This window comes from Streptomyces sp. NPDC056361 (genome assembly GCF_042262805.1).
GTDB lineage: Bacteria > Actinomycetota > Actinomycetes > Streptomycetales > Streptomycetaceae > Streptomyces.
This window is the reverse complement of the sequence record NZ_JBHJQI010000073.1, coordinates 1-40,826: the sequence shown is the minus strand read 5'-3', so window position 1 is coordinate 40,826 and position 40,826 is coordinate 1. Positions and strand designations below refer to the sequence as shown.

Genomic DNA, 40,826 nt, shown 5'->3' with positions numbered 1-40,826 from the left:
GGTCCCCGGCCGGGGCGCTCGCAACGGCTCAGACGAGGCCGGCCAGCAGTTCCGCGAACATACGCGGCCTGCTGAAGTAGCCGACGTGCGACGCGGCCAGGGTGTGGACGTCGAACGGGTTGTCCGGGGTCACCGCGTCCGCGCGACCGATCATGTAGTCCTGCACGGCCGGGGTGATGCCACGGTCCTCGGAGAGGCGGACGTAGGTGTGGGGGACGCGCCCCCATCCGTCGGCCCGGACCACGGCCCCCGGCTCCAGCACCGCATGGTTCTCGTCCGGGTCCAGGGAGTCGAGCAGCAGCCGGAATCGGTGATCGGTGGAGTCGGCCATGACGGCCGCCTTCAGCTCGGCGAACAGTGCCGGATCGCCGTGCGCACGACGCCAGTTGAGCCGTACGACACCGGGTTCGCCCACCCCCGGTACGGTGATCCGCGCTGCCGCGGCGTCCAGCAGGTTGTCGTCCACCACGTCCCACGGCTCCGTGAGCATGGCCGGGTCGCCGAGGCAGAGCGCGGAGACGTAGACCACGCGGTCGAGGAGTTCCGGAACGGCGTTGGCGACGGCGCTGATCGTCAGACCGCCGAGACTGTGGCCGACCAGCACGACCGGCCCCTCCGCGCCGATCCGTCGTACGGCATCCGTCACGAGCCGCACGTTGTCCCGCAGCGTGACGCCGCTCATCGGCGACGGCGCGGCGGCCAGCGCCGCGATGTCCTGGGGCTGCCGGTAGTAGGCGGCGGGACCCTCCGCAAGGTCCCCGTGGCCGGGCAGGTCGAGCGCGTACGAGCGGCAGCCGAGCAGGGCCAGTTCGTTCTGCAACGGCCCCCAGGCCCGGGCGTTGCTGGAGCCGCCGTGCACGAGCACGAACGTGGTGGTGCACATGGTGGAGAAGCGCATGGTGAAGAACCTCGTCATCCTGAGGCGAACGATGGACGTCGGGCCCCGGTGTCGACGACGGTCGACACCAAGGTCAGCGCGTCGACCGGGTGCGGCTCGCCTGCCAGTTGTGGATGACGGAATGCATGACGACGACGATAGCGGAGGGAGCGGGGAAGAGGGAGGGGAAATAAGGCGCGGGGCTCGGGGTCAGTCCTCGTCCTCGGGCAGGTGGAAGTAGACCGTCCCCGACTGCCAGGCGCCGTGCTCGGTCATCTCCGACTTGATCACCACGTCCTGGATCTCGGCGGGCCCCAGCTCCTCGATCGAGTCCGCCAGCCGACGCAGGAGCGCCGGAACGCTGTCGCAGCCGGGGCCGAAAGGGTTGGCCTGCGAGAAATGGCGCAGGGTCCAGTACCTCGGGGTGTCCATCGCGGGTGCTGCGGGTGCTGCGGGTGCTGCGGGTGCTGCGGGTGCTGTCGGTGCTGCGGACGCCTCGGCGACCAGCCCGAGGCGCTCCGGCAGCCCTTCCAGGAACGTACGACGAGCCGGGTCGGCCTCGGCGGTTGCCATCTCCGCCACGAGTCCGATCAGCTCCCCTCGCTGATCACCAGGGAGCGCACCGGCCATGTGGGCGACATCCTCCAGGACCTTGACGGCGTCGTCCGAATCCGCCCGCCCGTCCGCGCCGCGGTCGACGAAGCAGAGAGAACTGACCAAAGCTTCGGTCAGGACGCGAGAGAGGAGCGGGTGCGACGGCTTCATGGCGGACTCCCGGCAGACGGGTGACAGAGGACGCCCATCCCATCACGCGCCCGTCTCCCCTGGAGCGGCGGCCTCTCGCTGCCCCACGCCCACGTGACGACCACGCGGAGGTCGATCGCCGGTGGGGTCAGGGGCGGCCGGCGTGGGGCGCGTGCCAGGGGTGGGTCTCGGCGAGGAGGAGGGCGACGTCGTCGGGGTCGCCGGGGCGGCGCATGGCGTCGACGAGGCGCGAGCAGGTGGAGTCGAGGAGGGGGTCGGTGGAGTTCCAGGTGTCGAGGAGGGTGGCGAGGCGGTCGTCGATGGAGTCGTCGCGGGTTTCGACGAGGCCGTCGGTGTACAGCAGGATCTGGTCGCCCGGGTGGAGGGGGATCGTCACGGTGTGGAAGGTGACGCCGCCGACGCCGAGCGGGGCACCGGAAGGGACGGGAAGGAGCTCGGGTCTGTGCCCGGGGCGGGTGATGACGGGCGGGAGGTGACCGGCGTTGGCGATGCGGCAGTGGCCGGTGCGGGGGTCGTAGACGGCGTAGAGGCAGGTGGCGATGTAGTGCTCCAGGCCGCGGGTGAGCTGGTCGAGGTGGCGGAGGATCTCGTCGGGGGGCAGGTCGAGGGTCGCGTAGGCGCGGGCGGCGCTGCACAGCTGGCCCATGGTGGCGGCGGCGTCGATGCCGTTTCCCATGACGTCGCCGATGACGAGGGCGGTCTTGTCGTCGGCCAGCGGGATGACGTCGTACCAGTCGCCGCCCACTTCGTTGGCCGCCTGCGCCGGTTGGTAGAGGGAGGCGATCTTCAGGCCCGGGCGTTGCGGCGGGGCCGGCGGCAGGAGGCTGCGCTGGAGGGTTTCGGCGGCGGTGCGCACGTTCTGGTGCCAGCGGGCGTTGGCGATGGCGATGGCGGCTCGGCCCGCGAGTTCGCGGGCGAGCAGGACGTCGTCCGCGTCGAAGGGCTCCGGGTTGGCGACGCGCAGCAGGTCGAAGGCGCCGAGGATCTCGTCGCGCGCGATCAGGGGCACCGCGATGTACGAGTGCGCGCCGGCGCGCGCGAGGGTCGCGGCGGCCTGCGGGTCACGGGCGATGCGCAGCAGGTCCTGCTCGTCGCAGTGGGCCACGAGGACGGGCCTGCCGGTCCGTACGCACTGGGTGATCAGCCGGTCCGGGCCGTACGAGGCGATCTCGCCGACCGGGTCGGCGGCGCCGGTGACCCCGTCGGGGGTCGCGGGGGCGACGGCGAGGGCCCGGAACAGCTCCGGCCCCTCCGTGCGGGGTGCCGGCGACCGGGAGGACAACACGGTGTCCAGGATGTCGACCGCGGCCATGTCCGCCAGGTCGGGTACGGCGACGTCGACGAGTTCCCGCGCGGTCTGCTCCACCCCGAGGGTCGTCCCCACGCGGGCCGAGGCGTCCGCGATCAGCGTCAGCCGCCGCCGCGCCCGCTCGGCCTCGGCGGCCACCAGGTGCCGCTCGGTGACGTCGACGACCGAGGACGCCACCCCGACCACCCGCCCACCGGGCCCCTGGACCCGGTAGTAGGAAATGGACCAGGCGTGATCATGATCCGGGTCGGCCCTCGTACGGCTGACGACGTACTGGTCGACCAGCGGCTCACCCGTCGTCAGCACCTGCCGCAGCGCCGCCTCGACCAACTCCACCTCCTTGTGCGGGTGGATGTCGCGAGGCCTGCGGCCGATGTGCTCGGCCGCCGGCACCCCGTTGATCCGCGCCAGCGCGCCGTTGACCAGCCGGTAGCGAAGGTCGGTGTCCAGCATCGCGAACCCCACCGGTGCCTGCGACACCAGCTGCTCCGACAGCGCCAGACGCTCCTCCACCCGGTGCAGCGTCGACTGGTCCACCGCGATGCCCAGTGCGTACACGTCCCCGAGGTCGTCCAGCAGCCGCATGTTCCGGAACTCCACCGACCGCGTCGTACCGTCCCGCCGCCGCACCGGGAACACCCCCGCCCAGGTCTGCCCGGTCTCCATCACCCCCGCGAACAGCTCCAACGCCCGATGCCGGTCCTCCTCGCCCAGCAGCAACCGCGCGGCGTACTGCCCCAGCGCCTCCTCCGCCGTGTGCCCGAACGTCTCCGTGGCCTGAGGACTCCAGAACACGATCCGCCCACCCGTGTCCACCACCACCGCGGCGACATTCAGGAAATCCAGCAGACTCCCCGCCGACTGCCAGCCCGCACCCATCCCGACCTCCGCGCCACCGGAGCCGCCCCTCCCGGGCGGTGCGTCCTCACCCATCGCCTCACTCCCTCCATCCACCCCCAGCAACCACATCGCCCCTACGGGACACTCCCCTCCATGCTGCGCCCCCACCACGACCCCGAGCATCCCGAAGCAATGCACCACCGCCCCACCCGGCCGACCTACCCCTGCTCGCCCATACAGCAAGGGAACCGAACATCGCCGGATCACGCTGGCAACAGAAGGTGATGTTACGACTACTGTGTGTGTCGCATTTTGGGGTCAGATGGGAGTCTCTGGCGGCTTCCGGGGTGTGTCACAGCCGACGGCCTGATCGGTGTGACTGCTGATCGCCCACGCGCTCAGCCGTGTACGCGGCAGCGGCGGACGGCTCCTCGCCGTAATGCCGGGGTGGGCGGCGTACGTGCCTGCCCGTGCGCCCGCTGGGTCCCCGTGAGGCCCGCCTGTCGCCCGCCGTACTGCCTGGGACGTCGCCGCGTACCCCGCCCCGTCACGCGCCCCCGCCGCCCCGCGAGCACGCCCCGCACCCGGCCCGGCGGCCCCGTCTGATGTCGGTCAACGTGACGGTGGCCTCCGCCCCGCACGCGCAGCGGCAGTGCCAGCGGTCGGTGGTCTTTCCCGGGTAGGTCTCCAGCGGCTCGAAGCCGGCCGCGCGCATCTCGGCGGCGGCGGTGGCCGGGTCGGTCCTTCCGCCGGCTCGGGGGCACTTCTTGCAGCCCCGTGTGCCCGCGCGGACGAAGGAGAGGCGGGTGGTCACCTCGTTGCCGCAGGAGCAGCGGCAGTTCCAGGGGGCGGTGGCCAGGCCGGGGTACGGCTCCAGGGGCTCGAAGCCGGCGGCGCGCACTTCGGTGGCGGCGCGTTCGGCGTTCGACGGCTTGGAGCCGCAGAAGCGGCAGCGGCTGCGGCCCCCGTTCACGTTGGAGTACGTGGGGGTGCTCTCGCGACCGCACGTGGTGCAGCGGCAGTGCCAGGGGGTCTGGCTGCTGCGGTACGGCTCCAGTGGCTCGAAGCCCGCCGCCCGCATCACCTCGCCGGCCCTGGGTGCGGTCGCGGCGGCACGCTTGGCCTGTGCCTCCCTGACCCGGCAGATGCGACAGCCTTGGCCGGCGTTGCGTACGGCGTTGAAGGTGGGTCGGCCTTCGTGCCCGCACGTGGTGCAGCGTGACGGCCAGGTCGCGTTCGTACGGCCGGGGTAGGGAACGAGGGGCTCGTACCCGCGGGCGCGCATCTCGTCGGCGGCGGCCTCGGCGTCGAACAGGAATGCGGCGCGGGGCCGGTCGCCGTCCCTGGGGGAGTAGGCGCCGGGTGCGCGGCGGGACTCCTCCTCGACCATGGCCCACACCTCGCCCGCGGTCACCCGTTCGGACGAGCAGGTCTCGCTCCAGCCGTTCGGCATGACCTCCTTGGTGAGGAAGGGGCACAGCTTGTCGCCCCGCAGCCGCTCGAGGACGGCCTGCTCGACGTCGAAGGCGGCGGCTCCGGTGGTGTACTCGCGTGCCCGGTACAGCTCCCATCCGTTGCGCTCGTGCTGGAGGAGTCGGGAGGTGTAGCCCGTACAGGCGCCGATGCCGACCTTGACCGCTCCCCACTCCCGATGGGTGATCACGTACAGCTTCGCCGCCCCGGCGAGGTCGATGCCGTGCGTCGCGCACATCCGGCAGCCCTTGCCGGTCCGGACACCGGTCAGTCGCAGGTGCACCTCGTGCCCGGACGAGCAGCGACACAGCCACCGCTTGTCACTCCCGGGATACGGCTCCAGCGGCTCGAACCCCGCAGCCCGCATCTCCGCCGCACACGCCTCGGGGTCGAGCGGAGCGCTTCCCGCGCAGTGGCGGCAGCCGTACCCCCGCCCCTTCACCCCGGAGTACATCGGCCTCGACTCCTTCCCGCACGCGGTGCAGCGGCAGAGCCAGCCCACCGACGCCCCGGGGTACGGCTCCACCGGCTCGAACCCGTGCGTCCGCATCAGGGCACCGGCCTCGTCGGCGTCGACCCGCCGGGCAGCGCCCCGCCGCCTGTACCCCTCCGCGCGGCACACGGGGCACGGCTCGTACCCGCTCCGCACGCTCGACGCCTTCACCGTCACCACCTCGCCGCAGACGGTGTGGCGGCAACTCCACGGCGTCGAGGCGGAGACGTAGCCCTCCAGCGGCTCGTACCCGGCCGACCGCATCATCGCCTCCGCCTGGTCGGCGTTGGCCCTGCGCTTCTGCTCCCCGCCCGCCTTGCGGTTGCAGGCGGCGCACCCCGACGCAGCCCCCTCCTTGATCAAGTTCCGGATCGTCGAGAGGCGCCGCGTGCCGACGCCCCCGCACACGGCGCAGCGACACCGCCACGGCGTCTGACTGTTGACGTACGGCTCCAAAGGCTCGAGTCCGACCGACCGCATGTCGGCCTCGGCCCCCTCCGCCCGCTCCACCCGCCCGGACCCCTCTACCCGCCCGGACCTGTCCACCCGCCCGGACCCCTTCACCTGCCCGGACCCGTCCGCCCGCCCGGACCCCTCCGCCCGCCGGTCCCGCGTCGACGGCACGAACGCCCGGGACCGCACCTCGTGATCAGGATCGTCATAGGTCACGACCAGGCCCCCGGCCTCTCGGCGATGCTCCGTTTCCCCGTTCCCCGACGGCCGACCCTACGTGACGTTGGTGTCGGATTTCTGCCAGACGCCAGACGCCAGGCGCGAGGCCTTGGTCGGCTGACCGCATGATCTCCACGCACACGGACGAAGCCCTGCTCTTCCGCTCCCTCCGCGACTCCACGCGCCCCCTCGCCCTCGCCAACGCCTGGGACGTGGCCAGCGCCCGCGTCATCGAGGCCGCCGGGGCACCCGCGATCGCCACCACCAGCGCCGGGATCTCCTGGTCGCTCGGCCATCCGGACGGGAACGCCCTCTCTCGCGACCGGGTGGTGGATCTGTCGGCCTCGGCGACCCCGCCACCCGCCTGAAGGACACCCTGGAGCGGGCGCGCGCATACGTCGACGCCGGAGCCGACGGCGTCTTCGTCCCCGGCGTCACCGGCCACGCCACCCTCACGGAACTCGCCACGGCCATCCCCGTACCCCTCAACGTCATGGCCGTCCCCGGCGCACCGGACCTCGCGGCACTCGGCCGCCTCGGCGTCGCCCGCGTCAGCCTCGGCGCAGGCCTCGCCCAGTCCGCCTACACCGCCACCCAACGCGCCGCCCAGGCCCTCTACGCCACAGGCGACTACCACCCGCTCGCCGACGCCATCCCCTTCCCCGAGCTCAACGGAATGTTCCCCGGCACCAGCTGACCCGCGACGGCATACGCCGACGCGACCGAACCGGTCCCGGTACCGGTCCCGGGACGGGGGCCAGCGCGTTTCGCCTCTCTAGTCAAGCTTGACTAGACTGTGCGGCATGGGTGAGACGACCATTCCGATGCTCCCGTGCCGGACCCTTCGACCTGTCCTCGACTTCTACGCCGCCCTCGGCTTCGAGGTGACCTTCCAGCAGCGAAGCCCCAACCCGTACGCCGTCGTCGAACGCGGCGGCGTCCAGCTCCACTTCTTCGGGATGAAGGGATACGAGCCGACCGAGTCGTACAGCACGTGCTACATCCGCACCGATGACGTCGACGGGATGTACGAGGCCTTCCGCTCCGGACTCAAGGCGGCGTACGGAAGGGTCCCGGCCCGCGGTCTGCCCCGCATGGGGCCGGTGAAGGACACGTCGCACGGCGTACGCCAGTTCCTGATCACCGACCCCGCCGGCAACTGCCTGCGCATCGGACAGCAGACGAGCCAGGACCACCACCACCGGCCCGCACCCAGGGAAACCTTCGCCCGAGCCCTGCATCACGCGTCCCTCCTCGCGGACTCGCGGGACGACCCGACCGGGGCGGCGAAGATCCTCGACCGAGTCCTGGCCAGGGAGGACGAGCAGCCCACGCCCCCGCAGTTGCTGCGCCTCCTCGTCCTCCGTGCGGATGTCGCCGGACGCCTCGGCGACGAGGAGACCGCGACGTCCGCGCTCGCCACGGCCGCCACAATCCACCTCACTGCACAGGAGAGGGAGTCGGTCCACGACGACCTCAAGCGCCTGGAGGAGCTGCAAGGCTGAAGCCGTCTGTCGTGGAGCGCCGCGGGCCGACGTACCCCTATGCGTCAGGGGTGTCGAGGCCTGGGATTTTTCGGGGGCGACCCTACCCCTGTTTCGGGGATCCCCCGGAGGCCGCAAGGTGGTCCGCCGACCTAGCGTGCAGGTATGGCAACTTCCCGACGCATCAAGGCATTAGCGGCATGCGCGGTGGTGCTCGCCGCCACCGCGACGACGACCGCCACCGCGACCGCGACAACCGCTGCGACCGCAACTACAAATCCGACCGCAACCACCACTCCGACCACCGCCGCCCTCGCAACGAGCGCCACCCGAGCGCCGGCCATCACTCCAGCAACGACCGCCACCCGCGCAACGACCACCACCCCCGCAACGACTGCAGCCGACGCGCCGATCGGCACCCACGCTGATCCACTGGCCCGCTTCCGCACCCAGCACGTCGACTGGCACGCATGCGCCCTCGGGGCCGGCGACGAGATCGGCAAGGCGCTCGACGTCGCGGGCGCCGCCTGCGCCGACATCACCGTGCCGCTCGACTACGCGAACCCCGACGGCCGTACCCTCACCGTCGCCGTATCGCGGCTGAAGGCCACCGACACCGCTCACCGCATCGGCGCGCTGCTCCTCAACGACGGCGGGCCGGCCGGCCCCAGCCTCCACATGCCGCTGGCGAAGGCGCAGGTGATGGGAGACGTCGCCAGCCGGTACGACCTGATCGGCATGGATCCGCGCTTCGTCGGCCGGAGCACCCCACTGGACTGCGGCTGGGGAACAGGCTCCGCGCTCGTCCGTTCCGCGGGCGGCAACCGGGCGGCGTACCGGGACGAGGTCGCCCTCGCACGCGAGCTGGCCGCGCGGTGCGAGCGCACCCAGGGGGACGTGCTGCCGTACGTCACCACCCGCAACACCGCCCGCGACATGGACGTCATCCGCGGCGCCCTCGGCGAGAGGGCCCTGTCCTACCTCGGCTACTCCTACGGCAGCTACCTCGGCCAGGTGTACACGCAGCTCTTCCCCGGCCGCACCGATCGCATGGTGCTCGACGGCGTCAACACCGCGCAGCACTACAGCCAGACCCTGCTGCGCGGCGCCGAGGCGGCCAACGAGGCGGCCCTGCGCGCGTGGGCGTCCTGGGCCGCCGCGCGCCACGCCACGTACGGCCTGGGTGCCACGCGCGGCGAGGTCCTGGCGACGGTGCGACACATCCTCGACGCCGCCGCGCAGGAGCCGCTGCGGATCGGGACGACGTACCGGCTGGACGAGCACGTGCTCCCCGCCTTCTTCGTCGGCGGCCTCGGCAGCGACCTCGACCAGCGGCGCGCCGACCTGGCCGAGACCGTGAGCGTCCTGGCGCGCGCCGCCGATCGAGAGCCGGTCGAACCGTCCGAAGCCCTCACCGGGCAAATGGAGTTCCTGCTCACCGGCGCGGGCTCGGCCCCCTCCAGCCAGATGACCGCGATCATCTGCGGCGACGTGGCCGAACGACGCGGCGTCGGCACCTACTGGCGCGCGGTCGAGAAGTCCCGCGACCACTACCCCCTCGCCGGGCCGCTGGCCAACAACATCACCCCGTGCGAGTTCTGGGACCGGCCCATAGAAGCCCCGACCGTGCTCACCAACGACGTCCCGGCCCTGCTCGTCAACGCCACCGGCGACCCCCGCACGCTCTACTCCGGCGCCCAAGCCGTGCGCAAGCAGTGGCCGAGTTCCCGGCTCCTCACCGTCGAGGGCGCCCGCCAGCACGGCCTGTACGGCGAATACGGGAACGGCTGCGTCGACGATCTCGTCAACGCCTACCTGCGCACCGGACGGCTCCCCGCGCAGGATCACACCTGTCGGGGGTAGCTCCGGCGGCGTCTGCCCATCGGTGCCCATCGGTGCCCGGCGGCGCGATGCGGTGCGGTGCGTGCGCACGTGTCGCCGGGCCCACACCTACCGGGTCCGGAGCTCGGGTCGGTACGGGAACCAGGTCCCGTCCCGGGCCCGACGCCGGTACACAGCGCGAGGTCACATGGTCAGGCCGCCATGGCCGACGGCCTGCACGACCACACCGCTCACTACGCTGACGACCATGATCACGCCGCAGCCGCACCGCCTGACCCCGGAAGCCGCCCGAGCCCTTCAGGGCATGCTCCGAACCGAGATCGGGCCCGGGCTCACCGAGCGGGAGCTCGACGAGGTCGAGGCGCGCTTCGGCTTCACCTTCGCCGCCGACCACCGCGTCTTCCTCTCCGCCGGCCTCCCGCACGGCTCGTCCGAGTGGCCCGACTGGCGCGACGGTGACGCGGAGGACCTGGCCGAGCGGCTGGCATGGCCGGTGGAGGGCGTGCTCTTCGACGTGGAGCACAACAGGTTCTGGCACCCCGCTTGGCCGCCACGGCCCGCGGAGACGGCCGACGCGCTCCGCCTCGCCCGGTCGGAGCTGGCGACCGTACCGCGGCTGGTCCCACTCTTCGGGCACCGCTACCTGCCCGGCACGGCGGGGGAGTACGGGTACCCCGTCCTGTCCGTCTGGCAGACCGACATCATCCTGTACGGGAACGACCTCACCGACTACGTGCACCACGAGTTCGCCGGCCGCCGGAGCGGCCTCCCCGCCGCCCGCACGAACGTCGACTTCTGGGCGTACTTCGTCGAGGGCGGACCGGGCTTCGACGTCACGGCGCCCACCCCGTTCTCGCCGTACGCGATGAACGCCCAGGAAGCCGTCGACTGCATCCGGATGCTCGCCGTGGAACGCCTGATCGGCCGACCGCACTACCCGGACCAGCTCGTCGAGGCCGGTCTCACCGCCCTGCTCCTCGATGTCGAGACGGAGTCCCTCGTCCTCCTCGCCGGCCTCACGCGCGCCGAACACGACCAGGCCGAAGACCTGTTCGACAAGGTGCTGGCCGAACTCGGCCTGCTCCAGGACCTTCCGGCCGACAGCGCCGACGTCCCCTGGGAGGCGGCCCGCTGGGAACTCGTGCGCTGGTGGCTCCAGTTGATCGTGAACGGCAGCCTGGAGCCCGGCCCCGGCGGCGACCTGATCACGTACGAAGGGTGGGGAGCGCTGGGCCGGCCGCGGCAGCTCAGGCCGCTGGTCGACAAGACCGACGCCCACAACGGCGGGGTGGCGCTCCGACGCGGCGACAGGGAACCGCTGTCGGCCGCGATCGTCGAGGAGGTGGCGCGTCTGCTCGCCGGCCCCTGGCCGCCGCTGGACTGATCTCGCCGACGGCGACAGAGGAGACCCGGCGGCCCGTGCCCTCCGGGTCTCCGCGACCACGAACGAATTCGTGCTCATCCGACCTTCCGTTCGGTCTTGCATTAGACCTACTTCGACGTGAAGTTGCAGATTCTGTCGCATTCCATCTCTGATGGAATATTTGTCTTGTCGGCTGATACACATTGCCTTGTCGGCGTCACACCTCGGACGCCAGTACGAAATCCGGTGTGTCGAGGCTGTGTCAGGCATGGAAAGGGCGGGCTTTGCTGGATACGCGCAACTGCCTTCACCGAGCCGGACACAGACTGCTCCACCTCGCCTTGGCCCAATGCCGGGCGGCTCGTTCCACCATCGTCCTGCGCGTCCACGGCAGGCCGGGCGGGGTGTTCCACCTGCGGCAGGGCCGAGTGATCGCGGTCGAGACGCCGGGCGCCCCAGGGGTCGAGGCACTGCTCCTGCGCTCCGGACGCGTCAGCGCGGCGGACTGGGCGACGCTGTCGCCGACCGGACGGTTCATGCCGGGCTCGGAACTCGTGGCGCGAGGACACCTGGGGGCGAAGGAACTGCAGGTGGTCACGGTGATGGCCCTCAGGGACGCGGTGTTCGCCGTGGTCGCCGGGGACACCGCCGAGTGCGTCGCCGTCCCGCGGAGCGTGCCCATGGCACCCGCCTCCGGCGGGGAGGATCCGCTCGAGCTCCTGGACGAGGCGGCCCGGAAGGTCGCGGGGCTCGCGACACTGCCTCAGGCCGTTCTCCCCGACCGCGAACGGGTCATCGCCGGCCACGGTGCCGCGGGCCTCGCGGAAGGCCTGGTCCGGCACCGGAGGGAGATCCTGTTCCACGCCAACGGCAGGCGCACCGCTCGGGACATCGCCTTCGTGGTGGGCCGCGGCGTCTACCACGTCTCGGTCGAGGTCTCGCGGATGCTCGGCGAAGGCCTCCTTGAGCGAGCGGGCCGGGGCGAAGCACTCGGCACGGCGAAACCGTGGTCGGTCCCGGCGCTCGAACCACGACGCGCCGCCCACGGCCACCCGGACCCGGTGGACATCGGGGGTGATGCGGAGCTGCCGTACCGCATCCCCGGGGCCAGCGGCTTCACGAGGAAAGCTCTCGTCCCGGACGAATCCGCGACGGGTTGAAGGGGCTCCCTAAACGGAGCCGTACCCGAGCAGCGACCACAAGGCCACCGGCGCCGGGCGCTCGGGGAATCCACGAAAAGGTGCGAAGGGAAACCGAATGGACCATGAGGCATTGACCGGGGAGATGAGGGGACTCCGCGATCAGATACCCGGAATCACCGATACGGCCCTCGCCGCCGTCGACGGAATCCTCATCGCGGCCGACACGGAAGACGGCATCGAACCCAACGGCCTCGCCGCCCTCGCCGCCGCCAGCCTCGGCCTCGCACGCCGCACCACCGGCGCGACCGGCCGCGGCACCCTGCGCCGCACCGTGGCCTACGGAAGCACCGGCTGCGCCGCCGTCTACGCCGTGGCCGACACCGCGCTGATGGTCGTCCTGGGCGACGAGGGGATGGACCTCGAACAACTCCACCTCGAAACCCAGCCGGTCCTGAAGCGCGTGGAAGCCATCCTCTCCGGAAGGAAGTGACGACGATGGTGACAAAACCCGTCACGCAGGGATTCTCCGACGCCATCCAGGGACTCGTGAAGGAGCTACGAGTCGAAGCCCCCGACTGCGTCGCCGCCGGCGTCGTCGACATGGGAACCGGCATGCTCCTCTCCTACGAGACCGTCGACAGCCACCCCCCGGAGGTCCTCGACCTCCTCGCCGGCGCCACCCTCGACCTGTTCCAGGGCCGCACCGTGGTCCTCATCGAAGACGTGTTCAAAGAGCGCCGCGGCATCGAGAACAACCAGCACTACTTCCAGGAAATCCTCGTCAACAGCGCCAACCTCACCCATCTGTTCATCCGCATGACCGAAAGCCAGGACGTCGTCGCGGTCGTCGTCTGCCGCAAGTCGGTCAACGTGGGCATGCTCTTCGCCCAAGCCCGCCGCGTCGTCAAGGCCTACGGCCTCTGACCGACCAACCCGGTCCCCCCCACGTCCACACATCCACACATCCACACATCCACGCAGTGCGCGCTGTCGACCTCCGTCGGCGGCGCGCGCGGCCGCGTCCGGCGGCCCTGAGAACCTTCGTCCTGTCGCACCGGCCCCGGCTGCCCACAGCCGGTGAGGTCGGGCCGGTCTGGCCGGTTGGGCCGGTCGGCCCGCGGCCCCAGTGACCCTCATGGCCGATACTGCCCCCATGGGGGATCACGACACCGTCCGGGAACGTCTCCGCGCCGCAGTGCGCGCCGACGACCCGTGGACCGCACTGCACACACTGCAAGCACTGCTCGCACCGCATACACCGCCCACACCGCACGCAACACACGCAACACACGCAACACACGCACCGCACGCACCCCGCAACGACCCGTCCGAGCGTCTCGCAGAGGCGGTCGAGGAGCTGTACCGATCGGACCCCGACAGATCCGCCTCCCGCCGCTACCTCACCTGGCTCCTCCGAAGCCTCGGCGAGCCCGGCGACGCAGTGCTCCTGCGCCTCCTCGCCGACCGCACACTCGGCCCCGACGACCGCCAGGACCTACTGAGCACCGCTGTGACGCGCGGCCTGCGCCTGCCCGCCGAGCTGCTCCGCACGTACCTGTCGGATGCCCCGGGCTCCGACGGACGCGGCGGCGCGCGCTCCGGCGACGCGCCCACCCCCGAACTCGTCGACGCCATGGGCCTCTCCGGCGACCCGTCCTTCGCGCCCCGCCTCGGCGCCCTCCTCGGCGACCCCTCCGCCCCGCGCGGCCGTGCCGCACTCGCCCTGGGACGCCTCGGCGCACGCGACTGGACCGAGCCGATCGCCACACGACTGCACGAGGTGACCGGCCTCGACCGCACCGCCTTCGCCGTCGCGCTGGAGCTGATGGGCGACCCCGCCGCCGTACCGCACCTCCTGCGATGGCTCGCCGAGAGCGGCGAACAGCGCGTGTACGACGTCCACCACGCGCTCGTCCACCTCACCGGACACGACCCCCTCCTCCCGGAACTCGCCAGAGGCGAGGCGTACGCGGCAGCCGTCCGCGCCGCCTGGTCGGACGGCCGCCCCGAGCCCAGGCCCGCAGCGGTACGGGACCTCGTCATCGAGTCCGGCACCCAGGCCCGCTTCTCCGTCGACGGGGGAGCCGGCCGGATCCGCGTCGCCTTCGACCCGCCGTCCCCCGGCTCCTCCTGGCCCCGCTGGGACCGCTCCCTGACCATCGACCGCCGGCCGCTGTACCGGGTCGGCTCGCCCTGCGACACCTGCGAGCTCGCCCTGTCACTCCTCGGCTGGCCGGACGACACCACTCCCCGCCTCGCAGCCCGCATGCGCGAGCACCTGACCGACCTCCACCGGCTCGACGCCCCCCTGCTCGCCGAATGGATCCCCGTACTCGCCGAACTGGAGACCGGCCACTACCGCGCCCTCCTCCTCGACCTCCCCCTGGAACGCGTAACCGATCCCGCCCAGTCCTGGTGGTACCGCCGCACGGCGGCCCGCCCGGACGAAGACGCCGACGACACCGCCCCTGCCGAAGCCGCCGACGACCACCCCGGGCACTACTGGCCCGGCGTCACACACTTCCAACTCACCGCGCCCGTCCCCGGCGGCCGTATCCCCCTCACATTCGGCGCCCTCCTGCCCTCCCAGCCGCCGGAGTCACTCGACCCCGCAACCATCACCCGCCACACCTCCGCCATCACGACGGGCGCCCGCCCCGCCGCCGTGGTCCTCGGCTGGATCGACGACCGCTACGTAGAGGCCCAACACGAGGAGCGATGGCTCATCGGCGCGATCCTGGACGGCCACCACCGCCTCACCGCATACGCGGCCGCCGGCATCCCGGCCCGAGTCCTCCTACTCGCCCGCGTGGACGGCGGCTGCGGCGCGGACGGCGGCCTGGAGGGACTCGCGGAACTGACCACGGCGTACGGCTGCCGAGACTGACGCCGCTGCCGCTGCCGCTGCCGCTGCCGCTGCCGCTGCCGCTGCCGCTGCCGCAGGCGAACGGGCGACCCCCGTGCTCACTGGGAGTCCGCCCGCTCGCCGCTTCCCTCAGCCCCCGGCGCAGGGCCCCCGACCGCCGCGCCGCCCTCGATCCCCCTACCCCCAGAGGCTGTCTGCGTCAGGGGCGGAGACCGCCGCCACCGCCCGGCCCCATCTCCCCGCCGGAGATGTTCACGGAGTAGGGAATGTTGCCCCCGCCGCCGTTCGCCCACAACCCGTTGCCGACACAGCCGACCGGTCGCCCCATGTGCATCTGGATCGCGACGGCGTCCGGGCAGTGACTTGTGCTCGACGCCACCCAACGGCGCAGGTCACCGCAGCACTCGGGTGATCTGCAGAGGATCCGACGCCGGACCGGCCCAAGGCGGGGCCGTCGCATGCGGTCCCGCGATCCGTCCCACGAAATCCGTACGTACGATCCAGACGCCGCTGCCGCACGGGACCTCGTCCCACCGATCTCGGACTGCGTCCACGTCGGTTGTCTCGCGACCCTCAGAACACCTTCCCGATCTTCAACGCGCGTGCTCTCTCTCCCGAGTTCTCCGGGCGGATCCGCTCGGCCAGGCACTGCCGGTGGGTGATGACCGTGTGGCTCCCCGGCCCGTCATTGCTCCGCGAGTCGAGTACCAGGGCGTCTCCGCCTGGACTCAACGTGGCAAGCTCACCGCAGAAGTCGCAGCTCCGCTGCATCGACTCAAGATCGGCAGGACGAATGCTGAGCCGCACCGATACGGGCGGATGCCAGCGGTTGATGTGCTCGATCACAGCGTCGACCTGCGAGCCGACGGGTGGGAAGAGCGCGAGCACCTCCTCGTAGCTGCTCGTGGGCCCGGAGAACTGCTGGATCATGTCGATCGAAGCCGACAGGCCGGCATGCTCGGCCCCGGCGATCTCGACGATCACTCCCCACGGGTGATGGCTGCGAACCCTGGCCTGCACCCTCTGGCCGGGCATGAGCGCCAGGCTCTCTGTCTCGAACCTCGTCACCGAACCGTTCCCCGCCCTTCAGCCCAGCAGGTCGCACCTCGCTGGCCTCATGCGCCGCGCGCGTGGGCCGCGCCGGATCCGGCGATTGTCCAACACAGCCGTTCGGGCTGCGGTCCCGGTTGCGCCCTGAGGCCGCTGACGGGACGAGGCGACCCCAGGGGTCGGCTGCCCGACAGTGAGTGCGGTCGGGCAGCATGGGGCGATGCATGCTGATCAGCCAGTGCCTCGCGAGGTGAAGGTCATCGATTCGGCCTCGCTCGTCAGGTTGGAGCAGCGGGCTTACGAGCTGAGCCTGAACCAGCGGTTGGACCCGGGGTGGGTGCGGGCGAACGTGGCCCCGGACGGAGCTCACTATCTGTGGCCGGCTGTGTGGAACAGCCTGCCGCACCGTCCGGACGTTCCCCGGCAGGTGCGGTGCGAGCTGTTGATCACGCTGCGCGCGGGGGACCGTGTGATGAGCCTGCTGGATGTGCTGCCCGACGACTTCACGCCGCTGCCGAGGCTGACCTCGCGTCAAAAGGGCATGGAAGTAAGCCAGTTGCTCGACAGCGTGCCATCGGTGAGGGAATGGCTGCTGCGTGAGGGCGAGGGCGAGGGCGAGGGCGAGGCTGGAGCGCTGCCGGCTGGTGGCTGTGTTCAGCAGCCCGCTGAGCCGCGCGATGCGGACGGCCGAGCTGGCGGGGCTGAGTGGTGACACGCGATGCTCGAACCCACCCACACCCCGCGCGCGGCCCCGGCCGACAGCGTGCCAGGGCCCCTTCGAGCCCCCGGCGTGGGCGCCCGTAGGCTCGCAGCCGGCGATGACAGGAGATCGGCATGTGGAAGAGGGCCCTCGACCGGGCAGGGGTGAGGGAGCCGCGGCTGAGGCGGGAGTACACGGAGCAGCGGCGGGCGGTGCGGAGGTACAGGACGGCGGAGTACGCGGCAGCGCGGCTGCTGCTTCCCGCTGAGGTGCTGCCGCATGTCGTGGCTGCGGTGGCGTTCATGCACGACACCGACGACCGGATCGACCGTGGGGAGCCGGAGGAGCGGGCTGCCGCGCTGGGGGAGTGGGCGGCGCTCGTCGGGAAGGCCTTCGCGGAGGGTGACTCCGGGCTGTCCGTGCTGCGTTGCCTGGTGCGCACGGCCGAGCGGAACCCGGATGTGCGCGGTTACGTGGACGAGTTCCTGCGTGGCTGCGAGCGCGAGGTCGCGTGGCGGACGATCGCGGACGACGAGGAGTTGGAGCAGTACGTACGGGAGTACTGCCTGCCCGCGTTGATGCTCACGGCCTGCCTCGTCGCGCCCGCGGACGCGTCGGCGAGGGCGGAGTTCGAGGACGGGTGCCATCGGCTCATGCGGGCCATGCAGCGCATCGACTTCCTTGAGGATCTGCCCGAGGACGTCCGGGCAGGCCGGTCCGGTGTCCCCGTCGACGCGGTGGAACGCCACGGCGCGGACCTCACCCAGCCCGGCGATGCGCTGGGAAGTCTCGTCGAGGAACAGGCAGGCCGGGCCGCCGCGGACCTGGCGGCGGCTGCGCCGCTCGCGGGCGTGGTGGCCCCCTTGTACCAGCCCTTCATGCGGGCACTGGTGGGTGTACAGCGCCTCCGGCTCGACGCCGTGCGTCGCGCGGGTGCGTCCTTGGCGACGCGGTCGTCCGGACCTTCAGCGCCGGCGGCCGCCGTACTGCTGCTGAGAGAGACGGTGGCGGCACGGGCGCGACGGGCTCCGCGGGGCGCTCGCTAGGGGGTGTCTAGATGATCGATTCCAAGGGGTCTGCCTCTTGTCGATGAATCCAGCATGTCTGTCGTGGAACCCAACCGCCGCTGGCTGACCCCGTGCCGGAGCAGCGCGGCAGGCCTCGCGGAGGCCATGGCCTCGGAGGATGACGGTGGCTTCCCCCACGTGGGGGAAGCCACCGTCCCGCTGTCGCTCCACAGGGCCCTCTGAGTCCGTCGCGCAGGGTGATGACGTCTGTTTGGCGGCGCGTGACGATGTGTGGCATGGGCATTCAAACGAGCGACTCGACGGTCATCTCCGCAGCGGCACCGCCCCGCTGGGCTGTTTGCGCCGCGCATCTGACGACATGGGTGGTCCTGCCGAGCGGACTGTGGCGCATTGCCCTGGTGCTCGGATATCCGGCCGGATACACCGACATTGGCTTCGAGGACTTCCAGACGATCGGCGCGAAGGCATGGATGCTGACACTCAGCGTGGTCTGCGAGCTCGCAGCCTTCCTCACGATCGGTCTGGTACGGCCGTGGGGTGAGGTCGTGCCCCACTGGATACCGCTGATCGGAGGGCGAAGAGTCCGCCCCATGGCCGCCGTGGTCCCTGCCGCCCTAGGCGCGGCGGCCCTGACCGCGCTCTGGGCCTTCACACCCTGGTGGTGGAACTTTCCGCACGACGACATGACGCCCACCGGGAGCCTCGTGGTCGGCATCCTCTACCTACCGCTGTTCCTCTGGGGCCCTCTCCTCGCCGCCGTCACCATCTCCTACCACCGCCGCCATCGCACCCCGCGCCGCTGAGCAGAGATCGCCGGGTGAGCGCCCGCCCAGCGGTAATTCGGTGACAGACGGCCCGGTTCCGAATGACGCGGGCGATGACACCGTCGGGTGTGCGCCCTCGATGCTGTTCGAGGTCGACTTGGCCCTTGAAGGTCTCGTTGACCGACGCTATGACCTGCCGCAAGGGCTTGAACATCGGTGCGCCGGGCCGTTCTGGCTCGCCCTTGCGGGCCGGCCGCAGCAGCCGGACGCCCTGCTCGGCCGACAGATGCTCGAAGTCGCGGCCGAAGTAGTTCTTGTCGCCGATCAGCGTCTGGCCGGGCCGGCCGGCGACGAGGCCCGGTTCGGCAACGGGCCCGCTGGCCGACGCGCCACCGCACCGACGCGCCACCACGCCGATACGTAACCGCCCCACCGCCCCACCGCGCCGAAGCGTAACCGCCCACCACGCCGACGGCGTCAACCGTCTGTTTTCGTCCACAGGGGCGTCATTCGGCCAACATCCTGATGATCTCGGCCCTCCGGACAACCCGGCATCGCGTCTCCTCCTCTCACCGCACGGGCGCAGCGAGTGCCTCCCACCGCACCGGTCGGACGAATCTCCCGACCCGTCGGGTCGGGCCGCCCGCTGTCCGCTTCCTTGTCACAGCACCCGGAGAACGAGGGAACGATGACCACCACGCGTACCACCCGGCTGCGGCGTCCGCTGCTCGCCGGTACCACGGCCGTCGCCGCCATGGCCGTGACGGTCGGCTTCATGGCCGCCACGCCGGAGCAGGCGAAGGCCGCGGCGAGCCCCAAGCTGAGTCTCATCGCGGCGACCGACTCCGTCACGCTCACCTCCTGGAAGGAGGAGCCGGGTGTGTACCTCGACCTGGGTACGTACCTGACGGCGGAGGGGACGCCCCTTGAGTTCAAGGTGACCCGGAAGTCGTACAAGGACCCGGTGACGATCACGCAGACCGTGTACGAGGGCGGCAAGGCCAAGGCGAAGTCGCTGCCCGTGGGCACCGTGAAGGACTTCTCCGGGCTTCCCGGCTTTGCGGAGATCACCATCACCGACAAGGACGGCAAGAAGGTCGTCAGCCGGGCGGAGAGCTTCTGCCCGAACAACGCCAGCGGCCGGGTCCGGCCCGACGCGCCCTCCACCTCGAAGTATCCGGAGAGCTGCCCCACCAACCCGTTCACCCTCGGCTCCGTCTGGGGCGTCGAGAAGGGGTGGGCCGCCAACACCTACGGCGGTTCCTACACCCAGCCGGTGAAGCTCGCCGCAGGCGCGTACACGGCCAAGATCGGGGTCGCCAAGAAGTACCGGGACCTCCTCGGGATCGCAGACAAGCCCGCGACCGTGAAGCTCACCGTGCAGGAGCGCAGCTGGGAGGAGGGCCGCGGCGCCGAGGGCGCCCGATCGGCCGCCGCCGGCGCGCACGCCGGGCACGGCGGCGCGCACCAGGCCCCGGCCGGCCACGCCGGGCACGGGCCGGGGCACGCTCCGACTCCGGCCCAGGCCGCCGCGCCGGACACGAGCGGCGCGGGTCCCTCGTACAACGTCGGTCACGGCCCGCTGAAGGCCGCACCGCCGGCGGTGTCGTGGGCGGTGAAGAAGCAGCAGGCCGCGCGCGCCGACATGCAGGCCGCTGACACCGCCGGACAGACCGACGGCTCGCGGCAGGCACCCGCCCTCACCCCGCAGACCAAGCGCCCCACCGGGACCCCGTCCGTCCCGAACGTCCCCAAGCCCGACCTGCGGTCGCTGCCGGCCTACGGCATCACCATCAGTGACGGCGGCCAGAACGTCCCCGGCAAGGACTACCTCGCCTTCAGCGCCAACGTGTGGAACGCCGGCCCGGCCCAGCTCGTCGTCGACGGCTTCCGCTCGCCCGGCAAGGACAAGATGGACGCCTACCAGTACTTCTACGACGCCAACGGCAAGCAGGTCGGCTACACCCCGACCGGCACCATGGAATGGGACCCGCGCCCCGGCCACGTGCACTGGCACTTCACCGACTTCGCCAGCTACCGGCTCCTCAAGGCCGACCAGAAGGAAGCGGTCCGCAGCGGCAAGGAGGCCTTCTGCCTGGCCAACACCGACGCCGTCGACTACACGGTGAAGAACGCCAACTGGCACCCCTTCAACACCGACCTGTCCACGGCCTGCGGCCAGGAGAACTCCATCTCCGTCCGTGAGGTCCTCGACGTCGGCTCCGGCGACACCTACACCCAGGACCTCCCGGGCCAGTCCTTCGACATCACCGACCTCCCCAACGGCACCTACTACATCCAGGTCCTCGCCAACCCCGCCAAGCGCCTCAAGGAAACCAACCTCGACAACAACAGCGCCCTCCGCAAGGTCGTCCTCGGCGGCACCCCCGGCGCGCGCACCGTCACCGTTCCCGCGCACGACCTCGTGAACGCCAACTGATCACAGAGCAGTCACCACCCACGCCCGACGAGCCTCCTGAGCCGACCGCGGCGCGGCGTGAGTAGTTCCGAAAGTGGCCGGGCCGGCCGCGTGATGTGATGCCGGCCCGGCCACGCGTGCGCCGACTGCCGACTGCCGACTGCCGACTGCCGACTGCCGACTGCCGACTGCCGACTGCCGACTGCCGACTGCCGGGGGTGGGTCACGTACGGAACGGTCATGGGTGGGCAGCGGCAAGAGAGTGACAAACACCAGGTCATCGAGGTGAGGACGATTCCCAACGGGGCACTGGAGAGCATCGTTTCTGCGCTCGCCGGACCCCCGCGATCGGCTGTCCGGCATTGGAGTGAGACGCCGTATCTCGTGCCACCGTGCGGCGTTTGACCGCGCGACGAGCACTTCCTGGCACGTCATTCGGAGATATCGAGGAGTAGCTATGCGTTCTCTGGCCGCGTCTGTCCTGGCCGTTGGCATCCTGCTGGGTGGCGCCGGTGCCGCGCTCGCCCACGACGGCGTCGGAATCGGGGGCTTCTCCGAGGGTGGCGCCGGCTTCACGTCGCACTGTTCGGTGAGCGGCGTGCCCTCCGTGTACGGCACCATCTTCACCGGTTCCTGCTCGGACAGCGGCTGGGAAGAGGGCGCGGAGCTCACCTACCTCGGCGCCCACTGACCTGCGACCACGCCAGGCAGCAGTAACCGTTTGACCGTTTGACAGCTCGACCGCTTCTTCGTTCGGAAGCCCCGCGTGTACGTGCCTTCCGTGTACGGCCCGCGGCAACGGCCCGCCCTCGCACCCGAGAGCGGGCCTGTTTGTTCGGCTCCTGCGGCCCTCGCTCCGGTGCTTCGGCGCTGCGGTACGAGTTCCCCCGCGCAGGATGACCGCTGACCGGGACGACCCCTGACTGTGTCGCGGAAGGCGATCGGGTGCCGTTCGACCTACGGTGACACCATGAGCGACCCGGAGAAGAACAAGGCCACGGCCAAGGCGTTCTACGACCTGATGTTCAACGAATGCCGCCCCGCCGAGGCCATCGACCGATACGCCGGCGACACGTACATCCAGCACAATCCGCATGTCGGCGACGGCAAGCAGGCGTTCATCGACTACTTCGAGCGCATGGCCGCCGAGTACCCGGGCAAGCGCGTCGAATTCAAGCGCGCCTTCGCCGAGGCCGACCACGTCGTACTGCACTGCCTCCAGGTCTGGCCCGACGAGGAGTACGCGGGCATCGACATCTTCCGTTTCGACGCAGACGGCAGGATCGTCGAGCACTGGGACGTCCTCCAGGTCATCCCGCCCACGTCCAAGAACGACAACACCATGTTCTGAGCGGATGCGGGCACCCGCGCCCGCGCCCGCACCCGCGCAACGCTCGGGCGACGGCCGCGCCCTATGATCTTGGCGGTCATCGACACGGGGGTGGGCGCATGGACGGCTGGCGTTCGAGGGACAGGTGGTCGCTCGACGAGAAGAACTGGTCGCGACGATGGTGGATTCCGCTGGGGCTCGTCGTCCTGGCGGCCGCGACCTGGGGCGTTCTCGGGTTCGTCGAAGGCGGCTGCAAGCGTGGGCCCAGGGGCGGCTGCGTCGCCGCCGACGGCTACGGGGTGCAGGGCTGGGTGCTGTTCCTCGCCGCCATGCCCACGCTGTTCGTCGTCGGCACCGGCCTGACCGCCGACCGATGGCCCCCCGCACTCGGCATCGTCGCCGGCGGCACGGCCTGCGGGCTCTACACGCTGGCCCAGGGCCAGACGGTCTCCCACCTCATCCTGGCTGCCGTCCTTTTCGCCCTGGCCGTCACGGCGCCGGCCCTGTCCTGGCGCCGCCGAAGGGCAGCGCAAGCAGCATGAGCGACGTACCCGCATAAGTGCCGTACCTGCATAAGCGACGTCCCCGCATGAGCAACGTACTCGCATGAGCGATGCACCCGCTCGCCGCCGATGATCCGGCTCCGAATGGAGGAAGCAGCCTCTCCTATGGTGGGGACATGAGTTCGGGTGTGGGTGTCGGTGTGGGTGTCGGTGGGGACGTGGGCGTGGGTGCGGGTGGTGAGCAGCGGCCGGAGCTGAGTCCGGCGTTGAGCGGGGACGAGCTGGCCCGCTGGTACTGGACGCTGGCCGAGCTGACCGTGCTTGCCCGGGAGCTGGGGGTGCCGCGCGCCGGCGGCAAGGCCGCGCTCACCGAGCGGCTGCGGGCCGCCTTGAACGGCGATGTCCCACCGCCGCCACCGCCCCGGGCGCGCCCCGCCGGGCGCCGGCTCGCCGCGCCCGTGAACGGCTCCACCGTGATCCCCCAGGGCCAGCGATGCAGCCAGGTGCTCCGCGAGTACTTCCGCCGCGAGATCGGCCCCGCCTTCCACTTCGACGCCTACATGAGGACGTTCGTGGCCGAAGGCGCCGGACGCACGCTGGGTGACGCCGTCGCCCATTGGCACGAGACGCGCCAGGCCGCCGCCCAGCCGCAGGAGATCGGCTCCCAGTTCGAACTCAACCGCTTCCTCCGCGACTGGAATGCTCAGCATCCGACCGGCAGCCGCACCGAAGCGCTCGCGGCTTGGCGCGCTCACCGTGACCGGCCGCGTGACCGGCCGCGCGACGGCTCGGCCGCGGGGTGAGCGGCCGGAGACTACGTGCGGGCGCCGAGGCGTCGACGCCGCTGTCCTGCTCGGCCTGAAGGAAGGGAGGGGGCGGGGCGCGATGCGCCCCGCCCGCCTCGGCGGTCTTTACGCTGCGGGCTCGATGTCGAGTTCGGTGAGCAGGCCGCGGATGCGCCGCTCGATCTCGTCGCGGATCGGGCGGACGGCCGCGACGCCCTGTCCGGCCGGGCCTTCCGGCTGCCAGTCCAGCTGCCAGTCCAGGTACCGCTTGCCGGGGATGTAGGGGCAGGCGTCGCCGCAGCCCATGGTGATCACCACGTCCGATGCCCGTACGGCCTCCGTGGTGAGGACCGTCGGAGTCTCGGCCGAGATGTCGATGCCGGCCTTGCGCATGGCTTCCACCGCGGCCGGGCTTGCCGTGCTTGCGGGGGCGGAGCCGGCGGAGCGAACCTGGATCCGGTCTGCGCCGAGGTGGGTGAGGAATGCGGCGGCCATCTGCGAGCGGTCGGCGTTGTGCACGCAGACGAACAGCACGGAGGGAAGGGCGGAGGCGTTCATCGGGCCGGGGCGGTTTCTTCCGTGGAGTGGGTGGCAGCTGCAGGGTGCTGCCTGCCGTCGGGGACGGGAACCTTGTTCTCGCCCGCGGCCGCCGGGCGGCCGAAGCAGACGGAGACCAGGCCGAGACCTGCGGCGACATCGCGCAGGGTGGGCGCCTCGCCGGTGCGGCGGCCGGTGAACCAGGCGGCCAGGGTGACCGCCGGGTTGAAGTGCGCCCCCGACACGGGGCCGCGCAAGGCGATCAGCACGCCGAGGCCGAAGACGGTGGCCAGGGAGTCGGTCAGCGACTGCGTCCCGACGTCCTGGGTCAGTTCGGTGGCCTGGATTCCGGACCCGACGACCACCGCGACCACCGCGGCCAACGCGACCACCGCGGCCGTGCCCAGCGCCTCGACCGTCGTCCGGCGCACCAGCGACGCGGGAGTGCTCACGCGGGTGCCTTTGGTGGAGGTGCTGCGGGAGATGAAGGCCTGGGCTGCTCGCGAGGCGGGTTCACCACCAAGCTTCACCTGAGCGCGGACGCCCGCTGCCACCTGCTCTCTTTGATCGTCACCCCAGACCAGTGGGCGGACTGCACCCAGTTCAAGCCGGTGCTGGAGAAGATCCGCGTCCCGAAGTCCGGCCCGGGCAGGCCACGCAAGACGCCGGACAGCGTCGCGGCCGACAAGGCCTACAGCAACGGCCCCTGCCGCGAGTACCTGCGGCGCCGGGGCATCCGGCACACGATCCCGGACAAGTCGTAGACGGCGGACTCCGCGTACGGAAGGAGCCTCGAAGGCTCCGGTTCCAAATCGATTGCCCTCGGTACCCGGCACGGTGTGGCATGTGGGCATGAGCAGAATGGCGCAGGTCATCGTGTTGGCGCGATACGAGGATGAGGTGATGGAGCCGCTGACGCGGCCGGACGAGGCCCGCACCTGGCATGGCTGCTTCGTGCAGATCCCCTGGTTCGTAGGGGGCTGGCACATCGAGTTCGCGCGGTGGAACGGGCGCCGCGGCGTGATCGAGGATCTGGAGTCCCTGCCGTGGAAGGAGCCCGCCTGCGTGCAGGTCATGCTGCACGACGAGGACGACGACGTGTTCGGTCTGTGGATGTTCCGCGGCGGGGTCCTGGTCGAGGTGGGCATCCCCGGCACCCAGCGGGTGCACATCGCTGCCCCGCCGGGGGACGTGGACCCCGGCTTCCTGGTCCGGACCGGCATGGGCAGGGGAGAGGACCGGCACTCGCCAGAGCACGTACAAGACCCGCGGTCGTGCTGGTGACCCGGCGCAGACCGGGGCCGGACCGACCGGTACTGAAGTCGCCGTTGCCGGTCCTGCCCGGGGCCGGACCGGTGTGATCTGGCTCCGAACATGATCGGCCGGACACGTCTTAGTCCGGCCTCCCGCAGCACCTTCAGGTGGTGGGAGACCATCGGCTGGGAGACGTCGAAGGGGCTGAGAGGTCGTACACGCACGCCTCGCCGCCCTCGTGGGAGGCGATCAGCGGCGGCGGAGGCAGCAGGGCAGCAGCAGCCGGATCGGGTTCGACAGAGCCTTGCAACCTGGGCCTGCAATCGGTACCCGGGCTTGTGATCGGTACCTGGGTACAGGTTTACCGTCGGAGGTGTCCCCACCAGCGGACGCGTCGACGGGAGTGAGCCCGATGAGTGATCTTGCGTGGGTGCCGCAGTCCTGCATCCTGCCCACCGAGAAGCAACCCCTGCGGGTTGCCGAGTGGGACGCGCTGCTTTCCGAGCGGCTGACCTCAGGATCCCGGCCGCAGCCGCTTCACCTGCGCCTCGACCTGGCAGGCGGAGAGGGCGCCGAGGAGCAGGTCCGCGACCTGGTGGAGCGCGAGAGCGGCTGTTGCTCGTTCTTCACCTTCACCCTCACCGTCGGCGGGGATCTGCTCCATCTGGACATCTCGGTGGACCCGGCACACGAGGCGGTCCTGGACGCCCTCGCGGCACGAGCCGTCCCCGACTCCGACGGAGGCCGACGGTGAGCACGGGCCTGCGCAGTGGACAGGTCGCCGAGGCGGCCGGGGTGAACGTCCAGACCCTGCGCTACTACGAGCGGCGCGGCCTGCTGGCCGCCCCGGCACGCACCAACGGCGGCCACCGCCTCTACGGCGAGGAAGCGGTGACCGTACTACGGGTGATCAAGGCCGCCCAGCGGCTCGGTTTCACGCTGGAGGATGTCGCCGAGCTCCTGGAGACCGGCCGCCACCGGCACGGCCGCCCCGTCGCCGGGCTTCAGGACCGCGCGGCAGCAAAGCTTGCCGAGGTCGACGCGAAGATCACCGACCTGACCGCCATCCGCACCGCCCTGGCCGCCGCCTGGGAGGCCGGCTGCGACGACCTGACCGTCTGCGCCTCCACCACGTGCTGCCCGATCCCCTTCACCGACCTCGCCGAGGAGCACCGCCACGCCGGGCCCTGCGGCTGACCGCCGTCCGGGGCGCGCCCCGGAGGTGCTCGGGAGGGGAGCATGGCAGCGCTGGCGTGTGTGGCGCCCTGCGCGCTGCCCGTCCTGATCACCTCCGGGACCGTCGTTGTCGTTGTCGTTGTCGGGGTGGTGGTGGGCTGGCTGCCCCCCGCCGTGGTTCTGGCCGTGGCCGCCGCCGGAACCTGGTGGTACGGCCGGCGCGGCCACTCCCACTCCCACTCCCACTCCTGCTCCTGCGCACAGAAGAGCACAGGTCAGAGCGGGTGCGGCTGCCGGACACCGGCCGACCCGCTGAAGATCGGCGGTGCGGGCCGCCGGTAGGGTCAGCCTCTATGACCGTCGCTCGTTCCCTCGCCCTGTTCGTCGTCGCCGCCCTCTTCGAGATCGGCGGCGCCTGGCTGGTGTGGCAGGGCATCCGCGAGCACAAGGGATGGATCTGGATCGGCGCCGGCGTCATCGCCCTCGGCCTCTACGGGGTGGTGGCCACCCTCCAGTCCGACGCCGACTTCGGGCGCATCCTCGCCGCGTACGGCGGGATCTTCGTCGCCGGATCGATCGCCTGGGGCATCGTCGCCGACGGCTACCGCCCCGATCGCTACGACGTCATCGGTGCCCTCGTGTGCCTCGCGGGGATGTCCGTGATCATGTACGCGCCCCGCAGCCACTGACCTTCTCGCCGTCGACCGCGCCCGCATCACACAGCGGCCGCAGGCCGCCGGGCAGGTCCGGCAGGCCCGGCAGGTCTGGCAGTAAGCAGGCGTACCGGCCCGACATGTTGATGTGGTGCCGCACGAACGGTGCGGGCGGGCCATGTCCCCGTCCCGCCGAGGTACGAGTGCACTACGGAAACCTCCCCCGAAGGCCGGAGGTAGAGGTGCCAGACGACACAGCCCTGTTGATCCCGCAGGAATCGCACGAGGAAGGAGCCGGCCTCGACCGGACTGGGTAGAGGATCCGAGTCGCCTTGGAATGCGACGAAGTCGTCGTGCCGGAGGTTCGGCGTCCCCTGTTGGCCGTGTCCGTGCCGGGGAACTGTTCCTGTCGTTTGCTCGTCGGACGAAGTGAAGGTGGCGGTGGGGCCACCAGGTTGGGGGCGGCTGTGGACCCGGTGTCGGTGGGCCTGCTCATGGCGCTGGCTGGTGGGGCCGGTGGGGAACTGGGGCGGCAGACGTGGACGGGGCTGGGTGCTCTGGTACGTCGTCCTTTCGGGCGTGGCGGTGGTGGAGACGGTGCTGCGGCTCGGGAAGTCGGTTCCGGTGAAGCGGAGTTGGAAGCATTGGTGCAGGCTCCGGACGACGAGGGGCGGGCGCACGCGTTGAGTACGGCCCTGGCGGTCCGTGCCGACCGGGACACGGATTTCCGTGACGGGCTGGACGCCTGGCGGGAGCGGGCGCGGCAGGTCGTCGTTTCCGACGGGGGGACCGTGAACAACACCGTCAGTGGCGGCACCCAGACCGGGCCCGTGTTGCAGGGCCGGGATTTCTCCGGGGTGACGTTCACGGCTGCTCCTGTGCAGAGTGTGGTGCCTGTGACCGGTGTGCAGCCGGGCGGCGCGGTGCCTGCGGAGGGCCGTGGGGCGACCGGGGCCGCTGAGAGCTCGGTGGGGTGAGCGAAGCGCGCTCCGGAGGTGCCGGAGGGGGGCGGGACGGGCAGGTCAGCAACACCATCTCCGGTGGGCTCTTCTTGCATGCGGTCATTCAGGGCAGGGACATCACGGTCCAACTTCCGCCGCAGGTCACCCCCGTTCTGTACGGTCTGCCGGCGCCTTCGCCCACGTTCACGGGACGGGACGAGATCGTGGACCGGCTGCTGGAGCATCTGGCTCCAGCAGCCGGTGAGGGCGTGGGTTCCGGTGTGGGGGCGGGTGGGAGCGCCGAGGGTGCGGGTGTGTCCGGTGGGCAGCGGCCGGTGCTGGTGACGTCGGTGGCGGGGATGGCCGGCGTGGGGAAGACCGAGCTTGCCGTGCAGACCGCTGCGAGGGCCCTTGCGAGGCCGGGTTGGTTTCCGGGGGGAGCGCTGTTCGTCGATCTGTTCGGCTATGCCGGGGAGGAGGGCGATGAGCGGAGGGTGTCGGCGGAGCGTGCGCTGGAGGGCCTGCTGCGTGATCTCGCGGTGCCCGGTGAGGACATTCCGCAGGGGCTGTCGGATCGCCAGCGGTTGTATCGGAGTGTTCTCGCCGCCTATGCCGAGGAAGGGCGCAGGATCCTCGTCGTCATCGACAACGCTTCCAGCAGCGTGCAGGTGCGGCCGCTGCTGCCGAACGACGGGCAGACCGCGGCACTGGTCACCTCCCGGCACACGCTCGACGGCCTCAATGCCCGGCTCGAGGACCTCGACACGCTCGACGAAGGTGCTTCGCTCGCGCTCCTCGACACCGCGTTGCGCCATGCGCGCGGCGATGGCGACACCCGTTTCGCCGACGACCACGACAGCGCGCGTACGATCGCCCGGCTGTGTGCGGGGCTGCCGCTGGCCCTGCAGATCGCGGCCGCTCTGCTGGCCGTCGCTCCGGCGAGGCCCGCCGCCTCGCTGGCCGCCGCACTGGCCGACGAGCACACGCGTCTGCGGAGGCTGAGCCGGCCCGACCGTGCGGTCCGTGCGGCTTTCGACCTCTCGTACGACCTCCTCGACGCCGAGCACGCCGAGCTGTTCCACCTCCTGCCGATCAACCCAGGTCCTGACGTGTCCACCGAGGCCGCCGCGCATCTGGCCGGGACCGACCCCGACACGGCCGAGGAGCGGCTCCAGCATCTGGCCGAAGCGCACCTCATCGACCCCGTGAAGGAGCAGTGGGGCCGATGGAGGATGCACGACCTGGTGCGTCTCTACGCCGAGTCCGACGAGCACGGCCGGCCGCGCGGCACCGTCGATCAGCAGGAGGCCGCTCGGAGTCGACTGTTCGAGTACTACGACACCACCACCGCTGCCGCGGTGTCCCCTCCCGATTCCGATGCCGACCACGGCGCATCACGCTTCCGTGACCGCCTGCACGCCGTCGAGTGGCTGGACGCCGAGCACCGGAGTCTGATCGCGTGCGCCACCGCGGCCGCAGCCGCGGGCCACCCCGTCGTCGCGGCCAATCTGGCGCTCCGGCTCGGCAGCTACCTGGACGGCCGCAGGTACTTCGACGACCTGATCGCACTGAGCACCATGGCGTTGGCCATCACGCGCGAGCAGGGCGCACGGCGTAGCGAAGCGCTCGCCCTGACCAACTTGGGCAGGGGCCTGCAGCAGGTGAGGCGCTTCGACGAGGCGCTCGACGTACTCGCCGAAGCGCTGGTCATCCACCACGAGACCGGCCATCGGCGCGACGAGGCGCTCGCGCTGACCCAGCTCGGCGTCTGCCAGCGCCAGGTGAGACGCTTCGAGGAGGCGATCGGCTCCTACAAGCGCGCCCACGACATCCTGTTCGAGCTCGGTGACCACGAGACGCGGACCGTCGTGCTGAGCAACCTCGGTACCGCTCACCGGCAGGCGGGAAGACCCGGCGAGGCCGAGACGTACCACCGGTTCGCCTTGGCCCTCATCCGAGAATTCGGCAACGACCGACTGAGTGAAGCCACCGCGCTGAACAACCTGGGCACGGTCCTCATGGACAGGGGGAACTTCGAAGAGGCCATCTCCGCGCACGCCAACGCGGTCGTCATCTTCGGCGAGGTGGGCCAGCACCACCGGCAAGGCAGGGCACTGGACAACCTCGGAAACTGCCTGCGCGGGGCGGGCAGGTTCGAGGAAGCCGTCGACGTCCACATCCGCGCACTGAACATGCACCGGGCCGTCGGCGACCGCTACGGCGAGGGCATGGTGCAGAACAACCTCGGCGCCGACGCCGCCGGCCTTCGGCTCTTCGAGCAGGCCGTCGACCTCTACGTGGGCGCGGCCCGCCTGTTCCGCGAGCTGGGCGACCGCCACGCGGAGACCGTAGCCCTCGACAACCTCGCCCACTGCCTGCAGCAGGCAGGCAGCCCCCGCCCCATCTCGCACCCGCCGCCCTCGCCGACGCCTACAAGACCCTCCTGGAAGCACGCCGCCGACTCGTCGACGCGGCCGATCCCGCCGTCCTGTCCGCCTGGGGCAGCCACGCCCACTGGCGAGGCGAGGCGGGGGACCCCGAGGGAGCCGCGGCGGCCTTCGCCGAACTCCTCGAAGTGATGAGGGGAGCCCTGGGGGAGGACCATCCCCACGTCGAGATCGTCCGACGCAACCTGATCCACTTCAGGGAGCAGGTGGACGGCTGACGCCGGCAGCGTGCCGTCGGCGAGGAGGTCTGATACGCCTCGCCCGGTACACCCGCGCCCGAGGCTTGCTCCGCTCGGCCTTCTCGTTGCGGGCGAGGTGATTCAGTCAGAGGCGGGGAGCTGGTGCCACCAGTGCGTGCACCCGCCGGAGCAGTGGCGATCACGGCGTCGGGCGTCGGCGACGGCGAGTACCGCGACGAGCAGCCGGAACGCCTTGCGGCGTTCGTCGGGAGGGGTGAGCCCGGCGATCTTCCCCAGCTGCTCGTCGATCCGGCCACGGGTGATGAGCACCGCAGGCGTATGCGTCGGGCGCAGCCCCGCACGACGGACGCCCTCCGGGCCGTCCTCGGTGACGGCACGCGCCTGGATGCAGTGGTGGCGCAGGAACACCAGCGTCTCCGACTGCGCCTCCGGTCCCAGTCGATCGAACCATTCGAGGCCCTGCGACATCGGGCGCAGCCCTTGGGCCAGTTCGTTCAGCATCAGGTCGCGTTCGGTCATGACGGCTCCCACCGGACAGGCGGCGATCCGCCGCGATGACAAGAATGCCGAGCAGCACCGCCGGATCGACCGTGCCCTCTGCTCAGTGGCCCAGGCGTGGATCCGCCGCTGGTCGGCGACGGTCTCCACCTGGTGGCCGGGCCCGGAGGCCGTGCGCCCACCACCCGGTCATGGAGTTACTCTGCCCTGTGCCACGGGTGGCGGTCCCCATGGTCCCGTGGCGGCAGCCCGGGACGTCGGCCCCACCGGGTCCGGCCTCCCAGGACAAGGTCGGCATCCGGCCACAAAGTGCGCCTCGCGGGGCAGCGGTGCGGCGCACGGGTGGGTAGAGATGGAAGCATGAAGCACCGAACCAGCCGATCGAATGGAAACGCGAAGTGAGCATCCCACCCGGACAGCGCCCGACGGGCAGAACGTGGACCGTCCGCCTCACCGGGCACCCCGACCGCTCCGCGACGGTGTCCTGCAGTACCGAGGCATGTCGTATGCCGCCCCGGTCCAGGGACATCAACGCGTTGCGCCACTTCGCCCACCAGCACGTCCAGGCCCACGCGCGCCTCGTCGTCCCGCGAGCCCAGTCGACCTGCGCCTGTGCCGCGGTCGAGTGCCGGTACCACACGGCCAGGGCGACATGCATGGGCCGAACCCTGCTGCTCCTCATCCACAACCGCGCCGCGGGCGACGTGTGGACCCTCGCCGAAATCTGCCAGAGCTGCGCTCCCCACATCACCCACACCACCGTGCTGTCCGGTGCCGCGGGTCCGGCCGGTCGCACGGCTCCCGCGCCCAGGACGCCGCCACCGGCCCCCGTGCAGGTCACCTTCTCCTCCGAGCAGACAGCCGGCCCTGACGACGCGGCCGCCGTCCGCCGCAGCCAGCGACCCCCGCGAAGCCGCTCCAGCCGAGGCAGCACCGGCCGCCGCGCCCGGTAGGCCGAAGGGGCCGACCGCACGAGTCGGCCGCACGAACCGCGCGCACGAACCGGCTGCACGAACCGGCGGTAGGAAGCGGCCGTACAAACCGATCGCACGCACAGACGGTACGCACGGCGCGCGGAGCCGTGTACGAGCGGAATCGCGTACAAGCGGAGCCGCGTACGAGCGGAATCGCATAGCCACGGAGCAGTCACGCCCGTGCTGGGACGCTGTCTGAAAACAGGTCTGGGAGCGTCGGCGTCGCGCACTCCGAGTTCGAGGAGTACGGCTCGGAGAGCGCAGGCCAGCGGAGCCGTGGGGAGATCAGCGAGGTCATCGGAGGGGCGTGTCCTCGCCAAAGACTGCAGGCTTGAAGTTTTCGTCCCTATGTCAATGCACGCCACACTTCGACTGCCGGAAGTGGTGGGACGACATGTGGGCGGGGATCGCCTGTTCTCCTCAGGATGGCGGCATCTCACCCCCATCTGGAGATGCGAATGAAGATCAGGAAGCTCCTCGTGGCCGCTCTGGCGGCTTTCGGAATCGCCGCGACGGCGGTGGGTGGCGCGACCGCCGCCGTGCCGGCACCGACCCCGGGCTCGCTGCAGCGGTACGACATCAGCGCGACCTACGTGAGCGGGCTCTCGTCCGGCGGGTTCATGGCCAATCAGATGCACGTCGCGTACTCCGACGTCTTCAAGGGCGCGGGCATCTTCTCGGCGGGCCCGTACGACTGTGCCCAGAACAACCTCAACACGGCCTTGTACGGGTGTATGGACACCTTCATGGCACGCAAGACGCCCGCGCAGCTGGAGCAGCTGACCCGGGACCGGGCGGCGGCAGGCAAGCTCGACCCGGTCGCCAACCTGACGGGCGACAAGGTGTGGCTGTTCCACGGGACCAACGACACCACGGTCAAGGCTCCGGTGAACGACGACCTCGCCACCTACTACCGTGACTTCGGCGCGGACGTGGTCTACAACAACACGTCGTCCTCGGGCCACGCCTGGATCAGTCCGCTCGGCCCCAACTCCTGTTCCTCCACCGACTCGCCGTACATCAACAACTGCGGCGGCGACCCGGTGAAGGACATGCTGACCCACCTGCTCGGCAGCGTCGCCCCGGCGAGCACCTCCGCCCTGACGGGCAAGCTGGTCAAGTTCGACCAGAGCAGCTACGCCCCCGGCGGCAGCCCCAGCGCGATCAGCATGGGCAACGAGGGCTTCGCCTACGTCCCGCAGTCCTGCCAGAGCGGTGCCTCGTGCAAGCTGATGGTCACCCTCCACGGCTGCTACCAGTACTACGGCCTCGTCGGAAACGCCCTCATGGACAAGGGCTACCTCAACGAGTACGCCGATACGAACGACATGATCGTCCTCTACCCGCAGGCCACCACCATGACCGGCAACCCGCGTGGCTGCTGGGACTGGTGGGGATACAAGTCAGCCGACTACGCGCAGAAGAGCGGCCCGCAGATGACGGCCGTGATGAACATGGCCAAGGCCCTCGGTGCGGCCACCACCAGCGCCCCGACCCTGCCGGCCCCGACCGGTCTCGCGGTGACCGGTACGACCGCCGGAAGTGCCTCGCTGGCCTGGAGCGCCGTCTCGGGTGCGGCTTCGTACGACGTCTACCGTGACGGCGCCAAGGTCAACGCCACTCCTGTCACGGCAGTCACCTTCACGGACAGCGGTCTGACCGCGGGCACCACGTACGGCTACACGGTCGCGGCCGTCGACGCCTCCGGTGCCGTCGGCGTCAGGACCGCCCCCGTCACCGCCACCACCACCGGCGCCCCGACATGCGTGACGGCCAGCAACTACGCCCACACGCAGGCCGGCCGCGCCCACCAGACCGGCGGTTACGCCTACGCCAACGGCTCGGACCAGAACCTCGGTCTGTGGAACACCTTCACCACCAGCACCATCAAGGAGACCTCGCCGGGCTACTGGGTCACGTGCTGACCCTGGCCTGACCCGTTGAATGCCCGTCGTCTTGCCCGTGATGAGTTCACGGGCAAGACGTGCGCGTCGGGGATGGGGGATAGGGGTGGGCGTGGGGGGTGTCGCGGTCGGACTGGCGTGATCAGGACGCTAGTTGGCTCATCGGCGATGCTTCGTCCATCCGTTCGGCAAAATGGTTTGAGCCTCGGCGGTGACACCGACAGGATGGGAGGACATCGATGAGTTCTTCCCGGGTCCGAGGTCTGTCAGGGTGACCCGCCACGTGCGGAGGACACTCACATGACGGAAGGCGCCATGCTCGCACCAGACTCAACCCCCACGCTCGCGCCCGCGCGAGTCACCGCCGTGCTGCGGATCCTCGTGCTGTCCACGTTCGTCGTCCTGCTCAACGAGACGATCATGGTCAACGCGATCCCGCGGCTCATGCGCGAGTTCGAGGTCACGGCCGCCGCCGCGGGATGGCTGTCCACTTCCTTCATGCTCACCATGGCCGTGGTCATCCCGGTGACGGGATGGTTCCTCCAGCGCGTGACCACGCGCACCGCCTTCGGCCTGGCGATGGCGCTGTTCCTCGCCGGTACGGCCCTGGCCGCGGCCGCGCCCGCGTTCCCCGTGCTGCTCGCCGCCCGCGTCATCCAGGCCAGCGGCACCGCCGTCATGATGCCGCTGCTCATGACGACACTGATGACCCTCGTGCCCCCGCACGACCGTGGCCGGGTCATGGGCAACATCACGCTCGTCATCTCCGTCGCGCCCGCCCTCGGCCCCGCGGCCTCCGGCGTGCTGCTGCAGCTGGGGACCTGGCGCCTGCTGTTCCTCGCCGTGCTGCCCATCGCCGGCGCCATGGCCCTCTTCGGACGGCGTGAGCTGGTGAACATCGGCGAGCCGCAGGCCGGACCGATCGACTGGGTGTCCGTCCCCCTCGCGGCGGCGGGCTTCGGTGCCCTCGTCTACGGCCTGAGCGGCCTCGGCGCCGGGAACGCGGCCCAGGGCCCCGTGTCCCCGTCGGTCATGACCGCGACCGGCGCGCTGCTGGTCGCCCTGTTCGTATGGCGGCAGCTGGCCCTGCAGCGCTCGTCCACGCCGCTGCTCGACCTGCGCGCCCTGACCTTCCGCCACTTCTCCGTGGCGCTGGGCCTGATGTGCCTGTCCTTCATGGGCCTCATGGGCGCGTTCATCCTGCTGCCGATCTACCTGCAGGAGGTGCGCGGCCTGACCTCGCTGCAGACCGGGCTCCTCCTCATCCCCGGCGGCCTCACCATGGGTCTGCTCGGACCCCAGGTCGGCAAGCTCTACGACCGATTCGGCGCGCCGCGTCTGGTCGTGCCCGGAGCCGTCCTCACGGCTCTCTGCCTCGCACTGTTCGCCTTCACGGGCGAAGAGACCTCGCCGTGGGTGGTGCTCGCCCTGCACGTGGCCCTGAGCGCGGGCATGGCCTTCGTCTTCACCCCCGTCTTCACCTCCGGACTCTCCGTCCTGCCCCCGCACCTCTACCCCCACGGATCCGCCATCCTCGGCTCCCTCCAGCAGGTCGCCGCCGCCGCGGGCACCGCCCTCGTCATCAGCGTCATGTCCGGACACGCCGCCACGGCCCTGACCGAAGGCGCCGACGCCACCAGCGCCCTCTCCACCGGCATCCGCTGGGGCTTCGGCATCGGCGCCGTCCTCGGCGCACTGACCGTACTGGTCGCCCTGCTGGTCCGTACCCCGCCCGCTCCGGAGATGCCCCCGGCGGCGGAGCCCCAGGACGAGGACGGCACCACGACGAACAAGACCGCCCAGGCGCCGAACTGACGCTTTGACGGATCCGGCGGATCTTCCGCATCGGCCCGGCGCTCGCCTCGACGAGGGGTGCGCCGGGCTTCGTCCGTCACGGGAACCCTGGGCCTCGGGGCGCGGGTCTCGGGGTGCGGGCCTCGGGTCACACGTCGCGGTTCGTCCGGGCGAACGTGGCGGCTGGCAGCCATATGAGTACGCGTACTCACTCCGACCTCGGCAACCGCGCCCATCCGCCGCGCCATCCGGCTCGCCTAGGGTCCTCGTATGCCCGACGAGACCATGCCAAGCCTCCCCGCCCTCGACGCCACCGAGCCCGGGGTCTCCTCCTGCCTCCGGGCGGTCCTGGGATGCGGAGGCGCCGCGCTGCTCGGCGTGCTCGCTCTGGTCGTCGCCCTCGCGTGGGGTTCCTGGGGGTCCACGGACTTCCCCCGCGTCGCGCCCGAGGAGATGGCGAACCGCGCTCTCCAGCGCTCTCATGAGGCCTACGACGTCCTGGGGTTCACCCGCACCATCGAACCCGGCGTCGAGGACATCGGCGTCAGCACCGAGAACACGCTCGGCTCCAGCTTCTGCTACGACGGTGGTCTGCTCGGGCTGGAGGACAAGACCATCGACGGCGCCTACGCGATGAACCACCGCTGGGCACTGGACCGCGTCCCGGCCACCCAGGCGATCCCCGGCCTCCGCCGACTCGTTCGGTACTTCGAGGACAACGACTGGAAGATCTCGTCCTACCGCGAAGGCGAACAGGGTCGGGACTGGGAGCTGTTCGTCCAGCGCGACGACGGCGCCGAGCGGATGTCCTTCACCTGGTACCCGGACCGGAACTACTTCACCGGCGGCGCCGGCGTGCCCTGCGCCTACGACCCGGCGTGGAAGACCGGCGACGCAGGCCCCGCCGGGGACAACGAGAGGCCCCCGGCCTTCGGGCCCACGCCGCAGAACTAGGCCGATGCGGTCGGAACCGGCGCTGTTCGTCAGGCCGTCGGCCCCGTGCGGCGCCGCCGCACGTCTCGCACGAGCGAATACAAGGCGCTGAGGAAGATCACGGCGCCGGCCGCGAGCCACAGGGCCGACGCGCCGGAGCGGTACTCACGGACGGCGTGTACGAGGAGGAACGTGCTGGCAAGAACACCGAGGGCCGAGATCAGAGCGCTGATGCGGTTGGTCATGCGGGCATCATCGACGATGACCAGGGCCGGCGGGAGTGGTCTCGGCGGGATCTTGTGCCCCCCCGCTCAGCGCGCCGGCGGTTCGGCCTCGGTCATGACGTGGTGGGGGCGGGGGTTGGAGCTGGGACGGGGGTCTCGTCGGGGGTGGGGGTGTTGTCGGTGAGTTGGTCGCGGAGGTAGTTCCAGAAGACGGCGAGGATGGCGGCCGAGGGGACGGCGAGGAGGCTGCCCACGATGCCGGCGAGGCTGCCGCCGAGGGTGACGGCCAGGAGGACGACGGCGGCGTGGAGGCCGAGGCCGCGGCTTTGGATCATGGGTTGGAAGACGTTTCCCTCCAGCTGTTGGACGACGATGATGATGGCGAGGACGATCAGGGCGTCCGTGACGCCGTTCGAGACGAGGGCGATGAGGACGGCGACCAGGCCGGCGAAGAGGGCGCCGATGATGGGGACGAAGGCGGAGACGAAGGTCAGCACCGCGAGGGGGAGGACGAGCGGGACGTCGAGGAACCACAGGCCCAGGCCGATGAAGACGGCGTCGAGGAGGCCGACGAAGGCCTGGCTGCGGACGAAGGCGCCCAGGGTGTTCCAGCTGCGCTCCGCCACGATGGGGATGTCGACGGCGAGGCGTCCGGGGAGCTGGCGGGTGAGCCACGGCAGGAAGCGGGGGCCGTCCTTGAGGAAGAAGAACATCAGGAAGAGGGCCAGGAAGGCGGTGACGACGCCGTTGAACACCGTGCCCACGCCGGTCGCGACCGCGGTGACCATGCTGCCGATGCTGTCCTGGAGGCGGGCCATGGCCGTGTCGAGGGCGCCGGAGATCTGGTCGTCACCGATGTTCAGCGGTGGTCCGGCAGCCCATGCGCGCAACCGCCCGATCCCCTCGATGACCCCCTTGGAGAGCTCCCCGGACTGAGACGCGACCGGCACCGCGATGAGCGCGATGACGCCGGCGACGAGCAGGAGGAAAGAGACCGTGACGGCTCCTGCGGCCAGGGCCGGAGGCCAGCCGTGCCGCCGCAGGAAGCGTGTCAGAGGCCAGGTCAGGGTCGTGAGGAACAGGCCGACGACGAGGGGCCAGACCACCGACCACATGCGTCCCAGGATCCATAGGGTCACCCCGGCCATCAGCAGGACCAGCAGCGACTCGGCGGACACGCGAGCCGCTGTGCGGAGTGCGGCGGTGGCTTTCGTGGAGCGCAAGGTGGCAGACATGGGACCACCCTATGGACCCGTGGCGGGGCCGGCGGTGCCGGGTGTTTCCTACTCCTCGGTGGGGCCGAGGTCGGGCACGTCGCGGAAGTCGACGGTGCGGGTACGGGGGCCGGCGTGGAGTTCGAGGACGACGATCTCGTTCGTGCCGGCGCGCAGGACGGGGGCGGGGACGTAGAGGGACCGCTGGGGACCGCGGGACCAGAAGCGGCCGAGCGGGAAGCCGTTGACCCAAGCGTTGCCCTTGGTCCAGCCGTCGAGGTGGAGGAAGGTGTCGGCCGGACCGGCGACCTCGAAGGTACCGCGGTGGAAGGTGGGGCCGACGGGAGTCGTGGCGGTGGCCGTGAAGGGGATGTCCTCCAGAGTGGTGAGCGGGAGGGGACAGTTCGTCCAGGCCGTCGGCTCGACGCCGTCGAGGAGGACCTTGCCGAGGAGGCCCTTGCGGTCGTGGATGCCCTGGCCGTAGTTCACCCGGCCCTGGTTCTCGACCAGGATCGAGAGCGCGGCACCGGCGCGGGGGGCCGTGAGGGCGAGGGCGTGCTCGTGGTTCTCGCGCTCCAGGACTCCGACGGGCTGTCCGTCGACGAAGACCTGGGCGCGGTCGCGGACGTGCTCGACCTCCAGGAGCGTGGGTCCTTGCAGCGGCAGGACGGTCTCGTAGAGGACGAAGCCGAAGTCCTGCTCCAGCTCCTCCATGGTGAGGGGGCGGCGGGAGTCGACGCGTGCGGTCAGTACGTCCGCGCTCGGCAGGAGTTCGGCGCTGTCCGTCAACTCGACCGCGGGGACGGACAGTTTCGGTGCCGGGGCGGGGACGGGCTCGCTCGGCACGGGGGCGTACTTGGCGATGATGTCGCGGAAGGCGGTGAACTTCGCGGTGGGGTCGCCGGCTTCGTCGAGGGGGGCGTCGTAGTCGTAGGAGGTGACGGTGGGGCGGTAGGTGTGCTTGTCGTTGGCGCCGTTGGTGAAGCCGAAGTTGGTGCCGCCGTGGAACATGTAGAAGTTCACGGAGGCGCCGGTGGCGAGGAGTTCGTCGAGTTCGCGGGCGGCGTGGTCGGGGTCGCGGACGACGTGGTGGGCGCCCCAGCGGTCGAACCAGCCGATCCAGAACTCCGTCGCCATCAGCGGCCCCTCGGGGCGCTGCGCGCGCAGCGCGGTCAGGTGGTGGGCCGCACGGCTGCCGAAGTTGGCGGTGGCGAGGACGCCGGGCAGGGCGCCGCGCTCCAGGTCGACCGGCTGGTCGCAGGTGAACAGCGGGACGTCGACGCCGCAGGCGCGCAGCGAGTCGGCGATGTGTTCCAGGTACGCCGTGTCGTCGCCGTACGCGCCGTACTCGTTCTCGACCTGCACGGCGAGGACGGGGCCGCCCCGCGAGGCGAGGTACGGCCGCAGCGGCGTCAGCAGCCGGGTGAAGTAGTCGTCGACGGCCGCGAGGAAGCGCGGGTCGCGCGAGCGCAGCCGTATGTCGGGCTCGGCGAGCAGCCAGGACGGGATGCCGCCGCCTTCCCATTCGGCGCAGATGTACGGGCCGGGGCGCAGGAGGACGTGGAGCCCTTCGGCGGCGGCGAGGTCGAGGAAGCGGGGGAGGTCGAGGCCGCCGTCCATGACGAAGTGGTCCGGGCGCGGCTGGTGGAGGTTCCACGGGACGTAGGTCTCGACGGTGTTGAGGCCCATGAGCCGGGCCTTGCGGAGCCGGTCCTGCCACTGGTCGGGGTGGACCCGGAAGTAGTGCAGCCCGCCGGACAGGAAGCGGAAGGGCTGACCGTCGAGCAGGAAGCCGGCCTCGTCCATCTGGAGATCGGGCATGCGGTGTTCGCTCCTGTACGTGAAGGGTGGTGCGGGCCGGGAGGGGTGCCTGCCCCTCTATGTTTACGCAAACATAGAGGGTGTGGCAACCCCTTCGCGGAGTGACGGGGGCGGGGTCGCGGCTGCGGCTCCGCCCGGTTGAGCGTGCGGGTGGGACTACTTGTTGACGGTGAAGCCCTGGTCGTTGCCGTACTTCACGCTGGCTTCCTGCCAGGCCTTGAGGCCGGCGTCGAGCTTGGTGGAGGTGACGTAGGCCTTGCCGACGGTGTCGTTGAAGATGGAGTTGGCGTAGACCTGGTAGGGGAGGTAGGTCCAGTCGGGTCCGACGTTGCGGGCGGATTCGGCGAAGATCTGGTTGGCCTTCTGGCCGCCGAAGTAGGGGAACTCGGTCTCCAGGAAGGCCTTGGATTCGAGGTCGGCGCGGGTGGCGGGGAAGGCGCCCTGAGCGACGCGGGAGGTGGCGCCGGCGCCGGTGGTGGCGAACTCGGTGAAGGCGTAGGCGAGTTCCTTGTTCTTGGCGGCCTTGGGCACGGCGAGCGAGCTGCCGCCGT

Annotated in this window: 40 protein-coding genes and 3 pseudogenes; 29 read left to right on the top strand and 14 right to left on the bottom strand. The window is 70.9% G+C overall.

What is annotated here, in order from left to right; translation table 11 throughout:
• Positions 1 to 28 precede the first annotated feature (28 nt).
• The 4 genes from ACFCY7_RS23520 to ACFCY7_RS23505 all read right to left on the bottom strand — a co-directional run bounded on the left by ACFCY7_RS23520 (position 29) and on the right by ACFCY7_RS23505 (position 6,120).
• A complete protein-coding gene (locus tag ACFCY7_RS23520; RefSeq protein ID WP_376488005.1) occupies positions 29 to 916 on the bottom strand; it encodes an alpha/beta hydrolase in 888 nt (295 codons plus the stop codon).
• A 171-nt stretch (positions 917 to 1,087) separates the two neighbouring features.
• Entirely contained in the window at positions 1,088 to 1,642 is a 555-nt protein-coding gene (locus tag ACFCY7_RS23515; RefSeq protein WP_376488004.1) for a hypothetical protein, read from the bottom strand.
• Between the two features lie 127 nt (positions 1,643 to 1,769).
• Positions 1,770 to 3,884 carry a SpoIIE family protein phosphatase gene (locus ACFCY7_RS23510; protein WP_376488003.1) on the bottom strand — a complete coding sequence of 705 codons (2,115 nt, stop codon included), beginning with the start codon at positions 3,882 to 3,884 and terminating at the stop codon, positions 1,770 to 1,772.
• A gap of 454 nt (positions 3,885 to 4,338) precedes the next feature.
• Complete coding sequence (locus tag ACFCY7_RS23505; RefSeq protein ID WP_376488002.1) at positions 4,339 to 6,120, bottom strand: hypothetical protein; 1,782 nt, start codon at positions 6,118 to 6,120, stop codon at positions 4,339 to 4,341.
• Between the two features lie 434 nt (positions 6,121 to 6,554).
• On the opposite strand from ACFCY7_RS23505, the pseudogene ACFCY7_RS23500 reads away from it, so the two are divergent.
• The 8 genes and pseudogenes from ACFCY7_RS23500 (at position 6,555) to ACFCY7_RS23465 (ending at position 15,147) form a co-directional block, all read left to right on the top strand.
• Positions 6,555 to 7,126: pseudogene (locus ACFCY7_RS23500) on the top strand (isocitrate lyase/phosphoenolpyruvate mutase family protein).
• A 106-nt stretch (positions 7,127 to 7,232) separates the two neighbouring features.
• A complete protein-coding gene (locus tag ACFCY7_RS23495; RefSeq protein WP_376488001.1) occupies positions 7,233 to 7,934 on the top strand; it encodes a bleomycin resistance protein in 702 nt (233 codons plus the stop codon).
• 144 nt (positions 7,935 to 8,078) lie between these two features.
• Positions 8,079 to 9,776: an alpha/beta hydrolase gene (locus tag ACFCY7_RS23490; RefSeq protein ID WP_376488000.1), complete on the top strand. Its 1,698-nt coding sequence runs from the start codon at positions 8,079 to 8,081 to the stop codon at positions 9,774 to 9,776.
• Between the two features lie 226 nt (positions 9,777 to 10,002).
• On the top strand, positions 10,003 to 11,139 hold the full coding sequence (locus tag ACFCY7_RS23485) for a hypothetical protein (RefSeq protein WP_376487999.1): 1,137 nt from the start codon (positions 10,003 to 10,005) through the stop codon (positions 11,137 to 11,139).
• 320 nt (positions 11,140 to 11,459) lie between these two features.
• Positions 11,460 to 12,278 (top strand): MarR family transcriptional regulator, encoded by an 819-nt coding sequence (locus ACFCY7_RS23480; RefSeq protein ID WP_376487998.1) that lies wholly within the window; start codon positions 11,460 to 11,462, stop codon positions 12,276 to 12,278.
• 124 nt (positions 12,279 to 12,402) lie between these two features.
• Positions 12,403 to 12,750 carry a roadblock/LC7 domain-containing protein gene (locus ACFCY7_RS23475; RefSeq protein ID WP_376487997.1) on the top strand — a complete coding sequence of 116 codons (348 nt, stop codon included), beginning with the start codon at positions 12,403 to 12,405 and terminating at the stop codon, positions 12,748 to 12,750.
• Between the two features lie 5 nt (positions 12,751 to 12,755).
• Positions 12,756 to 13,184 carry a hypothetical protein gene (locus tag ACFCY7_RS23470; protein WP_376487996.1) on the top strand — a complete coding sequence of 143 codons (429 nt, stop codon included), beginning with the start codon at positions 12,756 to 12,758 and terminating at the stop codon, positions 13,182 to 13,184.
• Between the two features lie 229 nt (positions 13,185 to 13,413).
• Positions 13,414 to 15,147 carry a HEAT repeat domain-containing protein gene (locus ACFCY7_RS23465; protein ID WP_376487995.1) on the top strand — a complete coding sequence of 578 codons (1,734 nt, stop codon included), beginning with the start codon at positions 13,414 to 13,416 and terminating at the stop codon, positions 15,145 to 15,147.
• Positions 15,148 to 15,699: 552 nt separating this feature from the next.
• Here the strand turns inward: ACFCY7_RS23465 and ACFCY7_RS23460 are convergent.
• Complete coding sequence (locus ACFCY7_RS23460; protein ID WP_376487994.1) at positions 15,700 to 16,194, bottom strand: hypothetical protein; 495 nt, start codon at positions 16,192 to 16,194, stop codon at positions 15,700 to 15,702.
• Positions 16,195 to 16,396: 202 nt separating this feature from the next.
• Between ACFCY7_RS23460 and ACFCY7_RS23455 the strand changes: the two genes are divergently transcribed.
• The 4 genes from ACFCY7_RS23455 (at position 16,397) to ACFCY7_RS23440 (ending at position 18,707) form a co-directional block, all read left to right on the top strand.
• Positions 16,397 to 16,888 (top strand): hypothetical protein, encoded by a 492-nt coding sequence (locus ACFCY7_RS23455; protein ID WP_376487993.1) that lies wholly within the window; start codon positions 16,397 to 16,399, stop codon positions 16,886 to 16,888.
• 122 nt (positions 16,889 to 17,010) lie between these two features.
• Positions 17,011 to 17,922, top strand: a complete 912-nt coding sequence (locus tag ACFCY7_RS23450; protein ID WP_376487992.1) for a squalene/phytoene synthase family protein — start codon at positions 17,011 to 17,013, stop codon at positions 17,920 to 17,922.
• 54 nt (positions 17,923 to 17,976) lie between these two features.
• Entirely contained in the window at positions 17,977 to 18,126 is a 150-nt protein-coding gene (locus tag ACFCY7_RS23445; protein ID WP_376487991.1) for a hypothetical protein, read from the top strand.
• Positions 18,127 to 18,179: 53 nt separating this feature from the next.
• Positions 18,180 to 18,707 carry a hypothetical protein gene (locus ACFCY7_RS23440; protein WP_376487990.1) on the top strand — a complete coding sequence of 176 codons (528 nt, stop codon included), beginning with the start codon at positions 18,180 to 18,182 and terminating at the stop codon, positions 18,705 to 18,707.
• Here ACFCY7_RS23440 and ACFCY7_RS23435 read toward each other — a convergent pair.
• Positions 18,664 to 19,167: a hypothetical protein gene (locus tag ACFCY7_RS23435; protein ID WP_376487989.1), complete on the bottom strand. Its 504-nt coding sequence runs from the start codon at positions 19,165 to 19,167 to the stop codon at positions 18,664 to 18,666. The two genes, ACFCY7_RS23440 and ACFCY7_RS23435, sit on opposite strands and share 44 nt — an antisense overlap.
• Before the next feature lie 189 nt (positions 19,168 to 19,356).
• On the opposite strand from ACFCY7_RS23435, the gene ACFCY7_RS23430 reads away from it, so the two are divergent.
• From ACFCY7_RS23430 to ACFCY7_RS23410, 5 genes are all read left to right on the top strand, one after another.
• Entirely contained in the window at positions 19,357 to 21,108 is a 1,752-nt protein-coding gene (locus ACFCY7_RS23430; protein WP_376487988.1) for a lysyl oxidase family protein, read from the top strand.
• 436 nt (positions 21,109 to 21,544) lie between these two features.
• On the top strand, positions 21,545 to 21,778 hold the full coding sequence (locus ACFCY7_RS23425; RefSeq protein WP_376487987.1) for a hypothetical protein: 234 nt from the start codon (positions 21,545 to 21,547) through the stop codon (positions 21,776 to 21,778).
• Positions 21,779 to 22,057: 279 nt separating this feature from the next.
• A complete protein-coding gene (locus ACFCY7_RS23420; RefSeq protein WP_376487986.1) occupies positions 22,058 to 22,438 on the top strand; it encodes a nuclear transport factor 2 family protein in 381 nt (126 codons plus the stop codon).
• Between the two features lie 98 nt (positions 22,439 to 22,536).
• Positions 22,537 to 22,959 carry a hypothetical protein gene (locus ACFCY7_RS23415; RefSeq protein ID WP_376487985.1) on the top strand — a complete coding sequence of 141 codons (423 nt, stop codon included), beginning with the start codon at positions 22,537 to 22,539 and terminating at the stop codon, positions 22,957 to 22,959.
• A 137-nt stretch (positions 22,960 to 23,096) separates the two neighbouring features.
• The gene (locus ACFCY7_RS23410) at positions 23,097 to 23,723 is read left to right on the top strand and encodes a DUF6434 domain-containing protein (protein WP_376487984.1); all 627 of its coding nucleotides are present in this window, start codon (positions 23,097 to 23,099) and stop codon (positions 23,721 to 23,723) included.
• A gap of 108 nt (positions 23,724 to 23,831) precedes the next feature.
• On the opposite strand, the gene ACFCY7_RS23405 is transcribed toward ACFCY7_RS23410, so the two are convergent.
• Entirely contained in the window at positions 23,832 to 24,263 is a 432-nt protein-coding gene (locus tag ACFCY7_RS23405; RefSeq protein ID WP_376487983.1) for a phosphotyrosine protein phosphatase, read from the bottom strand.
• Positions 24,260 to 24,694, bottom strand: a complete 435-nt coding sequence (locus ACFCY7_RS23400; protein WP_376488007.1) for an aquaporin — start codon at positions 24,692 to 24,694, stop codon at positions 24,260 to 24,262. Before ACFCY7_RS23400 ends, ACFCY7_RS23405 begins: the two co-directional genes overlap by 4 nt.
• Here ACFCY7_RS23400 and ACFCY7_RS23395 point away from each other — a divergent pair.
• Both ACFCY7_RS23395 and ACFCY7_RS23390 read left to right on the top strand, forming a co-directional pair.
• The gene (locus ACFCY7_RS23395) at positions 24,584 to 25,006 is read left to right on the top strand and encodes a transposase (RefSeq protein WP_376488006.1); all 423 of its coding nucleotides are present in this window, start codon (positions 24,584 to 24,586) and stop codon (positions 25,004 to 25,006) included. The two genes, ACFCY7_RS23400 and ACFCY7_RS23395, sit on opposite strands and share 111 nt — an antisense overlap.
• Before the next feature lie 88 nt (positions 25,007 to 25,094).
• Complete coding sequence (locus ACFCY7_RS23390; RefSeq protein ID WP_376487982.1) at positions 25,095 to 25,526, top strand: hypothetical protein; 432 nt, start codon at positions 25,095 to 25,097, stop codon at positions 25,524 to 25,526.
• 110 nt (positions 25,527 to 25,636) lie between these two features.
• Here ACFCY7_RS23390 and ACFCY7_RS23385 read toward each other — a convergent pair.
• Positions 25,637 to 25,796, bottom strand: a pseudogene (locus ACFCY7_RS23385) (ArsR family transcriptional regulator); the annotation flags it as partial.
• Positions 25,797 to 25,908: 112 nt separating this feature from the next.
• Between ACFCY7_RS23385 and ACFCY7_RS23380 the strand changes: the two are divergent.
• From ACFCY7_RS23380 to ACFCY7_RS23355, 6 genes are all read left to right on the top strand, one after another.
• Positions 25,909 to 26,250 (top strand): hypothetical protein, encoded by a 342-nt coding sequence (locus ACFCY7_RS23380; RefSeq protein WP_376487980.1) that lies wholly within the window; start codon positions 25,909 to 25,911, stop codon positions 26,248 to 26,250.
• Positions 26,247 to 26,693, top strand: coding sequence for a MerR family transcriptional regulator (locus tag ACFCY7_RS23375; RefSeq protein WP_376487978.1), 447 nt, complete (start codon positions 26,247 to 26,249; stop codon positions 26,691 to 26,693). Before ACFCY7_RS23380 ends, ACFCY7_RS23375 begins: the two co-directional genes overlap by 4 nt.
• Positions 26,694 to 26,735: 42 nt before the next feature.
• Positions 26,736 to 27,014, top strand: coding sequence for a hypothetical protein (locus ACFCY7_RS23370; protein ID WP_376487976.1), 279 nt, complete (start codon positions 26,736 to 26,738; stop codon positions 27,012 to 27,014).
• Between the two features lie 11 nt (positions 27,015 to 27,025).
• Positions 27,026 to 27,361, top strand: coding sequence for a YnfA family protein (locus ACFCY7_RS23365; protein ID WP_376487974.1), 336 nt, complete (start codon positions 27,026 to 27,028; stop codon positions 27,359 to 27,361).
• 431 nt (positions 27,362 to 27,792) lie between these two features.
• The gene (locus tag ACFCY7_RS23360) at positions 27,793 to 28,302 is read left to right on the top strand and encodes a hypothetical protein (RefSeq protein WP_376487972.1); all 510 of its coding nucleotides are present in this window, start codon (positions 27,793 to 27,795) and stop codon (positions 28,300 to 28,302) included.
• Positions 28,299 to 30,845, top strand: coding sequence for a tetratricopeptide repeat protein (locus tag ACFCY7_RS23355; RefSeq protein ID WP_376487970.1), 2,547 nt, complete (start codon positions 28,299 to 28,301; stop codon positions 30,843 to 30,845). Before ACFCY7_RS23360 ends, ACFCY7_RS23355 begins: the two co-directional genes overlap by 4 nt.
• 188 nt (positions 30,846 to 31,033) lie before the next feature.
• Here ACFCY7_RS23355 and ACFCY7_RS23350 read toward each other — a convergent pair whose 3' ends face one another.
• Positions 31,034 to 31,432 (bottom strand): DUF5958 family protein, encoded by a 399-nt coding sequence (locus tag ACFCY7_RS23350; RefSeq protein ID WP_376487968.1) that lies wholly within the window; start codon positions 31,430 to 31,432, stop codon positions 31,034 to 31,036.
• Between the two features lie 377 nt (positions 31,433 to 31,809).
• Between ACFCY7_RS23350 and ACFCY7_RS23345 the strand changes: the two genes are divergently transcribed.
• From ACFCY7_RS23345 to ACFCY7_RS23330, 4 genes are all read left to right on the top strand, one after another.
• The gene (locus ACFCY7_RS23345) at positions 31,810 to 32,364 is read left to right on the top strand and encodes a hypothetical protein (RefSeq protein WP_376487966.1); all 555 of its coding nucleotides are present in this window, start codon (positions 31,810 to 31,812) and stop codon (positions 32,362 to 32,364) included.
• Positions 32,365 to 32,843: 479 nt separating this feature from the next.
• Positions 32,844 to 34,310: a fibronectin type III domain-containing protein gene (locus ACFCY7_RS23340; protein WP_376487964.1), complete on the top strand. Its 1,467-nt coding sequence runs from the start codon at positions 32,844 to 32,846 to the stop codon at positions 34,308 to 34,310.
• Between the two features lie 294 nt (positions 34,311 to 34,604).
• Positions 34,605 to 36,104 (top strand): DHA2 family efflux MFS transporter permease subunit, encoded by a 1,500-nt coding sequence (locus ACFCY7_RS23335; RefSeq protein ID WP_376487962.1) that lies wholly within the window; start codon positions 34,605 to 34,607, stop codon positions 36,102 to 36,104.
• Positions 36,105 to 36,353: 249 nt separating this feature from the next.
• Positions 36,354 to 37,037, top strand: coding sequence for a hypothetical protein (locus tag ACFCY7_RS23330; RefSeq protein ID WP_376487960.1), 684 nt, complete (start codon positions 36,354 to 36,356; stop codon positions 37,035 to 37,037).
• 29 nt (positions 37,038 to 37,066) lie between these two features.
• On the opposite strand, the gene ACFCY7_RS23325 is transcribed toward ACFCY7_RS23330, so the two are convergent.
• From ACFCY7_RS23325 to ACFCY7_RS23310, 4 genes and pseudogenes are all read right to left on the bottom strand, one after another.
• Complete coding sequence (locus ACFCY7_RS23325; RefSeq protein WP_376487958.1) at positions 37,067 to 37,261, bottom strand: hypothetical protein; 195 nt, start codon at positions 37,259 to 37,261, stop codon at positions 37,067 to 37,069.
• 92 nt (positions 37,262 to 37,353) lie between these two features.
• Positions 37,354 to 38,475 (bottom strand): AI-2E family transporter, encoded by a 1,122-nt coding sequence (locus ACFCY7_RS23320; RefSeq protein ID WP_376487957.1) that lies wholly within the window; start codon positions 38,473 to 38,475, stop codon positions 37,354 to 37,356.
• Between the two features lie 48 nt (positions 38,476 to 38,523).
• Positions 38,524 to 40,275: a beta-galactosidase family protein gene (locus ACFCY7_RS23315; protein WP_376487956.1), complete on the bottom strand. Its 1,752-nt coding sequence runs from the start codon at positions 40,273 to 40,275 to the stop codon at positions 38,524 to 38,526.
• A gap of 156 nt (positions 40,276 to 40,431) precedes the next feature.
• Positions 40,432 to 40,826, bottom strand: a pseudogene (locus tag ACFCY7_RS23310) (sugar ABC transporter substrate-binding protein); the annotation flags it as partial.

Coding starts and splice junctions, on each gene's coding strand:
- ACFCY7_RS23475 (WP_376487997.1), top strand. CDS start 12,403: ATGAGGGGACTCCGCGATCAGATACCCGGAATCACCGATACGGCCCTC.
- ACFCY7_RS23365 (WP_376487974.1), top strand. CDS start 27,026: ATGACCGTCGCTCGTTCCCTCGCCCTGTTCGTCGTCGCCGCCCTCTTC.
- ACFCY7_RS23440 (WP_376487990.1), top strand. CDS start 18,180: ATGGGCATTCAAACGAGCGACTCGACGGTCATCTCCGCAGCGGCACCG.
- ACFCY7_RS23410 (WP_376487984.1), top strand. CDS start 23,097: ATGAGTTCGGGTGTGGGTGTCGGTGTGGGTGTCGGTGGGGACGTGGGC.
- ACFCY7_RS23520 (WP_376488005.1), bottom strand. CDS start 916: ATGACGAGGTTCTTCACCATGCGCTTCTCCACCATGTGCACCACCACG.
- ACFCY7_RS23350 (WP_376487968.1), bottom strand. CDS start 31,432: ATGACCGAACGCGACCTGATGCTGAACGAACTGGCCCAAGGGCTGCGC.
- ACFCY7_RS23315 (WP_376487956.1), bottom strand. CDS start 40,275: ATGCCCGATCTCCAGATGGACGAGGCCGGCTTCCTGCTCGACGGTCAG.
- ACFCY7_RS23405 (WP_376487983.1), bottom strand. CDS start 24,263: ATGAACGCCTCCGCCCTTCCCTCCGTGCTGTTCGTCTGCGTGCACAAC.
- ACFCY7_RS23510 (WP_376488003.1), bottom strand. CDS start 3,884: ATGGGTGAGGACGCACCGCCCGGGAGGGGCGGCTCCGGTGGCGCGGAG.
- ACFCY7_RS23455 (WP_376487993.1), top strand. CDS start 16,397: ATGCATGCTGATCAGCCAGTGCCTCGCGAGGTGAAGGTCATCGATTCG.
- ACFCY7_RS23445 (WP_376487991.1), top strand. CDS start 17,977: ATGTCTGTCGTGGAACCCAACCGCCGCTGGCTGACCCCGTGCCGGAGC.
- ACFCY7_RS23420 (WP_376487986.1), top strand. CDS start 22,058: ATGAGCGACCCGGAGAAGAACAAGGCCACGGCCAAGGCGTTCTACGAC.
- ACFCY7_RS23515 (WP_376488004.1), bottom strand. CDS start 1,642: ATGAAGCCGTCGCACCCGCTCCTCTCTCGCGTCCTGACCGAAGCTTTG.
- ACFCY7_RS23430 (WP_376487988.1), top strand. CDS start 19,357: ATGACCACCACGCGTACCACCCGGCTGCGGCGTCCGCTGCTCGCCGGT.
- ACFCY7_RS23470 (WP_376487996.1), top strand. CDS start 12,756: ATGGTGACAAAACCCGTCACGCAGGGATTCTCCGACGCCATCCAGGGA.
- ACFCY7_RS23335 (WP_376487962.1), top strand. CDS start 34,605: ATGCTCGCACCAGACTCAACCCCCACGCTCGCGCCCGCGCGAGTCACC.
- ACFCY7_RS23465 (WP_376487995.1), top strand. CDS start 13,414: ATGGGGGATCACGACACCGTCCGGGAACGTCTCCGCGCCGCAGTGCGC.
- ACFCY7_RS23495 (WP_376488001.1), top strand. CDS start 7,233: ATGGGTGAGACGACCATTCCGATGCTCCCGTGCCGGACCCTTCGACCT.
- ACFCY7_RS23450 (WP_376487992.1), top strand. CDS start 17,011: ATGTGGAAGAGGGCCCTCGACCGGGCAGGGGTGAGGGAGCCGCGGCTG.
- ACFCY7_RS23485 (WP_376487999.1), top strand. CDS start 10,003: ATGATCACGCCGCAGCCGCACCGCCTGACCCCGGAAGCCGCCCGAGCC.
- ACFCY7_RS23370 (WP_376487976.1), top strand. CDS start 26,736: ATGGCAGCGCTGGCGTGTGTGGCGCCCTGCGCGCTGCCCGTCCTGATC.
- ACFCY7_RS23325 (WP_376487958.1), bottom strand. CDS start 37,261: ATGACCAACCGCATCAGCGCTCTGATCTCGGCCCTCGGTGTTCTTGCC.
- ACFCY7_RS23425 (WP_376487987.1), top strand. CDS start 21,545: ATGCGTTCTCTGGCCGCGTCTGTCCTGGCCGTTGGCATCCTGCTGGGT.
- ACFCY7_RS23340 (WP_376487964.1), top strand. CDS start 32,844: ATGAAGATCAGGAAGCTCCTCGTGGCCGCTCTGGCGGCTTTCGGAATC.
- ACFCY7_RS23330 (WP_376487960.1), top strand. CDS start 36,354: ATGCCCGACGAGACCATGCCAAGCCTCCCCGCCCTCGACGCCACCGAG.
- ACFCY7_RS23415 (WP_376487985.1), top strand. CDS start 22,537: ATGGACGGCTGGCGTTCGAGGGACAGGTGGTCGCTCGACGAGAAGAAC.
- ACFCY7_RS23320 (WP_376487957.1), bottom strand. CDS start 38,475: ATGTCTGCCACCTTGCGCTCCACGAAAGCCACCGCCGCACTCCGCACA.
- ACFCY7_RS23380 (WP_376487980.1), top strand. CDS start 25,909: ATGAGTGATCTTGCGTGGGTGCCGCAGTCCTGCATCCTGCCCACCGAG.
- ACFCY7_RS23490 (WP_376488000.1), top strand. CDS start 8,079: ATGGCAACTTCCCGACGCATCAAGGCATTAGCGGCATGCGCGGTGGTG.
- ACFCY7_RS23390 (WP_376487982.1), top strand. CDS start 25,095: ATGAGCAGAATGGCGCAGGTCATCGTGTTGGCGCGATACGAGGATGAG.